The 55824-nt window shown below is 71.4% G+C and carries 52 protein-coding genes and 7 tRNA genes (1 of these 59 only partly in view); 16 read left to right on the top strand and 43 right to left on the bottom strand.

Features of this window, described 5'->3' with window-relative positions:
* The 8 genes from alaS to ACFWVV_RS27970 form a co-directional block, all read right to left on the bottom strand.
* A protein-coding gene (gene alaS / locus ACFWVV_RS28005) for an alanine--tRNA ligase (RefSeq protein ID WP_384355699.1) crosses the window boundary here: on the bottom strand, nt 1-1905 show its 5' portion. It extends 765 nt beyond the left edge of the window; only the first 1905 of its 2670 coding nucleotides appear in the window; its start codon is at nt 1903-1905; the stop codon falls past the left edge of the window.
* The gene (locus ACFWVV_RS28000; RefSeq protein ID WP_384355697.1) at nt 1905-2261 is read right to left on the bottom strand and encodes a DUF6167 family protein; all 357 of its coding nucleotides are present in this window, start codon (nt 2259-2261) and stop codon (nt 1905-1907) included. Before ACFWVV_RS28000 ends, alaS begins: the two co-directional genes overlap by 1 nt.
* 7 nt (nt 2262-2268) lie before the next feature.
* Nucleotides 2269-2709: a DUF948 domain-containing protein gene (locus tag ACFWVV_RS27995; RefSeq protein WP_384355730.1), complete on the bottom strand. Its 441-nt coding sequence runs from the start codon at nt 2707-2709 to the stop codon at nt 2269-2271.
* Nucleotides 2710-2934: 225 nt separating this feature from the next.
* Nucleotides 2935-3549, bottom strand: coding sequence for a 30S ribosomal protein S4 (rpsD, locus tag ACFWVV_RS27990; RefSeq protein ID WP_384355695.1), 615 nt, complete (start codon nt 3547-3549; stop codon nt 2935-2937).
* Nucleotides 3550-3913: 364 nt separating this feature from the next.
* Nucleotides 3914-5266, bottom strand: a complete 1353-nt coding sequence (locus ACFWVV_RS27985; RefSeq protein ID WP_384355693.1) for a replication-associated recombination protein A — start codon at nt 5264-5266, stop codon at nt 3914-3916.
* A gap of 92 nt (nt 5267-5358) precedes the next feature.
* Nucleotides 5359-6006: a vitamin K epoxide reductase family protein gene (locus tag ACFWVV_RS27980; protein ID WP_384355691.1), complete on the bottom strand. Its 648-nt coding sequence runs from the start codon at nt 6004-6006 to the stop codon at nt 5359-5361.
* Between the two features lie 196 nt (nt 6007-6202).
* Nucleotides 6203-7465 (bottom strand): histidine--tRNA ligase, encoded by a 1263-nt coding sequence (gene hisS, locus ACFWVV_RS27975; protein WP_384355689.1) that lies wholly within the window; start codon nt 7463-7465, stop codon nt 6203-6205.
* A gap of 10 nt (nt 7466-7475) precedes the next feature.
* On the bottom strand, nt 7476-8171 hold the full coding sequence (locus ACFWVV_RS27970) for an MBL fold metallo-hydrolase (RefSeq protein ID WP_384355687.1): 696 nt from the start codon (nt 8169-8171) through the stop codon (nt 7476-7478).
* Nucleotides 8172-8350: 179 nt separating this feature from the next.
* Here ACFWVV_RS27970 and ACFWVV_RS27965 point away from each other — a divergent pair, with 179 nt between their 5' ends.
* Both ACFWVV_RS27965 and ACFWVV_RS27960 read left to right on the top strand, forming a co-directional pair.
* Nucleotides 8351-9163 carry a peptidylprolyl isomerase gene (locus ACFWVV_RS27965; RefSeq protein WP_384355685.1) on the top strand — a complete coding sequence of 271 codons (813 nt, stop codon included), beginning with the start codon at nt 8351-8353 and terminating at the stop codon, nt 9161-9163.
* Nucleotides 9164-9325: 162 nt separating this feature from the next.
* On the top strand, nt 9326-10555 hold the full coding sequence (locus ACFWVV_RS27960; RefSeq protein WP_384355683.1) for a DUF349 domain-containing protein: 1230 nt from the start codon (nt 9326-9328) through the stop codon (nt 10553-10555).
* 170 nt (nt 10556-10725) lie between these two features.
* Here the strand turns inward: ACFWVV_RS27960 and ACFWVV_RS27955 are convergent, their stop codons facing one another.
* The 12 genes from ACFWVV_RS27955 to ACFWVV_RS27900 form a co-directional block, all read right to left on the bottom strand.
* On the bottom strand, nt 10726-13212 hold the full coding sequence (locus ACFWVV_RS27955) for a RelA/SpoT family protein (RefSeq protein WP_384355681.1): 2487 nt from the start codon (nt 13210-13212) through the stop codon (nt 10726-10728).
* Between the two features lie 243 nt (nt 13213-13455).
* Complete coding sequence (locus ACFWVV_RS27950; RefSeq protein ID WP_384355679.1) at nt 13456-14004, bottom strand: adenine phosphoribosyltransferase; 549 nt, start codon at nt 14002-14004, stop codon at nt 13456-13458.
* Entirely contained in the window at nt 14001-15089 is a 1089-nt protein-coding gene (secF, locus tag ACFWVV_RS27945; RefSeq protein ID WP_384355677.1) for a protein translocase subunit SecF, read from the bottom strand. Before secF ends, ACFWVV_RS27950 begins: the two co-directional genes overlap by 4 nt.
* Nucleotide 15090: 1 nt before the next feature.
* The gene (gene secD, locus ACFWVV_RS27940) at nt 15091-16863 is read right to left on the bottom strand and encodes a protein translocase subunit SecD (RefSeq protein ID WP_384355675.1); all 1773 of its coding nucleotides are present in this window, start codon (nt 16861-16863) and stop codon (nt 15091-15093) included.
* 148 nt (nt 16864-17011) lie between these two features.
* A complete protein-coding gene (gene yajC / locus ACFWVV_RS27935) occupies nt 17012-17479 on the bottom strand; it encodes a preprotein translocase subunit YajC (protein WP_384355673.1) in 468 nt (155 codons plus the stop codon).
* Between the two features lie 163 nt (nt 17480-17642).
* Nucleotides 17643-18713: a Holliday junction branch migration DNA helicase RuvB gene (gene ruvB, locus ACFWVV_RS27930; protein WP_384355671.1), complete on the bottom strand. Its 1071-nt coding sequence runs from the start codon at nt 18711-18713 to the stop codon at nt 17643-17645.
* Nucleotides 18714-18777: 64 nt separating this feature from the next.
* Nucleotides 18778-19407, bottom strand: a complete 630-nt coding sequence (ruvA, locus tag ACFWVV_RS27925) for a Holliday junction branch migration protein RuvA (RefSeq protein ID WP_384355669.1) — start codon at nt 19405-19407, stop codon at nt 18778-18780.
* On the bottom strand, nt 19404-19970 hold the full coding sequence (ruvC, locus tag ACFWVV_RS27920) for a crossover junction endodeoxyribonuclease RuvC (RefSeq protein ID WP_384355667.1): 567 nt from the start codon (nt 19968-19970) through the stop codon (nt 19404-19406). Before ruvC ends, ruvA begins: the two co-directional genes overlap by 4 nt.
* Nucleotides 19971-20122: 152 nt before the next feature.
* Nucleotides 20123-20878, bottom strand: a complete 756-nt coding sequence (locus tag ACFWVV_RS27915; protein WP_384355665.1) for a YebC/PmpR family DNA-binding transcriptional regulator — start codon at nt 20876-20878, stop codon at nt 20123-20125.
* A 62-nt stretch (nt 20879-20940) separates the two neighbouring features.
* Nucleotides 20941-21534 (bottom strand): pyridoxal 5'-phosphate synthase glutaminase subunit PdxT, encoded by a 594-nt coding sequence (gene pdxT / locus ACFWVV_RS27910; protein ID WP_384355663.1) that lies wholly within the window; start codon nt 21532-21534, stop codon nt 20941-20943.
* 5 nt (nt 21535-21539) lie between these two features.
* The gene (pdxS, locus tag ACFWVV_RS27905; protein WP_384355728.1) at nt 21540-22427 is read right to left on the bottom strand and encodes a pyridoxal 5'-phosphate synthase lyase subunit PdxS; all 888 of its coding nucleotides are present in this window, start codon (nt 22425-22427) and stop codon (nt 21540-21542) included.
* Between the two features lie 563 nt (nt 22428-22990).
* Complete coding sequence (locus tag ACFWVV_RS27900; RefSeq protein WP_384355661.1) at nt 22991-23536, bottom strand: hypothetical protein; 546 nt, start codon at nt 23534-23536, stop codon at nt 22991-22993.
* Between the two features lie 155 nt (nt 23537-23691).
* On the opposite strand from ACFWVV_RS27900, the gene ACFWVV_RS27895 reads away from it, so the two are divergent.
* Complete coding sequence (locus tag ACFWVV_RS27895; RefSeq protein WP_384355659.1) at nt 23692-24909, top strand: hypothetical protein; 1218 nt, start codon at nt 23692-23694, stop codon at nt 24907-24909.
* A gap of 142 nt (nt 24910-25051) precedes the next feature.
* Here ACFWVV_RS27895 and ACFWVV_RS27890 read toward each other — a convergent pair whose 3' ends face one another.
* From ACFWVV_RS27890 to pgsA, 3 genes are read right to left on the bottom strand one after another with little or no spacing between them, the layout of a single operon-like run.
* Complete coding sequence (locus ACFWVV_RS27890) at nt 25052-26227, bottom strand: glycosyltransferase family 4 protein (protein ID WP_384355657.1); 1176 nt, start codon at nt 26225-26227, stop codon at nt 25052-25054.
* A complete protein-coding gene (locus ACFWVV_RS27885; protein ID WP_384355726.1) occupies nt 26224-27117 on the bottom strand; it encodes a phosphatidylinositol mannoside acyltransferase in 894 nt (297 codons plus the stop codon). Before ACFWVV_RS27885 ends, ACFWVV_RS27890 begins: the two co-directional genes overlap by 4 nt.
* Nucleotides 27118-27176: 59 nt before the next feature.
* Nucleotides 27177-27833 (bottom strand): phosphatidylinositol phosphate synthase, encoded by a 657-nt coding sequence (gene pgsA, locus ACFWVV_RS27880; protein WP_384355655.1) that lies wholly within the window; start codon nt 27831-27833, stop codon nt 27177-27179.
* 286 nt (nt 27834-28119) lie between these two features.
* On the opposite strand from pgsA, the gene ACFWVV_RS27875 reads away from it, so the two are divergent.
* Together ACFWVV_RS27875 and ACFWVV_RS27870 are read left to right on the top strand one after the other, a co-directional pair.
* Nucleotides 28120-30327 carry an elongation factor G-like protein EF-G2 gene (locus tag ACFWVV_RS27875; protein ID WP_384355724.1) on the top strand — a complete coding sequence of 736 codons (2208 nt, stop codon included), beginning with the start codon at nt 28120-28122 and terminating at the stop codon, nt 30325-30327.
* Between the two features lie 208 nt (nt 30328-30535).
* On the top strand, nt 30536-32203 hold the full coding sequence (locus ACFWVV_RS27870) for a hypothetical protein (RefSeq protein WP_384355653.1): 1668 nt from the start codon (nt 30536-30538) through the stop codon (nt 32201-32203).
* A 3-nt stretch (nt 32204-32206) separates the two neighbouring features.
* Here the strand turns inward: ACFWVV_RS27870 and ACFWVV_RS27865 are convergent, their stop codons facing one another.
* From ACFWVV_RS27865 to ACFWVV_RS27850, 4 genes are all read right to left on the bottom strand, one after another.
* Nucleotides 32207-32761, bottom strand: a complete 555-nt coding sequence (locus ACFWVV_RS27865; RefSeq protein WP_384355651.1) for an HIT family protein — start codon at nt 32759-32761, stop codon at nt 32207-32209.
* Between the two features lie 80 nt (nt 32762-32841).
* Nucleotides 32842-34818 (bottom strand): threonine--tRNA ligase, encoded by a 1977-nt coding sequence (gene thrS / locus ACFWVV_RS27860; RefSeq protein ID WP_384355649.1) that lies wholly within the window; start codon nt 34816-34818, stop codon nt 32842-32844.
* Nucleotides 34819-34932: 114 nt separating this feature from the next.
* Entirely contained in the window at nt 34933-36156 is a 1224-nt protein-coding gene (locus ACFWVV_RS27855; RefSeq protein WP_384355647.1) for a hypothetical protein, read from the bottom strand.
* Entirely contained in the window at nt 36156-36722 is a 567-nt protein-coding gene (locus tag ACFWVV_RS27850) for a DUF4365 domain-containing protein (RefSeq protein WP_384355645.1), read from the bottom strand. The genes ACFWVV_RS27855 and ACFWVV_RS27850 overlap by 1 nt, the downstream gene beginning before the upstream one ends.
* A gap of 214 nt (nt 36723-36936) precedes the next feature.
* On the opposite strand from ACFWVV_RS27850, the gene ACFWVV_RS27845 reads away from it, so the two are divergent.
* Nucleotides 36937-37665, top strand: a complete 729-nt coding sequence (locus ACFWVV_RS27845) for a 3'-5' exonuclease (protein ID WP_384355643.1) — start codon at nt 36937-36939, stop codon at nt 37663-37665.
* A gap of 81 nt (nt 37666-37746) precedes the next feature.
* Here ACFWVV_RS27845 and ACFWVV_RS27840 read toward each other — a convergent pair whose 3' ends face one another.
* From ACFWVV_RS27840 to ACFWVV_RS27830, 3 genes are all read right to left on the bottom strand, one after another.
* On the bottom strand, nt 37747-37935 hold the full coding sequence (locus ACFWVV_RS27840; RefSeq protein ID WP_384355641.1) for a hypothetical protein: 189 nt from the start codon (nt 37933-37935) through the stop codon (nt 37747-37749).
* 182 nt (nt 37936-38117) lie between these two features.
* Nucleotides 38118-38189, bottom strand: a tRNA-Val gene (locus ACFWVV_RS27835).
* Between the two features lie 39 nt (nt 38190-38228).
* The gene (locus tag ACFWVV_RS27830) at nt 38229-38684 is read right to left on the bottom strand and encodes an SRPBCC family protein (protein WP_384355722.1); all 456 of its coding nucleotides are present in this window, start codon (nt 38682-38684) and stop codon (nt 38229-38231) included.
* Nucleotides 38685-38775: 91 nt separating this feature from the next.
* Between ACFWVV_RS27830 and ACFWVV_RS27825 the strand changes: the two genes are divergently transcribed.
* The gene (locus ACFWVV_RS27825; protein ID WP_384355639.1) at nt 38776-41397 is read left to right on the top strand and encodes an SCO7613 C-terminal domain-containing membrane protein; all 2622 of its coding nucleotides are present in this window, start codon (nt 38776-38778) and stop codon (nt 41395-41397) included.
* A 99-nt stretch (nt 41398-41496) separates the two neighbouring features.
* Here ACFWVV_RS27825 and ACFWVV_RS27820 read toward each other — a convergent pair.
* A tRNA-Val gene (locus ACFWVV_RS27820) sits at nt 41497-41568 on the bottom strand.
* Nucleotides 41569-41636: 68 nt separating this feature from the next.
* Nucleotides 41637-42092: a TIGR02611 family protein gene (locus ACFWVV_RS27815; protein ID WP_384355637.1), complete on the bottom strand. Its 456-nt coding sequence runs from the start codon at nt 42090-42092 to the stop codon at nt 41637-41639.
* Between the two features lie 190 nt (nt 42093-42282).
* On the opposite strand from ACFWVV_RS27815, the gene ACFWVV_RS27810 reads away from it, so the two are divergent.
* Nucleotides 42283-42696 carry an SsgA family sporulation/cell division regulator gene (locus ACFWVV_RS27810; protein ID WP_003959770.1) on the top strand — a complete coding sequence of 138 codons (414 nt, stop codon included), beginning with the start codon at nt 42283-42285 and terminating at the stop codon, nt 42694-42696.
* 250 nt (nt 42697-42946) lie between these two features.
* The gene (locus ACFWVV_RS27805) at nt 42947-43504 is read left to right on the top strand and encodes a CGNR zinc finger domain-containing protein (protein ID WP_384355635.1); all 558 of its coding nucleotides are present in this window, start codon (nt 42947-42949) and stop codon (nt 43502-43504) included.
* 60 nt (nt 43505-43564) lie between these two features.
* On the opposite strand, the gene ACFWVV_RS27800 is transcribed toward ACFWVV_RS27805, so the two are convergent.
* Both ACFWVV_RS27800 and ACFWVV_RS27795 read right to left on the bottom strand, forming a co-directional pair.
* Nucleotides 43565-43723, bottom strand: coding sequence for a hypothetical protein (locus ACFWVV_RS27800; protein WP_384355633.1), 159 nt, complete (start codon nt 43721-43723; stop codon nt 43565-43567).
* Between the two features lie 164 nt (nt 43724-43887).
* Nucleotides 43888-44343 carry a hypothetical protein gene (locus tag ACFWVV_RS27795; protein WP_384355720.1) on the bottom strand — a complete coding sequence of 152 codons (456 nt, stop codon included), beginning with the start codon at nt 44341-44343 and terminating at the stop codon, nt 43888-43890.
* Between the two features lie 160 nt (nt 44344-44503).
* Here ACFWVV_RS27795 and ACFWVV_RS27790 point away from each other — a divergent pair, with 160 nt between their 5' ends.
* Complete coding sequence (locus tag ACFWVV_RS27790) at nt 44504-45022, top strand: DsbA family protein (RefSeq protein WP_384355631.1); 519 nt, start codon at nt 44504-44506, stop codon at nt 45020-45022.
* Nucleotides 45023-45065: 43 nt separating this feature from the next.
* Here ACFWVV_RS27790 and ACFWVV_RS27785 read toward each other — a convergent pair whose 3' ends face one another.
* The 3 genes from ACFWVV_RS27785 to ACFWVV_RS27775 are packed head-to-tail and all read right to left on the bottom strand — an operon-like array spanning nt 45066 to nt 47830.
* Nucleotides 45066-45905, bottom strand: a complete 840-nt coding sequence (locus ACFWVV_RS27785) for a GNAT family N-acetyltransferase (protein ID WP_384355629.1) — start codon at nt 45903-45905, stop codon at nt 45066-45068.
* 42 nt (nt 45906-45947) lie between these two features.
* Entirely contained in the window at nt 45948-46769 is an 822-nt protein-coding gene (locus tag ACFWVV_RS27780; protein ID WP_384355627.1) for an aminotransferase class IV, read from the bottom strand.
* The gene (locus tag ACFWVV_RS27775) at nt 46766-47830 is read right to left on the bottom strand and encodes a chorismate-binding protein (RefSeq protein ID WP_384355625.1); all 1065 of its coding nucleotides are present in this window, start codon (nt 47828-47830) and stop codon (nt 46766-46768) included. Before ACFWVV_RS27775 ends, ACFWVV_RS27780 begins: the two co-directional genes overlap by 4 nt.
* A 202-nt stretch (nt 47831-48032) precedes the next feature.
* Here ACFWVV_RS27775 and ACFWVV_RS27770 point away from each other — a divergent pair.
* The 5 genes from ACFWVV_RS27770 to ACFWVV_RS27750 all read left to right on the top strand — a co-directional run bounded on the left by ACFWVV_RS27770 (nt 48033) and on the right by ACFWVV_RS27750 (nt 48513).
* Nucleotides 48033-48105, top strand: a tRNA-Gly gene (locus ACFWVV_RS27770).
* Nucleotides 48106-48145: 40 nt separating this feature from the next.
* Nucleotides 48146-48219, top strand: a tRNA-Cys gene (locus ACFWVV_RS27765).
* A 1-nt stretch (nt 48220) separates the two neighbouring features.
* Nucleotides 48221-48292 (top strand) — tRNA-Val (locus ACFWVV_RS27760).
* 39 nt (nt 48293-48331) lie between these two features.
* Nucleotides 48332-48403, top strand: a tRNA-Val gene (locus ACFWVV_RS27755).
* Nucleotides 48404-48441: 38 nt separating this feature from the next.
* Nucleotides 48442-48513 (top strand) — tRNA-Val (locus ACFWVV_RS27750).
* Between the two features lie 130 nt (nt 48514-48643).
* Here the strand turns inward: ACFWVV_RS27750 and ACFWVV_RS27745 are convergent.
* The 4 genes from ACFWVV_RS27745 to ACFWVV_RS27730 form a co-directional block, all read right to left on the bottom strand.
* Entirely contained in the window at nt 48644-48955 is a 312-nt protein-coding gene (locus ACFWVV_RS27745; protein WP_384355623.1) for a zf-TFIIB domain-containing protein, read from the bottom strand.
* 4 nt (nt 48956-48959) lie between these two features.
* On the bottom strand, nt 48960-50078 hold the full coding sequence (locus tag ACFWVV_RS27740) for a phosphotransferase (protein WP_384355621.1): 1119 nt from the start codon (nt 50076-50078) through the stop codon (nt 48960-48962).
* A 577-nt stretch (nt 50079-50655) separates the two neighbouring features.
* Entirely contained in the window at nt 50656-50877 is a 222-nt protein-coding gene (locus ACFWVV_RS27735) for a hypothetical protein (RefSeq protein WP_384359096.1), read from the bottom strand.
* Between the two features lie 259 nt (nt 50878-51136).
* Nucleotides 51137-51385 carry a hypothetical protein gene (locus ACFWVV_RS27730; protein ID WP_384359095.1) on the bottom strand — a complete coding sequence of 83 codons (249 nt, stop codon included), beginning with the start codon at nt 51383-51385 and terminating at the stop codon, nt 51137-51139.
* A gap of 231 nt (nt 51386-51616) precedes the next feature.
* Here ACFWVV_RS27730 and ACFWVV_RS27725 point away from each other — a divergent pair, with 231 nt between their 5' ends.
* Nucleotides 51617-52900, top strand: coding sequence for a serine/threonine-protein kinase (locus tag ACFWVV_RS27725; protein ID WP_384359093.1), 1284 nt, complete (start codon nt 51617-51619; stop codon nt 52898-52900).
* Nucleotides 52901-52940: 40 nt separating this feature from the next.
* Here the strand turns inward: ACFWVV_RS27725 and ACFWVV_RS27720 are convergent, their stop codons facing one another.
* Together ACFWVV_RS27720 and cobA are read right to left on the bottom strand one after the other, a co-directional pair.
* On the bottom strand, nt 52941-53786 hold the full coding sequence (locus ACFWVV_RS27720; RefSeq protein WP_384359091.1) for a TrmH family RNA methyltransferase: 846 nt from the start codon (nt 53784-53786) through the stop codon (nt 52941-52943).
* A gap of 63 nt (nt 53787-53849) precedes the next feature.
* On the bottom strand, nt 53850-55148 hold the full coding sequence (gene cobA, locus ACFWVV_RS27715; protein WP_384359089.1) for a uroporphyrinogen-III C-methyltransferase: 1299 nt from the start codon (nt 55146-55148) through the stop codon (nt 53850-53852).
* Between the last annotated feature and the right edge of the window lie 676 nt (nt 55149-55824).

Below are 55824 nucleotides of genomic sequence, written 5' to 3'. Positions count from 1 at the left end.
GACGTCCATCTCGTGCGAGAGGACCTCGTTGATCCGCTGCTCGACATCGGTGAGGACGGCGCCGGGGACGGCGGCCGGGGAGCCGAAGTCGAAGCGGAAGCGGCCGGGCTGGTTCTCGGAGCCGGCCTGGGCGGCCGTCGGGCCGAGAGCGTCGCGCAGCGCCTGGTGGGTCAGGTGCGTGGCCGAGTGGGCGCGGGCGATGGCGTTGCGGCGGTGTACGTCGATGATGGCCTGGGCCTGCGCGCCGACGGTGACCTCGCCGACCTGGACGACGCCCTTGTGGACGTACACACCGGGGACGGGCTTCTGGCAGTCGCGGATCTCGACGATGGCGCCGGTGTCCAGCTTGATGCGGCCCGTGTCACCGATCTGGCCGCCGCCCTCGGCGTAGAACGGGGTGCGGTCCAGGACGATCTCGACGTCGTCGCCCTCGGTGGCGACCGGCGAGGGCACGCCGTCCACGAGGATGCCGACGACACGGGACTCGCCGGTGGTGGAGGTGTAACCGATGAAGTCGGTCTCGCCGGCGGCGTCCGCGATCTCGCGGTAGCCGGACATGTCGGCGTGGCCGTGCTTCTTGGCCTGGGCGTCGGCCTTGGCGCGGTCCCGCTGCTCCTTCATCAGGCGGCGGAACCCGTCCTCGTCCACCGAAAGGCCCTGTTCGGCGGCCATCTCCAGGGTGAGGTCGATCGGGAAGCCCCAGGTGTCGTGGAGCAGGAACGCCTTGTCGCCGGAGAGGACCTGGCCGCCGGCGGCCTTGGTCTCGGTGACGGCGGTGTCCAGGATGTTGGTGCCGCCCTTGAGGGCCTTGAGGAAGGCGGCCTCCTCGGCGAGGGCGACGCCCAGGATGCGCTGGCGGTCGGTGATGAGCTCGGGGTACTGCTGGCCCATCGTGTCGACGACCGTGTCGACCAGTTCCTGGACGACGGGGCCGGTGGCGCCCATGAGGCGCATGTTGCGGATGGCGCGGCGCATGATGCGGCGCAGGACGTAGCCGCGGCCCTCGTTGCCGGGGGTGACGCCGTCCCCGATGAGCATGACGGAGGTGCGCATGTGGTCGGCGACCACGCGCATCGAGACGTCGGTGCCCTGCGCGGCGCCGTAGCGCACACCGGTCAGCTCGGTGGCCTTGTCCATGACGACGCGCAGGGTGTCGGTCTCGTACATGTTCTGTACGCCCTGGAGGATCATGGCGAGGCGCTCCAGGCCGAGGCCCGTGTCGATGTTCTTCGACGGGAGGTCGCCGAGGATCTCGAAGTCCTCCTTGCCGGTGCCGGCACCGCGCTCGTACTGCATGAAGACCAGGTTCCAGATCTCCACGTAGCGCTCGTCGTTGACGGCGGGGCCGCCCTCGGCACCGAACTCGGGGCCGCGGTCGTAGTTGATCTCCGAGCACGGACCGCAGGGGCCGGGGACGCCCATCGACCAGTAGTTGTCCTTCTTTCCCAGGCGCTGGATGCGCTCGGCGGGGACGCCGATCTTCTCCCGCCAGATCTCCTCGGCCTCGTCGTCGTCGAGGTAGACGGTGATCCAGAGCTTCTCGGGGTCGAGGCCGTAACCGCCCTCGTCCACGGACTTGGTCAGGATCTCCCAGGCGAAGCGGATGGCCCCTTCCTTGAAGTAGTCCCCGAAGGAGAAGTTGCCGCACATCTGGAAGAACGTGCCGTGCCGGGTGGTCTTGCCGACCTCTTCGATGTCCGGGGTGCGGACACACTTCTGGACACTGGTGGCGCGCTGCCAGGGGGCCTTGACCTCACCGAGGAAGTACGGCTTGAAGGGCACCATGCCCGCCGGGACCAGAAGCAGAGTCGGGTCGTCCGCGATGAGCGACGCCGAAGGGACAACGGTGTGACCGCGCTCCTCGAAGAAGCTCAGCCAGCGGCGACGAATTTCTGCCGACTCCATCAGTGGTCCTCATTCCGGTTGTACGAATTCCCGCGCGGTGACGGGGAGTTGGTGGTGGGGTGCGCGGGCCTGCGCGGGTCGAGCGCCGCCGCGTAGGACTGGGGCGGGAGCGCTCGCGCGTCGTCGGGGTCCGCGTCGAGGCCGAGCGCGTCGCCGAGTTCGGCCTCGCGCTGGACCATGCCGGCCCGGACGTCGAGCGCGAAGTCCTTGATCCGGTGGCCCGCTTCGACCGCCTTGTCGGCTGCCTGGGCCGCGAGGCTCTCGGGGGTCAGCGCCTTGAGCTTGCGGTTGACCTTCTGGGTGGCCCACACGCCGGCTGCGGCGCCTGCGGTGAACCAGAACGTACGGCGGAACATCGCTGCGTCAGTCCTTAGATCCGCGGGAACTCCGGCCGCCGCGCCTCGCCCGTCGCGCGGTGGGCAGCGTTCGGCCGACGATCACGGTACGGCGGTCCGGAGCCGGCGGCTCCGGGGTCTTCTTGCGGCCGATCGCCTGGCGCACTCCGTATCCGAAGGCGGCGACCTTGACCAGCGGGCCCCCGAAGGTGGAGGCGACGGTGGAGGAGAGCGCGGAGGCGGTGGAGGTGACTTCCTGCACGTCGGAGGCGATCGCGTCGACCCGGTCGAGCTGGGTCTGCGCGGACCGCACGGTCGCGGAGGCGTCGGACAGCAGCGGAACCGCCTGCTCCGTCACCTCTGCCACCATCCGGGTCGTCGCCCTGAGCGTCTGCGCCAGTCTCACCAGCACCACGGCGAGGAAGGAGACGAGGATCGCCCAGAAGACGGCCACCAGGATGCCGGCCACCTCTCCACCGGACACGTTGCACTCCCTGTTTGGGTCGGGACATGGGGTCGCGAAAGTCGTTCCGCGAGCCTATCGCGCCGGGGCTGCGAGTCCGTACCGCATATCGCGCGCCCCGGGAGCCGGCGGAACAGGTGCCCGGGAATGCGCAAACCCGCCGCTTTCCGCCTCGCGAGGAGACGGAAAGACGACGGGCGGTGCACACACGTGCAGAGGACTGCGACCGGATCAGCGGGCGTAGTACTCGACGACCAGCTGCTCGTCGCAGATGACCGGGATTTCCTTGCGGTTCGGGTCGCGGTCCAGGCGGAAGGCCAGAGCCTTCAGGTTCACCTGGAGGTAGCGCGGGGTCTCGCCGTCCGTGTCGTAGCCACCCTCGCGGGCGACCTGGAACGGGACCTTGTCGCGGCTGCGCTCGCGGACCATCACGACGTCGTCGGGACGGACGCGGAACGACGGCTTGTCGACCTTGCCGCCGTTGACCTCGATGTGGCCGTGGACGACCATCTGGCGGGCCTGGTAGATGGTGCGGGCGATGCCCGAACGCAGGACCAGGGCGTCGAGGCGACGCTCGAGCTCGACGACCAGCGCCTCGCCCGTCTTGCCTTCGGCCTTCTTGGCGCGGTCGTAGGCACGCGCCATCTGGCGCTCGCTGATGTCGTACTGGGCGCGCAGACGCTGCTTCTCGAGCAGGCGGACCTTGTAGTCCGAGTTCTGCTTGCGGCCACGGCCGTGCTCGCCGGGCGGGTACGGGCGCGACTCGAAGTACTTGACGGCCTTCGGCGTCAGCGCAATGCCGAGCGCGCGGCTCTTCTTGACCTTGGGGCGGGACTGGTTCGGCACGAACCAACCTCTCTATCTGTTCGGAATACGGCTTCACCAGGGTTAAGGGAGGTCGCATCCGCAGCCGGGGAAACCCCTCCATCGCTGGACGGGCAGCCGCTCCCTGGTCTGGGCACTATGTGCAGCACGCGAGTGGCCCACCTACCGGTCGGGGCCCTGAGGCCCTTGGGGTGGTGGGCTGCCCGCGACACCTTCAACGGTGCGCGACGCTCCTGGAACACCTCCGGGGAGGGCTCCGGCTGCATGTCCCGTTCTGGTGATGCCGGTACGGAACCGGACACGGGACGCAGCGCTTCGGTCGATTGTACTAGGCCCCGGGCGATGGTGCGGACAGCAGTACACCCGGGGGCCGGGGTCCGGCGGGTCAGCCCTGCCCGTTCAGCCGCTCGCGCACCTTTTCCACCACGTCCGCGTACCGCGCCTCCGCCCCGTAGCGGGTGGGGGTGTAGTACTGACGGCCGCGCACCTCGTCCGGGGCGTACTGCTGGGCGGCGATTCCGCCGGGCACGTCGTGCGGGTAGACGTACCCCTGGGCGTGGCCGAGCTTGGCGGCGCCCTTGTAGTGCCCGTCACGCAGGTGCGCGGGGACGGCTCCGGCCAGGCCGTTGCGCACGTCCGCCTGGGCGGCGGAGATGGCGAGGGTCGCCGCGTTCGACTTGGGGGCCAGGGCGAGGGCGATGGTGGCGTGGCTCAGGGTGAGGGCGGCCTCGGGGAAGCCGATCATGGCGACGGCCTGCGCGGCGGCGACCGCGGTGGGCAGGGCGGTCGGGTCGGCGAGGCCGATGTCCTCGCTGGCGGAGATCATCAGCCGCCTGGCGATGAACCGGGGGTCCTCCCCCGCCTCGATCATCCGGGCCAGGTAGTGCAGGGCGGCGTCCACGTCGGAGCCCCGGATGGACTTGATGAGGGCGCTGGCGACGTCGTAGTGCTGGTCGCCGTCGCGGTCGTACTTCACGGCGGCCCGGTCAACGGTCTCCTCGACCGTCTCCAGGGTGATCGCCTCCTCCCCCTTGGAGATCGCCGCTCCGGCCGCCGCCTCCAGAGCGGTGAGCGCGCGCCGGGCATCACCGCCGGCGATCCGCAGCAGATGGTCCTCGGCGTCCTCGGGGAGGGTGACCGCGCCGCCGAGACCGCGCTCCTCGGTGAGCGCCCGGCGGATCAGTCCGCGCAGGTCGTCGTCGGTGAGGGATTCCAGGGTGAGGAGCAGCGAGCGGGACAGCAGCGGCGAGATGATCGAGAAGTACGGGTTCTCGGTGGTGGCCGCGATGAGGGTGACCCAGCGGTTCTCCACGGCGGGCAGCAGGGAGTCCTGCTGGGCCTTGCTGAAGCGGTGGATCTCGTCGAGGAAAAGGACGGTCTCCTTGCCGAAGCCACCGGTGGCGCGACGGGCGCCCTCGATGACGGCCCGTACTTCCTTCACGCCCGCGGTGATCGCGGACAGCTCCACGAACCGCTTCTGGGTGGCCTGGCTGACGACGTACGCCAAGGTCGTCTTCCCGGTGCCCGGTGGGCCCCAGAGGATCACCGACGAGGGTCCGGCGGGGCCCCCGCCGCCCTCACCCACCAGGCGGCGCAACGGCGAGCCCGGCTTGAGGAGGTGCTTCTGTCCGAAGACCTCGTCCAGGGTGCGCGGGCGCATCCGGACTGCCAGGGGGCTGCTGGACGGGTCCTTTGCCTGGCGGTCTTCTGCGGCTGCGGTAAAGAGATCGGGCTCCACACCCAGAAGCCTAGGTCAGCCCACTGACAATGCGGCCCCGGCCGGGGGGTGCGGCCGGAGCCGCGGGGTGCGGCCGGGGGCCGGGGACCGGCTCAGCTGGTCCAGAAGCTCCACCAGTTCGTCAGGATCAGGATGCCGATGACGCCGATCCACAGCACCGGCGGCACCCAGTGGAACTCCACCAGGCCGCTGCGCAGGGCGCGCGGCGCCGGGAGGATGCGGTGCCTGACGTTGTGGACCGTGACGTAGCAGAACATCACGATCGTGGCGACCCAGGCGAGGCAGCACCACAGGCACAGCGAGCGGATGGTGTAGAGCGACTGGTACTGGAGGTAGGTGCAGAACGCGACGCCGAAGAGGGTGCCCGCGTTGAGGCCGAGCCAGTACCAGCGCCTGTAGCGGGCCCCGGCGAGCAGGGCGACGCCGATGGCGATCACCATGCCGTACGTCACCAGGCCGAGCATCGGGTTGGGAAACCCGAAGAAGGCGGCCTGGTCGCTCTTCATGATGTTGCCGCAGGCGACCACCGGGTTGAGACTGCACCCGGGCGTGAAGTTCGGGTCCTCCAGCAGCTTGATCTTGTCGATGGTGATCACCCAGGCGGCGAGCAGCCCGGCCGCTCCGGTGAGGATCAGCATCCAGGCGAAGGCCCGTCCGGAGCCGATGGGTCCGGCGCCGTCCCGCTCGTCCCGCTGCACTGACGCGCCCTCTGACACGTCGTCAACCGCTCTCGTCGTCATATCGCCGTTCCGTCGCTGCTGTGGCCTTGCCGGGCAGGCTCATTGTGCCGTACGGGGGACGCCGCACGCCGTTCGCCGGACATAAGGAAGGGCCCGGAAACCAGTGGTTCCGGGCCCTTCCCCCCTACGGACGCCCGCCCCGCTCGCGCACGCCCTCCCTGGGTGGGACAGCACGCACGCACGTGCGGAATGCCGGTCAGACCAGTCGGCGCCGGAGCTCCGCGACGACCGCGTCCAGCGCCAGCGGCTCCTGCTCGCCGGACTCCATGTCCTTGAGCTGGACCTGGCCCTCGGCGAGGTCGCGCTCGCCCGCGATGATCACGTAACGGGCGCCCGTGCGGTGCGCGTTCTTCATGGCGCTCTTCAGGCCGCGGCCGGTGAAGGAGAAATCGGTCGCGACCCCGGCCTTCCGCAGCTCGACGACCTTGGCGAAGAGCACCCGGCGGGCCTCCTCGCCGAGCGGCACCGCGTACACGGCAGTCGACGCCGGGATGTCGAGGGTGATGCCCTCGGCCTCCAGCGCGAGCACCGTGCGGTCGACGCCGAGAGCCCAGCCGACGGACGGCAGCGCGGGGCCGCCGATCATCTCGGACAGGCCGTCGTAGCGGCCGCCGCCGCCCACCGCGGACTGCGAGCCGAGACCGTCGTGGACGAACTCGAAGGTGGTGCGCGTGTAGTAGTCCAGGCCGCGCACCAGCTTCTCGTCGTCCTCGAAGGCGACCCCGGCTGCCGTGATCAGCGCCCGTACCTCCTCGTGGTACGCCTTGCACCCGTCGCACAGGTAGTCGCGCAGCGCCGGGGCGCCGACGAGCTGCTTCTGCACGTCCGCACGCTTGTCGTCCAGGACGCGCAGCGGGTTGATCTCGGCGCGGCGGACGGTTTCCGCGTCGAGGTCGAGTCCGCGCAGGAAGGTCTGGAGGGCCTCCCGGTAGACGGGGCGGCACTCCTTGTCGCCGAGCGAGTTCAGCAGGATGCGGAAGTTCCGCAGGCCGAGCGAGCGGTACGCCTGGTCGGCCAGGATGATCATCTCGGCGTCCAGCGCCGGGTCCTCGGCGCCGATGGCCTCGGCACCGACCTGCGAGAAGTGGCGGTAGCGGCCCTTCTGGGGGCGCTCGTAGCGGTAGTACGAGCCGGAGTACCAGAGCTTGACGGGCAGGTTGCCGACCTTGTGGAGGTTGGCTTCCAGAGCGGCGCGGAGCACGGAGGCGGTGCCCTCGGGGCGCAGCGCGAGCTCGTCGCCGCCCTTGGTGGTGAGGGTGTACATCTCCTTGGTCACGATGTCGGTGGACTCGCCGACCCCGCGCGCGAACAGCTCGACGTTCTCGAAACCGGGCGTCTCGATGTAGCCGTAGCCGGAGTTCTTCAGCGGTGCGGCGATCGCCTCGCGCACCGCGAGGTACGTGGCGGAGACGGGCGGCAGCAGGTCGTACGTGCCCTTGGGGGCCTGAAAGGTACTCACGGGAGGTGGTTCACATTCCTCGTCGGGGGGCGGGCGCGGCGTCCAGGTCCCGCAGGTACGGGTTGGTCGCGCGCTCCTGGCCGATGGTCGTCTGGGGGCCGTGCCCGGACAGCACCACGGTCGAGTCCTGAAGCGGCAGGCACACACGGGCCAGCGATTTCAGGAGGTCGGCGTGGGAGCCACCGGGGAAGTCGGTGCGTCCGACGGAGCCGGCGAACAGCAGGTCGCCCGAGAAGAGGATCTGCGGAATGGCCGCCGCCTCGGGCAGCGTGAAGGTCACCGACCCCTTGGTATGGCCGGGCGCGTGCGACACGGACAGGTCCAGACCGGCGAGCTGCAGCTCGGCGCCGTCGTACAGCTCCTTGACGTCGTCCGGTTCGCCCACCGTGAGCTCGCCCATGAGCTGTGCGCCCAGCGAGCGGCCGAGGGCCTTCTCGGGGTCGCTCATCATGAAGCGGTCCTCGGGGTGGATCCAGGCGGGCACGTTCTTCGCACCGCACACGGGGACGACGGAGGCGACGTGGTCGATGTGTCCGTGGGTGAGCACCACGGCGACGGGCTTCAGCCGATGCTTCTTCAGCGTCTCCTCGACACCCTGCGTGGCCTGGTGGCCGGGGTCGATGATCACGCACTCCTCGCCTGCGGCGGGGGCGACCAGGTAGCAATTGGTCCCCCAGGCCCCGGCGGGGAACCCGGCAATAAGCACGATCGTCCTCTTCGTGGTCGTCCAGCGAGGGCTCGCCCGCGCGTTTTCCCTTGCGCACGCGATGGAAGAGAGCCTACCGGCGCTGCTCGTCCCACAGGTAACCCATATACGGTACGGGCAAGCCCGGGCCCGGTCGGACGGGAGTCCGGCACCAGTCGACACGTACGAGGAGAACTCCGGTGGTCACCAGCGATCAGCGGCGGCGCCAGCTCGCCAGGGAAAAGTTCGAGCGCCAGCAGCAGCGGCGTGCGGAGCGGCAGCGGAGGACGCGGCGCCGTACCGCCGTGATCGGCGCGGCCCTCGCCGTGGTCGTCGCCGGTACCGCGAGCGCCTGCGGGGCAGGACTCTTCGATGCGAAGGACGACAAGAGCGGAAAGGTGGCGGGCAGCGCTCCCGAGTCCTCGGACGCCGCCAAGAAGCCGAACCCGTGCAAGGAGCCCGCCCCGGGCGAGGTCGCGAAGCTGTCCTTCGACAAGGAGCCCGCGCTCACTGTCGACAAGTCGGCGAAGTACCGGATGAAGCTGCAGACCACCTGTGGGGACATCGATCTGGAGCTGGACGCGAAGAACGCGCCGCGCACGGTCAACTCCTTCCAGTTCCTCGCCTCGAAGGGCTACTTCGACCACACGAAGTGCCACCGCCTCACGACGCAGGGCATCTACGTCCTGCAGTGCGGCGACCCGACGGCGGCGGGATCCGGCACCCCCGGCTACAAACTGCCCGACGAGAACCTGAAGGACTCCAGGCTCAAGGGCGGCGTCTACCCGGCGGGCACGGTCGCGATGGCCAACGCGGGCCCCGGCACCGGCGGCAGCCAGTTCTTCCTCGTCTACAAGGACAGCCGCCTCGCGGCGAACTACACCCCCTTCGGCACCGTCAAGGGCGGTCAGGACGTGCTGAAGAAGATCGCTGATGCGGGTGAGTCCAGTGGGATGGGCGACGGGGCGCCGAACGCCACCGTGGTCATCGACAAGGCGACCGTGACCAAGTAGGCCCGCAGCCGAACCGGGATGGACGGGATGCGGACAGCCGCCCTGCGCGTCGCCTATGTTGGCGGTGTGCAGGGCGTCTTCGGCCCCGCGACCGGACTGTGAAAACTGTGGACGATGCCCGGGGGCCGCAAACCCTCGCAGGCATCATGTGGAGGAGGCGCTGTGAGCAGCGACCCGTGGGGCCGCGTCGACGAGACGGGCACCGTGTACGTGCGTACGGCCGAGGGCGAGAAGGTCGTCGGTTCCTGGCAGGCGGGCTCTCCCGAGGAGGCCCTGGCCTACTTCGAGCGCAAGTACGAGGGCCTGGTGGTCGAGATCGGCCTCCTCGAGAAGCGGGTGAAGACCACCGACCTGTCGGCCAAGGACGCCCAGACCGCGATCGGTCATCTGCGTACGCAGGTGGACGAACACCATGCGGTCGGCGACCTCGCCGCGCTGACGAAGCGGCTGGACGCGCTCGTCACGACGGTCGAGCAGCGCCGCGAGGAGCGCAAGGCGGAGAAGGCCAAGCAGGCCGACGAGGCAAAGGCGGCCAAGGAGAAGCTGGTCACCGAGGCCGAGGAGCTGGCGCAGAGCGAGCAGTGGCGCTCGGCCGGCGAGCGGCTGCGGGCGCTGGTGGACATCTGGAAGGGTCTGCCGCGCCTTGACCGCAAGGCGGACGACGAGCTGTGGCACCGGTTCTCGCACGCCCGCTCGGCCTTCTCCAAGCGGCGCAAGGCACACTTCGCCTCGCTGGACGCGCAGCGCGAGGAGGCCCGCAAGGCCAAGGAGAAGCTGGTCGTCGAGGCCGAGTCGCTGTCGAAGTCGACCGACTGGGGCGGCACGGCGGCGCGATACCGCGACCTGATGACGGAGTGGAAGGCGGCGGGCCGCGCCCAGCGCGAGTTCGAGGACGACCTGTGGAACCGCTTCCGCGGTGCCCAGGACGTCTTCTTCGCCGCCCGCGGCGAGACCTTCGCCGAGCGGGACGCGGAGCAGGGCGAGAACCTCAAGCTGAAGGAGGAGCTCGCCGCCGAGGCCGAGAAGCTGGTGCCGGTGAAGGACCTGAAGAGCGCGCGCGCCGCGTTCCGGGCCCTCAACGAGCGCTGGGAGGCCATCGGTCACGTCCCGCGCGACGCACGTCCGAAGGTCGAGGGCCGGATGCAGGCCGTCGAGCGGGCGTTGCAGGAGTCCGAGGAGAACGAGTGGAAGCGGACGAACCCGGAGGCGCGTGCGCGTGCCGCGGGTCTGACCGGTCAGCTCCAGGACGCCGTCGAGAAGCTCCAGAAGCAGATCGACGCGGCGCGCGCCGCGGGCAACAACGCCAAGGCGGACAAGCTCGCCCGTGAGCTGGAGGGCCGTCAGGCGCTGCTCGACCAGGCCATGAAGGGCCTGGAGGAGTTCGGCGGCTGAGGTTGCCCGGCGGCTGAAGTCGTATTCGGCGGTGACGTCACTTGGCGGCTGAGTCGTTTCGGCGGTGAAGTTGCCCGGCAGCTGAGTCGTTTCGGCGGCTGAGGTTTTCGGCTGGTACGTGAAGGGGCCCCCGGCATCGCGCGGGGGCCCCCTTCACGTCACGCCGGGGGCTACGGCCTGCGCGCCGACGTCACCCGGTACACGTCGTACACGCCCTCGACTCCCCTGACCGCCTTGAGCACGTGGCCCAGGTGCTTCGGGTCGCCCATCTCGAAGGTGAAGCGCGAGGTGGCCACCCGGTCGCGGGACGTCTGGACGGCCGCCGACAGGATGTTGACGTGCTGGTCGGACAGGACGCGGGTGACGTCCGAGAGCAGCCGCGAGCGGTCGAGCGCCTCGACCTGGATGGCGACCAGGAAGACCGAGGACTGGGTGGGCGCCCACTCGACTTCGAGCATGCGCTCGGGCTCCTGCGACAGCGAGTCGACGTTGACGCAGTCCGCGCGGTGCACGGAGACGCCGCTGCCCCGGGTGACGAACCCGATGATGGGGTCGCCGGGGACGGGCGTGCAGCAGCGGGCCAGCTTGACCCACACGTCGTCGGTGCCCTTGACGACCACGCCCGGGTCGGCGTTGGCCCGGCGCTTGCTGCGGCCGTGCGAGGGCGGAGAGCTCTCCGCGATGTCCTCGTTGGCGGCGTCCTCCCCGCCGAGCGCCTGCACCAGCTTCTGCACCACGGACTGCGCGGTGACGTGGCTCTCGCCGATCGCCGCGTACAGCGAGGAGATGTCCGGGTAGCGCATCTCGTGCGCGAGGGTGACCAGCGAGTCGCCGGTGAGGATGCGCTGGATCGGCAGGTTCTGCTTGCGCATGGCGCGCGCGATGGCGTCCTTGCCCTGCTCGATGGCCTCGTCGCGGCGCTCCTTGGAGAACCAGGCGCGGATCTTGTTGCGGGCGCGCGGCGACTTCACGAAGCCGAGCCAGTCGCGGGAGGGGCCCGCGCCGTCCGCCTTGGAGGTGAAGACCTCGACCAGGTCGCCGTTGTCCAGGGTCGATTCGAGCGGTACGAGCCGCCCGTTGACCCGTGCCCCTATGGTCCGGTGGCCGACCTCGGTGTGGACTGCGTAGGAGAAGTCGACGGGGGTGGCCCCGGCCGGCAGCGCTATGACGTCGCCCTTGGGGGTGAAGACGAAGACCTCGTTGCGGGAGAGGTCGAAGCGCAGCGACTCCAGGAACTCGCTGGGGTCCTCGGTCTCCTTCTGCCAGTCCAGCAGCTGCCGCAGCCACGCCATGTCGTTGACCGCGTCGTCCTTGTGGCGGGGGACGTCGGTGCGGACCTTGGAGGTGCCGGCGACGGCCTCCTGCTTGTACTTCCAGTGGGCGGCGATGCCGTACTCGGCGCGGCGGTGCATGTCGAAGGTGCGGATCTGGAGCTCGACGGGCTTGCCGTTGGGGCCGATGACCGTCGTGTGCAGGGACTGGTACATGTTGAACTTCGGCATCGCGATGTAGTCCTTGAACCGGCCGGGGACCGGATTCCATCGCGCGTGCACGGTGCCGAGTGCGGCGTAGCAGTCCCGGACCGTGTCGACCAGGACGCGGATGCCCACCAGGTCGTAGATCTCCGCGAAGTCCCGGCCGCGGACGATCATCTTCTGGTAGACGCTGTAGTAGTGCTTGGGCCTGCCGGTGACGGTCGCCTTGATCCGGGCGGAGCGCAGGTCGGACTGCACCTCGTCGGTCACTATGGCCAGGTACTCGTCCCGCTTGGGCGCCCGCTCGGCGACCAGCCGCACGATCTCGTCGTACATCTTGGGGTAGAGGATCGCGAAGGCGAGGTCCTCCAGCTCCCACTTGATGGTGTTCATGCCCAGCCGGTGGGCGAGCGGGGCGTAGATCTCCAGCGTCTCGCGGGCCTTCTTCTCCTGCTTCTCCCGCTTGAGGTAGCGCATGGTGCGCATGTTGTGCAGGCGGTCGGCGAGCTTGATGACCAGGACGCGCGGGTCCTTGGCCATCGCGACGACCATCTTGCGCACCGTCTCGGCCTGCGCGGCCTCGCCGAACTTGACCTTGTCGAGCTTGGTCACGCCGTCCACCAGCAGCGCCACCTGGTCGCCGAAGTCGCGGCGCAGGGTGTCCAGGCCGTACTCGGTGTCCTCGACGGTGTCGTGCAGCAGTCCGGCCATCAGCGTCGCGGGGTCCATGCCCAGCTCGGCCAGGATGGTCGTCACCGCAAGCGGGTGGGTGATGTACGGGTCGCCGCTCTTGCGCTTCTGACCGCGGTGCCAGCGCTCGGCGACCTGGTAGGCCGTCTCGATCTGGCGCAGCGTCGCCGTCTCGATCTTGGGGTCGTTGCTGCGCACTATCCGCAGCAGCGGCTCCAGCACCGGGTTGTACGGGGACTGGCGTTGCACACCGAGGCGGGCGAGCCGGGCCCGGACGCGGTTGGAGGAGCCGCCGCTGCGGGCCGTGGCGCCGGCCGGTGCGGCCGGGCGGACAGCGGGGACGGGCGCGGCGGACGGGACGGCGGGGGCGGGCGATCCGTTGGTGCGCTCGGGAGCCGGCCCCGGCTTCTCGGCCGGGGGCTTCGGGGGCGTGGCGCCCGCCGCGGCGTTGTCCGGCTGCGGGGTGGCGACTGGCTGGGCCTCGTCAGGCAAGAGCGCTCCTCGTACGGGTCCTGGAGTCCGGGGCCCTCGGTGGGGCCGCCCGGTTCAGGTTCTTCCCGGTCGGGTCCGGAAGGCCCATGGTATCGAGCCTTGGCTCCGTGTTCTTCCTGGGCCGGGAGTCGGTACACGGGGAAGGCGGGTCCCGGGTTGCCCCGGTGACCCGCCTTCCCCTGTGCCCGTGCGGTCGATGCGGCCTGTCCGTGCGGTGTGACCCGGACCGGCCCGTGCGACCGCTCAGATGGTGATCAGAGCCTCCAGCGGGGCACCCGCGAGGGCGGGCTCCAGCTTGGCGCGGCCGTTCAGGAAGCCGAGCTCCATCAGGACGGCGACGCCGGCGACCTCGGCCCCGGCCCGCCGGATCAGCTCCAGGGCGGCCTCGGCGGTACCGCCGGTGGCGAGGACGTCGTCGATGACCAGGACGCGGTCGCCGGGGACGAGGTCCTCGGCGTGCACCTCGATCTCGGCGGTGCCGTACTCCAGCTCGTAGCGCTGGGAGAGCGTCGCTCCGGGGAGCTTGCCCGCCTTGCGCATCGGGATGAAGCCCAGTCCCGCGCGGACGGCGACCGGCGCGGCCAGGATGAAGCCGCGGGCCTCCAGGCCGACGACCTTCGTGGCCCCGTGCTGCACGCACAGCTCCGCGAGGGCGTCGGTGAGGGCGGAGAACGCCTCGGGGTCCGCGAGGAGCGGGGTGATGTCCTTGAAGACCACGCCCGGCTTCGGGTAGTCCGGAACATCCCTGATGGAGCGCAGCAGCAGGTCGCGGGTGGTGTCGGTGCTGGTCATCGGCGCTTCCCCGGGGTGCTGCGGCCACGGCCGGGGCGGGGGCCCACGACACCGGCGGCACTCGCCGTCACGGTGTCCTCGGGGCCCTCGGTGCCGTCGTCCGGCTCGCCCTTGGCCGCCGCGGCGGCCCGCTTGGCGAGGATGCGCTTCTTCAGGGCCTTCATCTGCGGGTCGCGTTCCTTCAGGTCGGCGACCAGCGGGGTGGCGATGAAGATCGAGGAGTACGCACCGGCCGCGAGGCCGACGAACAGCGACAGCGAGATGTCGTTGAGCATGCCCGCGCCCAGCACACCGCCACCGATGAACAGGAGGCCCGCGACCGGCAGCAGGGCGACGACAGTGGTGTTGATGGAACGCACCAGGGTGCCGTTGAGGCTGCGGTTGGCGATCTCGCTGTAGGTGAACCGGGTCTGCTTGGTGATGTCCTTGGAGCCCTCCTTGAGACCGTCGAAAACGACGACGGTGTCGTAGAGGGAGTAGCCGAGGATCGTCAGCAGACCGATCACGGTGCCCGGGGTGACCTCGAAGCCCACCAGGGCGTAGATGCCCACGGTGATCGTGAGGTCGTGGATGAGGGCGATGAGGGCGGCGACGGCCATCCGCCACTCGAAGGCGATGGCCAGATAGATCACCACCAGGACCATGAAGACCGCGAGTCCGGTCCAGGCCTTGTTGGCGATGTCCTGGCCCCAGCTGGGGCCGACCAGGTCGGCGTTGATCTTGTCGACCGGGACGTCGAGGTCCTGGGCGAGCTTCTCGGCGACCGGGGCGGCGGACGCAGTGTCGAGGCCGCCGACCTGGATGCGCAGGGTGTCGTTGCCGAGCTTCTGGACGATCGCGTCGTGACCGGAGGCCTTCTCGGCGACCTCCTTCGCCTCCTCCACGGAGACCGTGGTGGCGGGCGTGGTGAAGAGCGCGCCGCCCTGGAACTCGATGCCCATGTTGAGGCCCTTGAACCCGAGGCCCGCGATGGCGATGACGGTGATCAGGATGGAGATCCCGTAGTAGATCATCCGCTTTCCGACGAAGTCGTAACCGACCTCGCCGCGGTACAGCCTGGCGCCGATGCTGCCGAGTCGCGACATCTCACGCCTCCTTCGGTTCGGTGGGGGCGGACACGCGGCGGGTGCGGCGCAGCGGGGGCTGGACTCCGAGCCGCTTCGGGTCGAGCCCGGACCACTTGTGGCCGTTGCCGAAGAACTTCGTCTTCGCGGCGAGCATCGTCATCAGCGGCTTGGTGAAGAGGAACACCACGACCACGTCGAGCAGGGTGGTCAGGCCGAGCGTGAACGCGAAGCCCTGCACCTTGCCGACGGTGACGGCGTACAGCACCACGGCGGACAGCAGGGACACGAAGTCGGACACCAGGATGGTGCGCCGGGCGCGCGGCCAGGCCCGCTCCACGGCGGGGCGCAGGGTGCGGCCGTCGCGGATCTCGTCCCGGATGCGTTCGAAGTACACGATGAACGAGTCGGCGGTGATGCCGATGGCGACGATGGCACCGCAGACCGCCGGCAGGTTCAGCGCGAAGCCGATGGTCGGGCCGAGCAGGGTCATGATCGTGTACGTGAGGATGCCGGAGACGAGGAGGCTCAGGAGGGCGACGAACGACAGGCCGCGGTAGTAGAGCACCAGGTAGACGACGACGAGCGCGAGACCGATCGCACCGGCGATGAGGCCCGCTTCGAGCTGGTCGCTGCCGAGGGCCGGGGTGACCGTGGTGACGGACTGTTCCGCGAAGGACAGCGGGAGGGAGCCGTACGACAGGATGTTGCCGAGTTCCTGGGCGGACTCCTGGGTGAAGCTGCCGGAGATCTCGGCGCTGCCGCTGAGCACGGTGCGGACCGAGGGTGCCGAGACGACGTTGCCGTCCAGGACGATGCCGAACTGGTTCATCGGCGGCTGCTGGCTCATCAGCTTGCCGGTCGTCTTGGCGAACTTCTCCGAGCCGCCCTTCGTGAACTCCATGTTCACGATCCACATGGCGCGCTGCGTGTCGAACTGGGCTCCGGCCTTCTTGACGTCGGTGCCTTCGAGCTCGGCCGGACCCAGGATGTACTTCTCCCAGGTCTTGTTGTCGGTGGCCAGGCCACACGCGATGGTCGGCTCGCCCGGCTTGATGCCGTCGCCGGCCGCCTCGCGCTGCTTCTGGTTGGTGCAGTCGAGGGCGGCGAACGCCTTGTCGAGCTTCTGCGCGGCCGGGTCCGGAGCGGGCGGCGGTGTCTTCTTCGGGTCCGGGGTCTTGGCGCCCGGGGTGCCCGACGGGGTCGGGGTCGGTGCCTTGAGCGCGTCGGTGACGGCACGGCCCTGGGAGGTGGCGGTCGCCGACGGGGTACCCGACGGCTTGCTCTTGTCCTTGGGGTCGTTCGCCGCGGGCTTGCCCTTGTCGCCCGTGCCGGTGGCCGACGGGGTCGGCTTCGGGGTCGCGGACGGGTCGGGCAGCGGCGTGCCCTGGGTGACCGTCAGTACGGGCCGGAAGTAGAGCTTGGCGGTCGTACCGACCTGCTCACGGGCCTGGTTGGAGTTCGTGCCCTTGGGGATGTTGACGATGATGTTGTCGTCGCCCTGGGTCTGAACCTCCGCCTCGGAGACGCCCATGCCGTTGACACGGCGTTCCATGATGCCGACCGCGGTGTCCATGTTGGTCTTGTTGATCGCGTTCGGCTGGCCGGGCTCGTTCTGCGCCTTGAGCGTGATGCTCGTACCGCCGGCCAGGTCGATGCCCAGGCGCGGGGTGGTGTGCCCGGACGCGAACATCCCGCCGGTGAGGGCGAGGATGATGATCGTGATCAGGGCCAGGGCGCGTCCCGGCCTGCCGGGGGCCCCCGCCGGCCTGCGGCCCTTCTTCGGTGCTGCCACCTTCTCGATTCTCCCTGTCCAACCGCACGCGCGGGGTGTGCGTCGATGCGGCCACGAAGTGTTGTGGAGGCGCCGGCCTCCGCGGAGACCGGCGCGGTCCACGGACCGTGGTGCCCCTCCCGGGTGTCACCGCGGCCCGCGGAAGGACCTACTTCGCGTCGCCCTCGTCGGCCTTCTTGTCCTTCGGCTCGGCGTCGGCGGCAGGCTCGGCGGCCTCGGGCTTCTTGCCGAGGTCGATGCGGGCGACGTCGTCGTCGGAGGTGTCGGCGGAGCCGGTCAGCGACGAGGCGTCGTCCGGGACGACGGGGCTGTCGGCGTCGAGCTCGGGGGCTTCCTCGCCGTGCACGATGCGGTTGTACTCGACGTCGTCGAGGACGGCGCCGATGGCGTTCTTCGCGTATACGGCGTGGACGCCCGGGGCGACCTCAAGAAGGACCGTGTCGTCGTGAACCTCCTTGACCGTGGCGTACATGCCGCCGATGGTGCGCACACCGGTGCCGGGCTGCATTTCGTTGCGCATCTGCGCAGCGGCCTGCTGCTTCTTCTTGGCGGACCGGGTCATCAGGAACATGGCCCCGATGAGCACGATGAAGGGGAGGAGGGTCACGATACTCACGGGACGGAACTTCCTTCGCACGACCGCGTCGGAGGCGGCCTGTATATACGGGGTGGGCATGCCGAACCGGAAGGTCGGCATCGGCGGAGTCTAAGCGAGTCCGCCTGCAGGGAACAACGCCCAGCATCGCACCGAGGTTCCTGACTGTGCGCCGTCCACACCGTCACGCCCCGAACAGACCCGGTTGTCCGCTTCTCCCGGGACCCTGCTGGGGCGGTACGAGACCCAGGTGCGCCCAGGCGGCGGGAGTGGCCACTCGTCCCCGGGGTGTTCTGGCCAGCAGGCCCTCCCGTACGAGGAAGGGCTCGGCGACCTCCTCGACGGTTTCGCGCTCCTCCCCCACCGCGACCGCGAGGGTGGACAGGCCGACGGGGCCGCCGCCGAAGAGCTTGAGGAGTGCTTCGAGCACGGCGCGGTCGAGGCGGTCCAGTCCGCGTGCGTCCACCTCGTACACCTTGAGCGCGGCGGCGGCGATCTCCCGGTCGATGAGGCCCCCGTCGGTCTTGACCTGGGAGTAGTCGCGGACCCGGCGCAGCAGCCGGTTGGCGATGCGGGGGGTGCCGCGGGAGCGGCCGGCGATCTCGGCGGCTCCGTCCGCGCCGATCTCCACGTCCAGCAGGCGGGCGGAGCGGTGGATGACCCGCTCCAGTTCGGCGGGTTCGTAGAACTCCATGTGCCCGGTGAAGCCGAAGCGGTCGCGCAGCGGCGGCGGCAGCAGACCGGCCCTGGTGGTGGCGCCGACCAGGGTGAAGGGCGGCAGTTCGAGGGGGATGGCGGTGGCGCCGGGCCCCTTGCCGACGATGACGTCGACGCGGAAGTCCTCCATCGCCATGTACAGCATTTCCTCGGCCGGACGGGACATCCGGTGGATCTCGTCGAGGAAGAGGACTTCGCCCTCCTGGAGGGAGGAGAGGATCGCGGCGAGGTCGCCCGCGTGCTGGATGGCCGGCCCGCTGGTGATGCGGATGGGGGCGCCCATCTCGGCGGCGATGATCATGGAGAGGGTGGTCTTGCCGAGGCCGGGGGCGCCGGAGAGCAGGACGTGGTCGGCGGTGGCACCGCGTGCCCTGGCTGCCCGCAGCACCAGGTCGAGCTGCTCCCGGACCTTTTCCTGGCCGACGAACTCCTCCAGGTCCTTGGGGCGCAGCGCGGCCTCGACGGCCTGGTCCTCGCCGTCGGCGGCGGAGTCGACCAGCCTCGGATCGGCGTCGGGTCCGGTGTCGTCCCAGTTCATGTACGGATCGCTCTCGGGTCGGGTGCAGTACGCGGGGCTGCCGCGGTACGTGGGAGGGCGGGGGTCAGCGGGCCCGGTTGAGGGTCTGCAGGGCTGCCCGCAGCAGCTGCGGCACGGGCGGCTGGGTGCCTTCGGCCAGGGCTGCCTCGGCCTGCGGGGTGACTGCCGACACCGCTTCCTCGGCCTCGCGGGAGGCGTAGCCGAGACCGATCAGGGCGGCGCTCAGCTGCTCGGTCCAGGGGGCGGGGCCCTGGGCGGCGCGCCGGGTGCCGGCGTGGCCTCCGGTGCCGAGCGGCGTGCCGAGCCGGTCCTTCAGTTCGAGGAGTAGTTTCTGCGCGCCCTTCTTGCCGATGCCGGGAACGGCGGTGAGGGCCTTTTCGTCGCCGGTGGACACCGCGAGGCGCAGGGCGTCGGGGCTGTGCACGGCGAGCATGGCCTGGGCGAGGCGGGGGCCGACGCCGCTGGCGGTCTGCAGGAGCTCGAAGACCTGCCGCTCGTCGTCGTCCGCGAAGCCGTACAGGGTGAGCGAGTCCTCCCGTACGACGAGGGAGGTGGCGAGCCTGGCGTCCTGGCCCATGCGCAGGGTGGAGAGGGTGTCGGGCGTGCACTGGACGGCCATGCCGATGCCGCCGACCTCGATCACCGCGGTGGTGGGGGCGAGTGCGGCCACCGGGCCACTGACGAAGGCGATCATGAGGTGCGGCCTTTCCTGACGGTGCTTGCGGTACGGGCGGGAGCGGTACGGGACGCGTGCGCGGCGACGGCCTGCTGGAGCCGGTTCTGCGCGGGGGCCCGCCAGATGTGGCAGATGGCGAGGGCGAGCGCGTCGGCGGCGTCGGCGGGTTTCGGCGGGGCGTCGAGCCGCAGCAGGCGTGTCACCATGGCGCCGACCTGCGCCTTGTCGGCCCGGCCGCTGCCGCTGACGGCGGCCTTGACCTCGCTGGGGGTGTGCAGGGCGACGGGGATGCCGCGGCGGGAGGCGCACAGCATGGCGACCGCGCTGGCCTGGGCGGTGCCCATCACCGTGCTCACGTTGTGCTGGCTGAAGACGCGCTCGACGGCGAGGACTTCGGGGCGGTAGTCGTCGAGCCACTGCTCGATGCCCCGCTCGATGGCGACGAGGCGCAGCCCCAGCTCGGCGTCGGCGGGCGTCCGTACGACACCCACCCCGCACATGGTCAGCGGACGTCCCGCCGCCCCTTCGACCACGCCCACCCCGCACCGGGTCAGCCCGGGGTCCACACCCAGTACCCGCACCGCGCCCCCTTATTGACTCACCTGTTTGTGCAGGCTATCGGCTCGCACTGACAATCGGGCCCGCCAACACAGTCCCGCCGTCACAGGCCCGGCAACGCGACGGGCCGACGGGAAGGTCTCCCGTCGGCCCGTCGTCGTACCGTCACTGCCGACTACTCGGCGTCGAGAGCGGCCATCACCTTGTCGCTGACGTCGAAGTTGGCGAAGACGTTCTGCACGTCGTCGCTGTCCTCCAGCGCGTCGATCAGCTTGAAGATCTTGCGCGCGCCCTCTTCCTCCAGCTCGACCTGCATGGTCGGCACGAAGGTGGCATCGGCCGAGTCGTAGTCGATGCCGGCTTCCTGGAGCGCGGTGCGGACCGCGACCAGGTCGGTGGCCTCGCTCAGCACCTCGAAGGTGTCGCCGAGGTCGTTGACCTCTTCGGCACCCGCGTCGAGCACCGCGCCCAGCACGTCGTCCTCGGCAAGCTCGCCCTTGGGGACGATGACGACGCCCTTGCGGTTGAACAGGTACGAGACGGAGCCCGGGTCGGCCATCGAGCCGCCGTTGCGGGTCATGGCGACGCGCACGTCGGAGGCGGCGCGGTTGCGGTTGTCGGTGAGGCACTCGATGAGCACCGCGACACCGTTCGGGCCGTAACCCTCGTACATGATCGTCTCGTAGTCGGCGCCACCGGCTTCGAGACCGGCACCACGCTTGACGGCAGAGTCGATGTTCTTGTTCGGGACCGAGCTCTTCTTGGCCTTCTGGATGGCGTCGAAGAGGGTCGGGTTGCCCGCCAGGTCCGCGCCGCCCGTGCGCGCCGCGACCTCGATGTTCTTGATCATCTTCGCGAAGAGCTTGCCGCGCTTGGCGTCAATCACGGCCTTCTTGTGCTTCGTCGTAGCCCATTTAGAGTGGCCGGACATCTGCCTGTCTCCTTCGCGTAACCAATTCTGCTGCGTTCGGCAGAGATCCTACCGGGAGCCGGTCAGGTCGCGGCGCGCACCATGTCGACGAACAGCGCGTGCACCCGGTGGTCCCCCGTGAGTTCCGGGTGGAAGGACGTGGCGAGCGCACGGTGCTGCCGTACGGCGACGATGTGACCGCCGTGCTCGGCGAGCACCTCCACCTCGGCTCCGACGGACTCCACCCACGGTGCGCGGATGAAGACGCCCTCGACCGGGCCGCCTTGGATGCCGGTGACGTCGACGGTGGTCTCGAAGGACTCGTTCTGCCGGCCGAAGGCGTTGCGGCGCACGATCATGTCGATGCCGCCGAGCGTCTCCTGTCCGGACCGGGGGTCGAGGATCTTGTCCGCGAGCAGGATCATCCCGGCGCACGTGCCGTAGACCGGCATGCCGTCGGCGATGCGGGCGCGCAGCGGCTCCAGCATGCCGAAGAGCGTGGCCAGTTTGGACATGGTGGTGGATTCGCCGCCGGGGATGACCAGGCCGTCGACCTCGGCGAGTTCCTCGGGGCGCCGGACCTCCCTGGCCGTGGCGTCGGCCACGGCCAGGGCGACCAGGTGCTCCCGTACGTCGCCCTGGAGTGCCAGGACGCCGACAACGGGGTTGCTCTTCACGGCAGTTACCAGCCCCGGTTGGCGTAGCGCTCGGCCTCGGGGAGGGTGTCGCAGTTGATGCCGACCATGGCCTCGCCCAGGTTGCGCGACGCGTCCGCGATGATCTTCGGGTCGTCGAAGAAGGTGGTGGCGCGGACGATGGCTGCGGCGCGCTTGGCCGGGTCGCCGGACTTGAAGATGCCGGAGCCGACGAAGACGCCCTCGGCACCGAGCTGGCGCATCAGCGCGGCGTCGGCGGGGGTGGCGACACCACCGGCGGAGAACAGCACGACCGGGAGCTTGCCGAGCTCGGCGACCTCCTTGACCAGCTCGTAGGGGGCGCGGAGCTCCTTGGCGGCGGCGAACAGCTCGTTGTTGTCGTAGCCGCGCAGCTTGGCGATCTCGTTCTTGATCTGGCGGAGGTGGCGGACCGCCTCGACCACGTTGCCGGTGCCGGCCTCGCCCTTGGAGCGGATCATGGCCGCGCCCTCGGCGATGCGGCGCAGGGCCTCACCCAGGTTGGTGGCGCCACAGACGAAGGGGGTGGTGAAGGCCCACTTGTCGGAGTGGTTGACCTCGTCGGCCGGGGTGAGCACCTCGGACTCGTCGATGTAGTCGACACCGAGCGACTGGAGGACCTGGGCCTCGACGAAGTGGCCGATGCGGGACTTCGCCATGACGGGGATGGAGACGGCCTCGATGATCTCTTCGATCATGTTGGGGTCGGACATCCGGGCCACGCCGCCGTCCTTGCGGATGTCGGCGGGGACCCGCTCCAGCGCCATGACGGCGACGGCGCCCGCGTCCTCGGCGATCTTCGCCTGCTCGGCGTTGACGACGTCCATGATCACGCCGCCCTTGAGCTGCTCGGCCATGCCGCGCTTGACGCGGTCGGTGCCGGTGGCGGCCTGCACGGCCTTCTCCGCGTTCGCGGACTTCTCCGACTTGGCGGGCTTCGTGGACTTGGACGACTTCGCGGACTTGCTCGACACGGGGACCTCGCTGGGTGAAGAGGGTTCTTGCATCTCCAGGACAACCGCCCCGGACATCTCCGAGACAACCTCCCCGGACCAGTCCACTGCAAGGGCCAATGGTGAGCCGGTGGCTCGTTTTCCGGGACCCGCGCGACGGAGGTGGCACCCGGGAGGCGGGAGTGGGAGCCCGGGATACGTGCCCCTGGGGCCGCGTCAGGCGGGCCAGCAGTGCCAGGAAGCGGCGGGAAGCGCCCGGCGAGCCACACCGTCTCCCTCCGGACGGCCGGTCCGCCATGACGTCCCGGCAGCCGGCCCCGGTCGCGTCCCCGGGCTACCAGGCGTCATGGCGCCGGGCGCCCGGGGGTCACACCCCCCGGGCGGCCAGGGCTCACGCCCGGCCGACAAGAGGCCACTTCCCCTTGGCACCCAGGGCTCACGTCCCCGGGCGGCCAGGGCTCACGTCCCCGGGCGACAAGAGGCCACGTCCCCCCGGCGCCCAGGGCTCACGTCCCCGGCCGGTCCGCCAGCGCCACCGGAGGCTCGTCGTCCATCTCGAACGCCAGAGGGAAAGGGGCGTGCCCCGCCAGCCGGAACCACCGCACCTTGCGGTGCCTGCGCAGCGCACGCGCCGCCCGCACCGAGTCGTTGTGGAACCGCCGGGCCATCGGCACCCGGCGCACGGCAGCGGCCAGCTCCTCGGCGGCCTCCTCGCCGCCCGGCGCCGCCTTCAGTTCCTCCACCTGCTCCGGCTCCCCGAAGACCGCCCGCAGCGCCTGGCTCAGCTCGCTCTCGGCGACCTCCCGCTGCTCCTCCTCGGCCTGCCGCGCCGCGTGCGACGCCTGGTACAGCACGATCGAGGCGGCCGGGTCGAGCACCCCGGACGTCGCCAGCTCCTGGGCGACCGAGGCCCGCCGCAGCAGTTGCGCGTCCAGCGCGGCGCGGGACGCGTCGATACGCGCGTGCAGCCGGTCCAGCCGTCCCGCGGTCCAGCTGAGGTAGAGCGCGATCGCGACGAGAACGACGATGATCCAGATGAGGGTTACGGTCACCCGCCGAGGCTACCCGGGCAGCGGCCCGCACCCTCCGTGGCGGGCGACGCGTGCCCGGCCCGCCGCAGGACCGCTCCTCGCCCCTTGGAAGCCCGCCACCTGTCCGCGAGACTCGTCAGCGCCCGCACCCCCACGCTTTGGAGGGACAACCACCCATGGACAGAAGGAAGTTGCTGACCGCCGGCAGCGGTCTGGCAGTGAGCGCCCTGGTCGCCGGGCGGGCGAGGGCCGATTCCCGCACCCCTCCCGCCGCCGCCCGCATCGCCGACGCCCTCGGCGCCCCCGGCACGGCCACCGTCCAGTACGGCCCCGGCTGGACCCACACCCGCCTCACCCTCCACGACGGCCCCGTCCCCCTCGGCGTCGACGTCCTTGCCCACACCCGCCACACCCCGGTCGGCATCGCCTACCTGCTGCCCGGCGGCGGCCTCAACTTCGCCGCCGACTTCTTCACCCCCCGTGCCCACAACCTCGCCCACCGCCTGTGCGACGAGCGGCAGCTGGTGATCGGCATCAGCCCGCGCGAGGATCTGGCGCGACCGGCCGACCTGACCGCCGCCCTGGGGCAGGCCGCGCACAAGGCGGACGCCGCCAAGGTGGTCCGGGCCGTCGACCGGGTTCTGCGCCTGCCGTACCAGCTGCTCGGCCACTCCGCGGGCGCCGTCCTCGCACTCGACCTGGCCTCCACGGACCGCTCGCCCCGCCTGCACCGGGTGGTGCCGCTCGACACCACGGGCCCGTACACCGGCCCCGAGGCACTGCGCGCCGCGCGGATGCGCGACGCACTCCAGGCGCAGCTCGACAACGGCGTCCTGTACGGCGACACCGGTCTGACAGGGCTGATCGCCCGCGCCCTCACCGACCCCGACGGCCCGTCCCCGGTTCCCCGCCCGGTGGACCCGGCCACCCGCTTCACCCATGCCGGCCTCGCGCACTTCGCGCTGATCCGTACGAGCTCGCTGCCCGGCGACACCCACTGGATCTACACCCAGGGCTACAGCGCCGGCTCCTACACGTTCGCGGACACCCCCGCCGACGACCGCTTCTCGCTCACGCACACACCTCTGAGCACCTGGGGCGAAGCCACCAGCGCACTGGGCAGCGGCCTGGTGCCGCACGCGCTGCTGCGCGACCTGGCGGCGATCTGGGCGGGCGACGACACCACCTACCGGCTCGACTGGGCGGGGATCCGCGCCCCGGTGGTCTGGGTCAACATGGAGCTGGGCCGGGGCGACGAACCGCACGGCGCCGAAGCCATCCGCGCCGGCGGCAACGACGACGTCACGTTCCGCGTGGTCCCGGGCTACGCCCACGCGGACCCGGTGTGGAGCACGACGGCGGACAGGGACGTCTGGCCGCTGCTCACGCCGTAACCCGGCCACGACGCAGCAAAGGCCTGAACCGCGCAAGGGACGCCTGGCCGCTCCCCACGCCGAAACCCGGCCACGACGCCGCAAAGGCCGGAATCGCACACCGGACCCGCCGGGGCCCCGGGCCACCGCACTCCGCCCGCCGCTACTCCCGCCCCAGCCCGAAGCGCCCCCACCGCCCGGCCCGCGGCCCTTCCCCCACCGGCACCGACGCCACCGAAGCGGCCCCGTCCGCCACCGTCTCGTACACGGCGAGGATGTCCGCACCGACCGTCGACCAGTCGAAGCGGCGCACATGCGCGCTGCCCCGCCGGCTGAGCTCGGCACGCCGCTCGTCGTCGGCGAGCAGGCGCACGGCGGCCGAGGCGAGCGCGTCCGCGTCCTCGTTGGCGAAGATCTCGCCCGCTTCGCCCTGGTCCAGCACCTGCACGAACGCGTCCAGATCGCTGGCGAGCACCGGGGCGCCCGCCGACAGTGCCTCGACCAGGATGATGCCGAAGCTCTCGCCGCCGGTGTTGGGTGCCACGTACACATCGACACTGCGCAGCAGCCGCGCCTTGTCCTCGTCGCTGACCATGCCGAGGAACTCGACCCGCGTGCGCAGTTCGGCGGGCAGCGAGGCGACCGCCTCCTGTTCGTCGCCCCGGCCCGCGACCAGCAGCCGGGCGTCCGGGAACTCGGCGAAGATCTTCGGCAGCGCCGCCATCAGGACCGGCAGACCCTTGCGGGGCTCGTCGATGCGGCCGATGAAGCCGAGCGTGCGCCCCTGCCACTCGGGCTTGGGCTCGACGGCGTCGAAGAAGCCCACGTCGACGCCGTTGGGGATGACGACCGCGTCACCGCCCAGGTGCTCGACCAGGGTGCGCCGCGCGTACTCGCTGACCGCGATACGGGCGCGGATCTTCTCCAGCGCGGGCTGGAGGATCGGATAGGCGGCGATCATCGCGCGCGAGCGCGCCGTGGAGGTGTGGAAGGTGGCCACGATCGGCCCCTGCGCCGCCCAGCAGGTCAGCAGCCCGAGCGAGGGCGAGGCCGGCTCGTGGATGTGCACCACGTCGAACTCGCCCTCGTGCAGCCAGCGCCGTACCCGGGCCGCCGACAGGAAACCGAAACTGAGCCGGGCCACCGAGCCGTTGTACGGAACCGGAACGGCACGCCCCGCCGACACCACGTACGGCGGCAGCGGCGTCTCGTCGTCGGCGGGGGCCAGCACCGACACCTCGTGCCCCCACCGGATCAGATGCTCGGCGAGGTCCCTGATGTGGAACTGGACGCCGCCCGGCACGTCCCAGGAGTACGGGCAGACGATCCCGACCTTCACTCCAGCCCCTCCGGCCGCGTCTGAAGATCCGCCAGCCACAGTCGTTGCAGCATGTGCCAGTCCTCCGGGTGCTCGGCGATCCCGCCGGCGAAGGCATCCGCCACCGCCTGTGTCATCTCTGACGCCTTTTCGCCCCGGGTACCTGACGCAGGCACCTCCACCGGCGGGTGAACCTGCCCGCGCATCGCCTTCGGACCTTCGTACCAGAGCGTGACGGGCAGCAGCAGCGCACCCGTCTGCTGCGCCAGGATCGCGGGCCCGGCCGGCATCCGCGTGCTCTCGCCGAAGAACTTGACCTCGACGCCGGACGCGGAAAGGTCCCGGTCGGCCACCAGACAGACCAGGCCGCCGCCGCGCAGCCGCCGGGCGAGCGTGCCGAACGCCGACCCGCCGGTGTGCGCAACGACCTCCATGCCGAGGCCCTCGCGGTACGCGACGAACCTGTCGAACAGCGTCTCCGGCTTGAGCCGCTCGGCGACCGTCGTGAACGGGTGGCCCAGACACGAGGTCGCCCAGGCTCCGGCGAGGTCCCAGTTGGCCATGTGCGGCAGCGCGATGACGACGCCCCGGCCGGAGTCGAGGGCGTCCGTGATCCGGTGGTCGTCGTGGATGCGGACCTCGGCGGCGATGCGCTCGGGGGTCCAGACGGGCAGCCGGAAGGACTCCATCCAGTACCGCATGTACGAGCGCATGCCGGCCTTGGTCAGGGCGGCGAGCCGTTCCGGGCTCGCGTCGGGGACGACCCGGGCGAGGTTGGCCTCCAGCTGCCGCACGCTCTTGCCGCGCCGCTTGGTGACCTGGTCGGCGATGGTGCGGCCGAGCCGTACGGCCACCGGCTCGGGCAGCATCTTGACGCCGCTCCAGCCGAGTCCGTACAGGCCGTCGACCAGCTTGTCCCTGGTGCCTGGCCGCTCCCCCGCGGCCCGTGCACCCCCGCCCTTGGTGCCGCTCACGAGGTGGCCCCGTTCCCGGTCGCGGCGTCCGCCTCGGCCGATTCCCGCCGTACGGTCACCACGCGCTGGCCGAGGGTGACCAGCGAGCCCACGGCCACGGCCCACAGCGCGACCGGCAGCAGCACCTCGACGCCGGGCAGCCCGAACTTGTGCAGTCCGGCCACGCCGGCCGCGACCAGCGTGATGACCAGGCGCTCCGCCCGCTCGACGAGGCCGTTGACCGCGACGGGCAGCCCGATCGCCTCGCCGCGGGCCTTGGTGTACGACACGACCTGACCGCTCGCCAGACAGAAGATGGCGACCGCGCAGAGCACGTTGTCGTTGCCGTGGCCCGCGTACCAGAGGGCGAGCCCGCCGAAGATGCCCGCGTCGGCCACCCGGTCCAGCGTGGAGTCGAGGAACGCGCCCCACCTGCTGGACACTCCGGCCTGCCGGGCCATGTTGCCGTCGACGAGGTCGGAGAAGACGAACAGGGTGATGACGATGGTGCCCCAGAAGAACTCCCCGCGAGGGAAGAAGACCAGCGCACCCGCCATCACTCCGGCCGTACCGATGAGCGTGACCGCATCGGGGCTGACTCCGCGACGGAGCAGGAATGCGGCAAAGGGTGTGAGGACACGCGTGAAGAATGCACGCGCGTACTTGTTCAGCATGGCCTTCCCGAGGGGTCGGATCGCCGAGCGGCCCCTATGACCACCGGCTGGCCCATCGTAGCCACGGTGGCCCGGCCGCACCGCCGGGCACCCGGCCGGACGCCGTGTCCCTACGACAGATGGCGGCATTCGGCCCCACGGCGGAGCGCACCGGGGTATGGACGCACAGTGACCCGAGTGGAAAGCTCGAATGACCGCGGGCGTCATCGGTGCCGCCACGCCGTTGCGGCTCCTCATGTCCGCGCCCTTCTCCTCACCGTGCACGATCACCGGGAGGCCGGACACCATGGGCGACAAGACTCGCGCGACGCACACCCACTCCGGAGCCGCCGGCAGGGCGACGACGGCCGACCACCCCGCGTCGTTGCGGAACGTGGTGCTGGTCGGCCACAGCGGATCGGGCAAGACGACCCTGGTGGAGGCCCTCGCCCTGGCAGCGGGGGCGGTCAACAGGGCGGGCCGCGTCGAGGACGGCACCACCGTCTCCGACCACGACGGGATCGAGCACCGGCAGCAGCGCTCCGTCCAGCTCACCCTGGTCCCCGTCACCTGGAACGGCATCAGGATCAATCTGCTGGACACTCCCGGTTACACCGACTTCGTCGGGGAGTTGAGGGCCGGTCTGCGCGCCGCGGACGCGGCCCTCTTCGTCGTCTCGGCATCGGACGGCGTGGACGGCGCCACCCGGATGGTGTGGGAGGAGTGCGCGGCGGTCGGCATGCCGCGCGCCATCGTGGTGACCCACCTGGAGGCGGCCCGCGCCGATTTCGAGTCGATGACCGACTTCTGCGCCGAGGCCTTCGGGTCCGACGACCCGGACGCCGTGCTCCCGCTCCACCTCCCCCTGTACGGCGAGCGCGGGAGCGACGGCCACGCCCCGGTGGCCGGTCTCCTCGGCCTGCTCCCGCAGAAGATCTACGACTACTCGCACGGCACGCGCACGGAGCGCGATCCCGACCCCTCCCAGCTGCCCCGCATCGAGGCCGCCCGCAACCGGCTCATCGAGGGAATCATCGCCGAGAGCGAGGACGAGTCCCTGATGGACCGCTACCTCGCAGGCGAGGAACTCGACCTGGAGACCCTGATCGGCGACCTCGAACGGGGCGTCGCCCGCGGCACCTTCCACCCGGTGCTCGCCGCCGCCCCCGCCCCCGAGGGCAGCCGCCACGGCCTCGGCACGGTGGAGATCCTGGAGCTGATCACCGGCGGCTTCCCGACCCCGGCCGAACACGAACTCCCCGCCGTCACCACCTCGCGGGGCACGCCCTGCCCGCCGATCACCTGCGACCCCGCGGGCCCACTGGTGGCCGAGGTGGTCAAGACCGCCTCCGACCCCTACGTCGGCCGGATCTCCCTGGTCCGGGTCTTCTCCGGCACACTGCACCCCGACGAGACCGTCCACGTGTGCGGGCACGGCCGCACCCAGGAGGGCCGCGCCCTGCACGAGGCGGACGAACGGGTCGGCACCCTCTCCTCCCCCTTCGGCAAACAGCAGCGCCCCCTCCCCCACGCCATCGCCGGTGACCTCGTCTGCGTGGCCAAACTCACGCGCGCGGAAACCGGCGACACCCTGTCCGCCAAGGACAACCCGCTGCTGATGGAGCCCTGGCCGATGCCCGAACCGCTCCTCCCGCTCGCCATCGAGGCACACAGCAAGGCGGACGAGGACAAGCTCTCGCAGGGCCTCGCCCGGCTCGTCGCCGAGGACCCCACCATGCGGCTCGAGCAGAACCCGGCCACCCGCCAGCTGGTCCTGTGGTGCCTGGGCGAGGCGCACCGCGAGGTCGCCCTGGAGCGACTGCGGTCCCGGTACGGGGTGCGGGTCGACACCGTCGAGCACAAGGTGTCGCTCCGCGAGACGTTCGGCGAGCGGACCGCGGGGCGCGGCCGGCACGTCAAGCAGTCCGGTGGGCACGGCCAGTACGCCATCTGCGAGATCGACGTGGAGCCGCTGCCGCCGGGCACCGGCATCGAGTTCGTCGACAAGGTGGTCGGCGGGGCGGTGCCGCGCCAGTTCATCCCGTCGGTGGAGAAGGGTGTACGGGCCCAGGCCGCCCGCGGTCTGGCCGCCGGCTACCCCCTGGTCGACGTACGGATCACCCTGCGCGACGGCAAGGCCCACTCGGTGGACTCCTCCGACGCCGCCTTCCAGACCGCGGGCGCACTCGCCCTGCGCGAGGCCGCCGCCGACGCCCGGATCGACCTCCTGGAACCCGTCGCCACGGTCACCGTCCTGGTTCCCGACGACTACGTCGGCCCGGTCATGAGCGACCTCTCGGGGCGGCGCGGCCGGGTCGTCGGCACCGAACAGGCGGGCCACGGCCGCACCCTGGTCCGGGCCGAGGTCCCCGAGATCGAGATCGGCAGGTACGCGGTCGACCTGCGCTCCGTGTCGCACGGCACGGGCCGCTTCAGTCGTACCTACGCCAGGCACGAGGCCATGCCGCCCCCACTGGCAGGCAAACTCCGCCAAAAAGAGCAAAACGACCGCTAGTTGACCGTTTTGCGGTAGTACTGACCGCCCAACTCCCTTGCGGCGGGCGGCATTCCGCGCTCCCCTGACGAACAGGACACCACGCCGATAGTCTGTGATCCCAGCTCAGAAGGTGTGCGGCGGCCAGCAGTTGGGAACAGGCGCAGAGCAGTGGATTTCCTCCGCCGACAGGGGCGGATCGCGCGGAAATGTCGTAGGTGAACGGTCGATGGGGGCGGTAGTGGCGGACTCGGGATTCGATTTCTCACCCGGTGCACAGGTACCGCTCCAGGGCGGCGCCGGACAGACCGCGGCGACCCACGCGCTGGCGTCGGCGGCGTACCGGGACAGCCCGGTGACGGTGATCCTCGACGCGAACAGCGACTGGCACAAGTCCGAGGTGAAGAAGGGCAGGCTCTCCCTCTTCGAACCCAATCTGGGCGAGGCGTTCTCCCGGGCCGTGCAGGTCCGCATGCTCGGCGGCGCCCGCGCGGCGCTCATCCAGTCCTTCGGCACCGAGCCGCAGACCGTCGTCGAGCACTGCCTGGCCGCCACCAACATCCGCAAGGCCCGCGACTCCAAATTGACCGCCGTCATGGCAGTCTGCGGCCTGCTCTTCCTGCCCGGGCTGCTGCTCTGGCTGGCCGTCTTCCAGCTGCGCCGCACCGTGGCCGGCGCCAAGGACAGGCGGGCCGGCGCCCTCGGCACCGCACTCCTCATCGCCGTCGCCGGCCTGGTCGTGATCTTCCTGATCAAGCTGCCCTTCACCGGCGTGCTCGGCATCTACCTGCGCGCGATGGTCGTCGCCCCCGTCATCGGCTGGCTCTGGGCCAAGCAGATCTGCGAGGCCACCGCCAAGGACCTGCGGGAGCGCTGGTCCGCACTCCTGTCGGGCGGCGGGATCGGCGCCAAGATCCCCGAAGCCGTCCCCCGCAGCCCCGGCGAGATCGCCGCCGAGAACCTCCGCCAGGGCCTCGCCCGCCTCACCGCCGAGCAGCACTCCAACTCGGTCTTCTACGCCGGCCCCAAGGGCATACTCGGCATGGGCACCCGCTGGGGCAGCTGGCAGCTCGCCGAGGAACTCAACCGCGCCGACCCCGCCAAGGAGATCCACGGCTTCCGCAGCTGGGACGTCATCCGCGCCATCCACGACCAGCTCCGCATGCTGGAGCGCGGCCCGCTGCACACCGGCGGCTTCCCCACCCCCTCGGTCAAGCACTGGATCGTCGCCCCGGTCGGCGAGAACGCGGGCTCGGTCAGCCGCCCCGAGGGCCAGGACGTGGACGCGTACCAGATCAAGCAGCACGAGATACAGCGCATCTGCAACGAGCAGCAGTTCGGCTCCGGCAACCGGCACTACCTCGGCGTCCAGTTCACCCTCTGGGACGGCCAGCTGGTCATCACCATGCTGATCACGGTGACCGTCCTGCACGAGACCCTGCGCATCGAGGTCACCGGACACGCACTGGGCCCGGTGCACCCCCTGTTCACCACGAAGCCGAGCCCCAAGACGGTCACCGTCAGCAAGACGGTCAAGTTCTGGGAGACCAAGACCAACGAACTGCCGCTCATCGACACCGCCGAGGTGGTGCGTCTGAGCGTCCGCGCCCCGCTGACCTGGTTCCCCAACGTGCTGGACCACCTCGGCGGCAAGCTCGTGCTGCCGGAGCCCTTCGGTCTGCGGCACGCCTGGGCGGACAAACCGTGGCGGCACCGCTTCATGGCGGACGACGCGATGCGTGCCGCGACGCCGGTGCTGCGGGTGGTGCACACCGCCGCCATCAAGGTGCTGGAGGACCACGGCGTCGACACCGAACGCTTCAACGGCCGGTCGATGTTCCTCAGCGGCGCGGTCCAGGACCCCTCGCCCCGCCGGGCCGACGTGTACGACGCGTAACGTCTACGGCTGCTCGGGCCACACGTCGGCGAGCATCTTCCGGGTGTCCGCGAGGAGTTGCGGCAGCACCTTCGTGTGCCCGACCACCGGCATGAAGTTGGTGTCGCCGCCCCAGCGGGGCACCACGTGCTGATGCAGATGGGCAGCGATACCGGCGCCGGCGGCGGAGCCCTGGTTGAGCCCGATGTTGAACCCGTGCGCCCCGGACGCCGTGCGCAGCGCCGTCATGGCCTTCTTGGTGAAGACGGCCAGCTCGGCGGTCTCGGCGTCGTCGAGCTCCGTGTAGTCGGCGACGTGCCGGTAGGGCATGACCATCATGTGGCCGCCGTTGTACGGGTACAGATTCATGATCGCGAAGACACTCGTACCGCGCGCGACGATGAGCGACTCCTCGTCACCGTGCGCGGGAGCCACGCAGAAGGGGCAGCCGTCGCCGGACCCGGGCCCGGTCGGCTTGTTCTCACCCTGGATGTACGCGATCCGGTGGGGCGTCCACAGCCGCCCGAACCCGTCGGGTTCACCCACCGGTCCACTCTGCTGCTCCGGCTCAGTCGTCATGCGGAAAGCATAGGCGGCCGAGCAGGCAGGACGGCAGGGAGGGCGGCTCCTGACGGAACCGCCCTCCGCTTCGCGCCGGGTCAGACCTGGACGCGCCGCTCGACCACGTCGACCAGCTTGGCAAGGGCATCGGCCTTCGGGATGCCGTTCTCCTGCGAGCCGTCGCGGTAGCGGAACGACACCGTGCCCGCCGCCATGTCCTCGTCACCCACGATGATCATGAACGGCGTCTTCATCTTCTGGTGGTTGCGGATCTTCTTCTGCATCCGGTCGGACGAGGCGTCCACCTCGACCCGCAGCCCCTTCTTCTTCGCCTCGGCGGCGAACTCCTGGAGGTAGGAGATGTGCGAGTCGCCGATCGGAATGCCGACCGCCTGCACGGGCGCCAGCCACGCCGGGAACGCACCCGCGTAGTGCTCCAGGAGCACCGCGAAGAAGCGCTCGATCGATCCGAAGAGCGCACGGTGGATCATGACGGGGCGCTGCTTGCTGCCGTCCGGACCGGTGTACTCCAGGTTGAAGCGCTCCGGCAGGTTGAAGTCCAGCTGCACGGTCGACATCTGCCAGGTACGGCCGATGGCGTCCTTGCACTGCACGGAGATCTTCGGCCCGTAGAAGGCAGCCCCGCCCGGGTCCGGGACCAGCGGCAGCCCCTGCTTCTCGGCGACCTGCTGAAGCGTCGCGGTGGCCTCTTCCCAGATCTCGTCGCTGCCGACGAACTTCTCCGGGTCCTTGGTGGACAGCTCCAGGTAGAAGTCGGTCAGACCGTAGTCGCGCAGCAGCCCCAGGACGAAGGTGAGCGCCTTGTCGAGCTCCTCCGCCATCTGCTCCTTGGAGCAGTAGATGTGCGCGTCGTCCTGCGTGAAGCCCCGGGCACGGGTCAGACCGTGCACGACACCCGACTTCTCGTACCGGTACACGGTCCCGAACTCGAACAGCCGCAGCGGCAGTTCGCGGTACGAACGCCCCCGCGCGTCGAAGATCAGGTTGTGCATGGGGCAGTTCATGGGCTTGAGGTAGTAGTCCGTGCCCTCGTCGAGCTGCATGGGCGGGTACATGCCGTCGGCGTACCAGTCCAGGTGCCCCGACTGCTCGAAGAGCTTCCCCTTGGTGGCGTGCGGGGTGTAGACGAACTCGTACCCCTCCTCCTCGTGGCGCTTGCGCGAGTAGTCCTCCATGACCCGGCGGATGATGCCGCCCTTGGGGTGGAAGACCGCGAGGCCGGAGCCGATCTGCTCGGGGATCGAGAACAGGTCCAGCTCGTTGCCCAGCTTGCGGTGGTCGCGCTTCTCGGCCTCGGCGAGGAACTCCAGGTGCGCCTTCAGCTCGTCCTTCGACGGCCACGCGGTGCCGTAGATGCGCTGGAGCATGGGGTTCTTCTCGCTGCCGCGCCAGTAGGCGGCGGCGTTGCGCATCAGCTTGAAGGCCGGGATGTTACGGGTGCTGGGCAGGTGCGGCCCCCGGCAGAGGTCGCTCCAGCACCGCTCGCCGGTCTTCGCGTCGAGGTTGTCGTAGATGGTCAGCTCGCCGCCGCCCACCTCGACGTCCGCGCCGTCGTCGCTCGAAGCCGAACCCTTGATGCCGATGAGCTCCAGCTTGTACGGCTCGCCGGCCAGCTCCTCGCGGGCGGCCTCGTCGCTGACCACCCGGCGGGAGAACTTCTGCCCCCGCTTCTGGATGATCTGCATCTGCTTCTCGATCGCCTTGAGGTCCTCCGGGGTGAAGGGCCGCTCGACGTCGAAGTCGTAGTAGAACCCGTCCTTGACCGGCGGGCCGATGCCCAGCTTGGCCTCGGGGAAGAGCTCCTGCACGGCCTGCGCCATGACGTGCGCGGTGGAGTGGCGCAGGATGTTCAGGCCGTCCTCGGAGGTGATCTCGACCGGCTCGACCTCCTCGCCGTCCTGGATCTCGTACGAGAGGTCCTTCAGCTCGCCCGCGACCCGGGCGGCGACGATCGAGCGCTCGCCGGCGAAGAGCTCGGCTGCCGTAGTGCCCGACGTCACCACGCGCTCTTCCCGCTCGGAATCGCGTGGGATGAACACACGGACATCTGACACCGGTCTCTCCTGACTGAGGGGGGTGCGCGCCCGGGGAAGCGGCACGCACCCGAATCGTACCGAGCGACCGGGCCCGCACGCGAAACGGTTATGCCCTCCCCCGGCACACCCTCCTCACTCCTCCCCGCTGCACGCCTCCTCGAAGAAGTCCAGGTTCTCGTGGAGCGCCTTCATCAGCCGGTCCCGTTCCGCCTCGTCGACCTGTACGGGCACCACGCCGCGCGCCCCCGTCAGCCGCCGGAACCCGCCCCTGCGCTCCAGCCGCCCGCCGACCTGGATCGGCAGCCCCACCAGGTGCGCGTGCCCGGCGATCCGGTACGCCTCCTCGTCGAGCACCAGCCGCACGTACGGCACCTCCGCCCCCGCCAGCACCCGCAGCCGTACCGTCCCGCCGCCCCGCGGAGCCGATCTGCGCATCCGTACGACAGCGCCCGTGAGCCGTACCGGCACCGAGGGTTCCGCGCGCAGGTAGCGCGCGCCGGCGGACCGCAGTGCGGGCAGGTCCCCGGGTGAGAACTCCACCGCCTCGGGCCGAGCCGCGCAGCCGGGCGGGGCTCCGGCGGAAGGCGCCCAGTCCAGGGCGATCCGCGCGCCCTCGGAGCCCTGCACCAACGCGACCAGCGCCTCGGTCAGTTCGTGGCTGACCCCGGCCTCCACCGCCGCGTCGAAGGCCTCCATGCCGCCGGTGGCCCGCTGGTAGTCGGTCGCCTCGCGGGCCGCGTGCAGCGCGTGGTGCAGCCGTACGACGGTTGCCCGCCCGGTGCCGACGGGGACGAACGCGGTCAGTCTGCGCCCGCCGGCCCCCGGCCCGACCAGGACGTCCGCCAGTGCGGCCTGCGCCTGTCTGCGGTGCCGTGCCCCGTAGTAGCCGGCCCGGCCCCGGGCGGCCAGCGCCCCGGCGAGCAGCACCTGGCGGGCGGCCGAGCGCAGTTTCTCCTCGGCGGGCCAGGCGGCTGCTCCCGTCACCTCCTCGGGGACGTCCCGCCACCACCGGATCTCGTCGCTGGGTACGGCGAGCTGCACCAGGACCTCGCGTGCGGAGGGTGCCGGGCAGCGTTCCAGGGCGCCGAGTGCCTCGCCGAGGAGGTCGTCGCTGTCGGGAAAGGCGCGTGACTCCGGTACGAGCAGGCTGGTGCCGCCGGGGCCGGTGCCGGGCGGCGTCCAGCGTGCGTAGCGTCCCGGTGCTCCGCCGCGCCTGTGCCATCCGTGCCGGGCGAGCAGTGCGCCGAGTACGGCGGGGTCGACCTGGGACGACTCGGGTCCGCCGCCGCCCCAGGCGCCCACGAGTTCGCTGGGGTGCGGTCGTCCGGGATCGTCGATCGGCCGGTACCGGTGCATCAGGGTTTCCCTCCCGCCCCGACGCGGGTCATGATCTCGCAGAGGGCTCGGTCGTCGAATATCCGCGAGGTGGCGACCCGCACATTGGTCCTGTGCCTGCCCGTCACGGGGTGTCCGGCCAGGTTGATCCAGTAGCAGCAGTGCCGTAGGTCGAGCCGGTCGTGTCCGGCCCGCAGCCAGTCGTCCCTGGTCCTGGGCACGATCATCACGACCAGGATCTTGTGGACCGAGACGGGTGTGCGCGCCAGCTTCACCAGGTGGTCGTTGTCGAGGGTGAAGGAGAAGGCGGTGCCCGGCGGGCGGGGGGTGAGCTGGTAGGTGCACTTGAGCTGCACCTTGATCGTCACTTCGTCGTCGATGGTGTGCACGGGGGACCCGTGGCTGACGTGCCAGTCGATGCCGTTGTCCGGGAACGGCTGGGAGAGCGAGCAGCCGGCGGCTGCCGCGACCGCGTGCAGATAGCCCACCTGGAGTGTCTCCATGCAGGCGGTGGTGGCGAGTGCGCCCCGTGACGGAGGGGTCCGCCCGGGCAGCAGCCCGCCCGGTTCGGGCTGCGTGAGCGCCATGGCTGACGTGTGCCTTCCGGGCCGTGCTGATCGGTTCGTGGCCGGCCGGGACCGGCCGGTGATCGACGGGCCGTCAACTTCCGTTCCTGTCACCTGTGTTGTCTCCGTACGGCTTATGTCGTAAACGGCCCGGGTATCACCGCTTCGGGCAGGGAGCGCACCGGGCCGATCCGTGGAGCACGCCAACTGCCGGTGGAGCCAGAGGAGTAGGGACATGACGTGCTGGTACGAGGGGCCCCTGGCGGCCTTCGACACGGAGACCACGGGCGTGGACGTGGAGGGTGACCGGATCGTTGCGGCGGCGCTCGTGGTGCAGGAGGCGGCGGGCGCCCGGTTCCGGGCCACCCGCTGGCTGGTCAACCCGGGCGTGCCGGTTCCGGCCGGCGCCACGGAGATACACGGGCTCACCGACGAGCACCTTCAGCGCAACGGCCGCTGGCCGTCGCCCGTGATGGAGGAGATCGCCCGTGCGATAGCCGAGCAGTGTGCGGCGCGGCGCCCGCTGGTCATCATGAACGCACCGTTCGATCTGACCATGCTGGACCGGGAGTTGCGCAGGCACCGCGCTTCCTCGCTGTCGCGGTATCTGGAGGCCAGGCCGTTGACGGTGCTGGACCCGCGGGTCCTGGACAAGCATCTGGACCGGTACCGCAAGGGCCGGCGCACCCTCACCGATCTGTGCGCGCACTACGGTGTGGAGCTGGACGAGGCGCACGACGCGGCAGCGGACGCGAGGGCGTCGCTGGAGCTGGTGCGGGCGGTGGGCAGGCGGTTCTCCGCGCGGCTGGAGCGGCTCTCGCCCGCCGAACTGCACACGCTCCAGGCGGTGTGGTTCGCCGCGCAGGCGCGCGGCCTGCAGGCCTGGTTCGCGCGCAACGGCTCCGAGGAGGCGGTGGACCCGGCGTGGCCGCTGCGCCCGGAGGCGCACGCGCAGGCGGCCTGAGCCCGGCAGCGGCGCGCGGGGCAGGGACGGTGTGCGGGGCAGGGGCGGTGTGCCGTCAGGGGCGCCCCGGCGGTGCGGTACTCAGACCGTGTCCGCGCCGCGGGTCCTCCACAGCGCCACCAGCCCTGTCAGGGCGGCGAGTCCGAGCAGTCCGGACAGTGTGCTGAGCACGATCCGGAGCAGGCCGTCCGCCGCGAAGCCGAGGAACACGTTCGCGGCCACGGAGACGGCGAGCAGCATCCACAGCATCGCCTTGGTCATGGTGTTCATCGGGGCGGTGTCTCCTCGGTCGGGTCGCGCACGGCGGTCCGTGCACCGACCACGGTAGGAAATCCGCGGGCGCGGAACGAGGGAGCGGACCCCCCTGCCGGGGGTGGTGCCAGCCCCACCCGGGGGCACTGTCGCGCCATGCGAAAAGCCGGTCCGTCTGTGACGGACCGGCTCTCCCGGGGTGGGCGATACTGGGTTCGAACCAGTGACCCCTTCGGTGTGAACGAAGTGCTCTCCCACTGAGCTAATCGCCCGGGAACGGGTTGAACCATACAGCTCTTTCCGGGTTCGGTTCAAACCGCGAGTGCGGCGGCCAGGGCGCGCCGTCCCGAGCGCATCATCCACGCGTGGTTGGCGAGGAAGACCGGCCGTCCTGGCACCGCCAGGTTGCGCAGCAGCGGTCTGCGCACGTCCACCACCTGCTCGTAGAACGCCCGGGTGCCGTGGTCCTTCCCGAGGCGGGCCGGCCGGACCGTCCAGCGCGCCCACCCCGTCATGTCCCCCGTCAGGCCCGTCTCCAGGACTCCGGCCGCCGGGTCGCGGCGCCGCTCCTGTGCGGTGACCACCAGGTCGTACGGGAGGAACGAGCGGATGCGGACGGTGGCGTTGCGCGCGTCGACGGGGGTGACCGCGCGGACCTGCGGCCACCAGTGCGGGTAGTCCTCGGGGCGTCCCAGGACGTCGAGGACGGCGGCCGGGTCGGCGTGCAGTTCCCAGATGCTGCGAAAGCGGTAGTGGCACCAGTCCATGCCCCCAGCCTGCACCATCCGGGACACCTGAGTACCCGACTGAGTACTCCTGCCCATGACGGGAGCGGCTCCGTGGCTCCAGACTCCCCCCATGAACCACGTTCCGCCGCTCGCGCCCGCCGACGAGCTGCTGCTCATCGACCGCGAGCTGGCTCAGCTCGACGCGCGCCGCGGGCAGTTGCTGCAACGCCGCGCCCATCTGCTGCACGTCCTGCACGTGCAGGCCATCCCTGCGGCGTCCGCGCCCCGTACGCAGTGGGGGCCCGCGCCCGCGCCGCCACCCGGGCCGGCCGCGGCCTCCTCCCGGAGCGCCCAGAACGTGCTGCTGACCCTCGGCGGCATCCTGCTGGCTGTCGCCGCTCTCGCCTTCACCCTGGTCGGCTGGGGCCAGCTGGGCATCGCCGGCCGTGCCGCGGTGCTGACGGTGGTCACCCTGGCCGCCCTGGCGGCGCCCGCCCTGCTGGTACGCCGCGGTCTGGTCGCCACCGCGGAGTCGGTGGGCGTACTGGCCCTGCTGCTGACCGTGCTGGACGCCTACGCCCTGCACGAGGTGGCTTTCGCGACTGCCGGCGCGGTGGCCTGGACGGCCGCCTCGGCCGCGGTTCTCGCCCTCTTGTGGGCGGCCTACGGACTGGCCGTCCCCCGACTGCGCACCCCCCTGCCTGCGGCCGTGATAGCCGCACAATTTCCGCTGTTCCTGGGGGCGTTGGCAGCCTCGGCCGCCCCGCTCGCCCTCGCCTGGGCCCTGCTGGCGACGGCCGCCCTCGACGCGGCACTGGTGGCGGGCACCTTCCGCCGCCGCCTCCCCATGGCCACCCCGAGGCCGGCCGGGGCCCCCGCTCAGACACAGCCTGAAGCCCCGGCCGCTGCCTCCTCCGGTGCACGGTCCGCCGCACCCGCCGCCCCCGCAAGCGCACCTCCCGCCGCATCCTCCGTCCCTCCCTCCTCGCCCGACGCCCGCTCGCCCCGCGGCCGCTCCCTCGGTGCGGTGAGTCACCTCGCCGAGGCCGGCGCGTGGGCCACCGGCGTCATGGCGCTCCTGATCGCGCTGGCGCGCTCCGTCGGCTCCTCTTCCGTTCCCGGCGCCCTGCCGGCGTCCGGGCTGCTCCTCGCGGGCGCGCTGCTCGCCCTGGGAGCCGCTGTGCTGCGTCCGGGGTCCGCCCCCGCTCTGGTCGCGGGGCTGGCCGCCGTGGCCTCGGCGGGCGGTGCTCTGCGGCCCGCGATGCCGCTCGCGTGGACCGTGCCCAGCTACCTTCTGTGCGGGTTCGGCGTCCTGGCGCTCGCGTCGCTGTCCCGTCCGGTACGCGGTTTCCGGCTCGCCCGACCGGTACGGCTCGGTCTGGCGTGGGCGGCCGGGGCGGTGGCCGGGGGCGCGGTGCTGACCGTGCTCCCCGCGCTGACCGTGAGCGTCCTCTCCGTACCGCTGGCGAGCGCCCTCTCGCCGTGGCAGGGCCTGCCGGCCACGGTCCGCGAGGCGGTGGACTTCGACTTCCCGTGGGCGGCTGCCTCCACGGGTCCCCTGATCACCCTGACGGTCGCGGCCGTCCTCGCCGCCGTCCACCGCCGCCTTCCGCACCCGGCGACCGCGTCCGGGGCACTCGTGCTGGCCGCGGTGGCCGTGCTCCTGCTGCCCACCGCACTGAACCTGCCGTACGCCGCCGCCCTCTGCCTGTACGTGGCTCTGGCCGGCGCCGCCTCGGCGCTGGTGTCCCGCACCGCGACGCCCGCTCCGGAGCCGTCGACGGCCGCCACGGCGGTCCGCACCGCCCTTTCGTACGCGGCGCTGGCAACCGGTGCGCTCACCGCGCTCTCCGCGTCCGCCCTGGCGCTCGCCTCGCGGGAGGCCACCTTCGGTGTGCTGGGCGCGCTGCTGGTGGTGTGCGTGCTGCTGGCTGCCCGCACCCCGGCCACGGTGGCGGGTGCCGTCGGTTCGGTCGCGGCGGTGGGGTACGCCGCCGGGCTCGCCCTCGCCGCGGCCGCCGCGCTGGAGCTGCCGCCGCAGCACACCGGGCTGCTGCTTCTCGTTGTTCCTGCGGCCGTCGCCCTGTGCGCGGCCCGGGTCCCGGTGGTGCCCGCCGAGTACGCCGCGTCCGTCGTCGCGCTCCTGGCCGTGGCACTGTCGACGGCCCACCTGCCGACCCTGGCCCTGGTGCTGGCGCTGTGCGCGGTGATCTGCGCCGGGACCGCGCTCCGCCCGGGCCGCGCACAGGCCCGCTGGGTGGCGGCGGCCCTGTTCCTGGCGGCGACCTGGGTCAGGCTCGCCGCGTCCGGGGTCGCCACCCCCGAGGCGTACACCCTGCCGGTGACGGCCCTGGCGCTGGCCGTGGGCTTCGTGCGCCGCCGCGCCGAGCCGACGGCGTCGTCCTGGACGGCGTACGGCCCCGGCCTGTCCGCGACGCTCCTGCCGAGCCTCGTGGCCACCTGGGCCGACCCGCACTGGCTGCGTCCGCTGCTGCTGGGGTGCTGTGCCCTCGTGGTGACCCTGCTGGGCGCCCGGCACCGTCTGGGTGCCCCGCTGCTGCTCGGGGGCGTCACGCTCGCCCTGGTGGCCGTCCACGAGCTCGCCCCGTACGTGGTCCAGGTGGTCGGCGCGCTCCCCCGCTGGCTGCCTCCGGCGCTGGCCGGTCTGCTCCTGCTGGCAGTCGGTGCCACGTACGAACAGCGGCTGCGCGACGCACGCCGCCTGCGCGAACGGCTGGGCAGGCTGGGCTGAGCGGCACGGGGGGGCCGCGCATCTGTGCGCCGCCCTTCCCTGCCCCGCACACGCCAGAGGCCCGAGAGACTGTGCGTCTCTCGGGCCTCTGGTCCCGGGTGGGCGATACTGGGTTCGAACCAGTGACCCCTTCGGTGTGAACGAAGTGCTCTCCCACTGAGCTAATCGCCCGGGCACAGACAGAACATTACCGCATGTCAGCGCGTGCCCCCGACCAGTTTCCGGTCATCGCCCCGAGGTCACTCGTCGATCTTCCAGGGCATCACGAGGCCGAACTTCCAGACGTAGATCCCCACCAGCACCGCGACGACGATCAGCCCGATCGTGGTCAGGATGATGTTCCTCCGGCGCACCTTGGGATCGAGCGCCTTCTGGGCCGCCTCGGTGAGCTTCCGCTTCGTCCAGCGCATCACCAGCTGGGCCCAGACGAACTCGGTCGCCCAGATCGCCATGCCACCGAAGATCACCACCCAGCCGGGGCCCGGCAGCGGCAGCATGATGATGCCCGTGATCACCACCGCGAGGCCGACCACGAAGACGCCCACCTGCCAGCTGAGGTGCAGCGTCCTGCGAGCCTGGATGTACTGCGGCGCCCGCGATCCGAGCTCTCGCTCGTCGTCCTTCACGTCCCCCGTGCCGGGATCGGCCGTCGTCTTCGCGACGACCCCGTCCCGTCCGTCACTCTCCGCGTTCATGGCTGCCAACCTACCGGAGCGCGGCCCCTCACTGGAATAGCCGTACGAGTCAAACCAGGACTCGGCCGTACGAGCTACCTCAAGCGACCTAAAACACCCACAGGGGTTTACAACAGCACCAGAGGTGGCATGTCGATTTCGCCGACGTGCGAATCCCCGAGCGCACACTGAGCGAAAGGCCCTGGCGCTTATGAACACCACGGTCAGCTGCGAGCTGCACCTGCGCCTCGTTGTGTCGAGCGAGTCATCACTGCCTGTACCCGCGGGCCTGCGGTACGACACGGCCGATCCCTATGCCGTGCATGCCACCTTCCACACCGGAGCCGAGGAAACGGTCGAGTGGGTATTCGCCCGCGATCTCCTCGCCGAGGGCCTGCACCGGCCCACCGGAACCGGCGACGTCCGAGTCTGGCCGTCCCGGAGCCACGGTCAGGGCGTTGTCTGCATCGCCCTGAGCTCGCCGGAGGGCGAGGCCCTGCTCGAAGCCCCGGCGCGGGCGCTTGAGTCGTTCCTGAAGAGGACGGATGCCGCAGTGCCACCCGGCACTGAACACCGGCACTTCGACCTCGACACGGAGCTCTCTCACATCCTGGCCGAGAGCTGAGCCAGGTCGAGAGTCGCTCCTCGCCGTCCGACTCGGGGCGACGGCGGGTTGCGGACAACCCCATAGGGACAACTTCATAAGCCGGTCAGCGGCGCCGTCGTCACGGAATCCACCCGTGGCGACGGCGCCGCTGTGCGTTGCGGGGTAGGGCCCGTGCGGGCGCCTCCGTGTGCGAACGGTGCGCTTGCGTGTACGACTAGAGTCGTCCGGCATCGGCGGGCACCGGCCCGCAGCAGGCCAGGGAGCGAACGTGCTGATCCCCCACGACACCCGGAAAGCCCTCGACGTCGTCGTCGATCTGGTGAACACCGCGCCCGAGAGCGAACCCTCCGACCGCCTCGCGGATCTGGCGGCGCTGGAGGCCTTCGTACGGATCCACGACGTGAGCGACGTGGGCCGGCTCGGCGAGGACGACCTGCGGGCGGTACGGGACGTCAGGGCACGCTTCGCGGAGGTGTTCGCGGCGCCCGACCCCCGGGCGGCCGCCGAGCTGATCAACCAGCTGGTGGCGGCGGCCGGGACGACGCCCCGGCTGACCGACCACGACGGCTTCGACTGGCACGTGCACTACTTCGCGCCCGGGGCCTCCATGGCGGACCACCTGGCGGCGGACTGCGGCATGGCACTGGCCTTCATCGTGGTGTCCGGTGAGCAGGAACGGCTGCGGCGCTGCGAGGCACCGGACTGCCGGCACGCGTTCGTTGACCTGTCGCGCAACCGGTCGCGACGCTACTGCGACAGCCGCACCTGCGGGAACCGGCTGCACGTGGCGGCGTACCGGGCCCGGCGTAAGGAAGCCTCCGGCTGAGCGGCGGCCGCGGTCCCGGCGGGGCCCGTGCAGGCCCGCGGCGCCGCGCCCCGGGGATGGTCAGTCCAGGAACAGGTCATGGACCGCTCCCATCATGAGCAGCGAACCGATCAGCGCGAGGAAGATCATCAGCGGCGGCTGGGAGAGCGCGAAGAGGCATCCGCGCGCTTCTTCGGCAGGGGCGGGCACCGGGGATTCGTCCGGGGAGGTCTGGAGCATCTCCGGCCGATGATGACGCAGGCCGGTGGTACGGAATGACCAACACGCCCACTATTGGCGGCAGTTCATGGAATTCCGTGCAAATCCACAATCGCTTCACTGTCCGAATCGCCAGGCTTTCGGGGCAGCCGGCCTCCTTCCGGCGCTATGCGCAGATGCCTCGTTCAGATGCCGTGCTTCTTCAAAATGGCCTCGATGTCGGAGAAGTCCTCTTCGGCGGCCTTCTTCGGCTTCGCCGCGGGGGCGGGAGCCGCAGCGGGCGCGGCTGCCGGCCCCCCCTTGCCCAGCGAGGGGGCCGAGGCCGCCGGTGCCACCGCGTCGCGCTGTGCGGCCTTCGCGGCCCTGCGCTCCTTGCGGGTTCCGCCGCCGCGGCGCTCCACCGCGCGGGTGGTCAGGAAGAGCAGCCAGGCGAGCGCGAGCACACCGAAGCCCGCCCACACCATGGGTTTGAACACCATGCCGGAGATCCAGCCCACCGCCCCGGTCATCACCAGGCCGACCGGTACCAGCGAGTAGGCGGCCAGCCGGGTAGCGGCGAGGAACCGCTTCCGGTACGCGGTGATCGCGGCGATGCCCAAGCCGGCCGCGGACACCGCCGAACAGATGGTCTCTACCAGCAGCATCGGTCCTCCAGCGGTGGGAAGTGCAGTCCCTCCCATCCTGCACCGCCGGACACGGCTGCGGCCATCCTCGGACCCGGTCTCAGGGAGATCTCCGGGGTGCGGCTCCTCCCCAGGTCCCGGTTGGGGCCCGGGGCGTACGACTGGGAGACTGGACCCCATGAGCAACCCCTCTCCCACCGCTCCCGCCGTCCCCGTCGTCCTGGACGTCTGGTGCGAGCTCCAGTGCCCCGACTGCCACACCGCCCTCGCCGATCTGGACGCGCTGCGCGCCCGCTACGGGGAGCGTCTCGACATCCGGCTGCGGCACTTCCCGCTGGAGAAGCACCGGCACGCCTACGACGCGGCCCAGGCCGCCGAGGAGGCCTTCGCGCAGGGCAAGGGCTGGCCGTACGTGGCGGCGGTGCTGGCCCGCACCGGAGAGCTGGGCGAGCGCGGACAGCCGCTGCTGCTGGACGTGGCGCATGAGCTGGGCCTGGACGCCGAGGAGTTCGACACCGCGCTGATCGACGGCAGGCACCTGCTGATCGTGGACGCCGACCAGGCGGAGGGCAAGGCGATCAAGGTGACGGGTACGCCGACGTACGAGATCGGTGGGGAACTCCTCGACGGCAGCAAGGACCAGAGCGGGCTGCGGGAGCGCATCGAGGAGATCGCGGACCGGCTGCTGGCGCTCTGAAGCGGTTGCCGAAGCGGATCCCCGGCAGGTTCGTCACGCGCCGCTAGAGCAGGTTCTTGAAGCAGTTGAGGTGCGTAGTGCGGAAGCCGAGCGACTCGTAGAGGCGCAGGGCCGGGGTGTTTCCGGCGAAGACGTGCAGGCCGAGGCGGGTTTCGCCGTCCCGCAGGGCGACCCGCTCGGCCTGTGTCATCAGGGCCCGCCCGTACCCCCTGCCGCGGTGCCGCTCGTCGACCTCGACGTCGTACACGAAGGCGGCCCATTCGCCGGGGGCGACCTCGTGCCGCCCGGTCCACAGGAAGCCGACCTTCTCGCCGTCGGCCAGCAGATGGCCGACCGAGGTGTGCGCAGTGGCGAGGCCCTCCGGGAGGAAGCGCCGGTCCGAGTCGTCCGCCTTGGCGCGGGCCTGTTCGGGGGCCAGGCCCCGGTCGGTCAGGCTCCGCGCGAAGCTCTCCCGCGACTGCCGCCGCCACTGCTCGTACTCCGGCTGCGTCATGGTCCTGGCCGTGAGCCCGGCGGGGAGCTCGGGGGGCTCCGCGGGCAGGTCCTTGAGCATGTTGCGGCTGCGTTCGACGTAGCCGAGGGCGGTGGCCATCCGCACGGCCGGAGCCGCGTCCGCGGGCACGGTCACCAGCACCTGGTCGCACCGCCAGCCGCGCAGCACCTCCTCGGCGGCGAGCGCCGCGACGGTGCCGCGGCCGCGTCGGCGGTCCGGCTCGTCGATCCGCAGCAGCCGGATCCGGCCCACCGAGGGCCCGAACTCGGGCTCGGTGGCGATCTCCGCGGTGCCGACGGGGCGGCTGTTCACGCATACGTCGTAGGTGCGCGAGCGCGCGCCCCCGTCACTGGTCCGGAGCGGCCCGGTCGGCCGTAGGGTCGTCGTCATCAAGGGAGTTGTACCCGCCCCCGGCCGCCCCGTCATCATGGATTACGGGTCGAGCTCGTCCGCGGCCCGCTCGGCGAAGACGCGCATCGCCTTCGCCGTGACAGGACCGGGTGCGCCGGGCAGCTCACGGCCGTCGACGCGGTGGACCGCCTGCACGTCGCGCAGGGTCGAAGTCAGGAAGATCTCGTCGGCCCGTTCCAGGACCTCCAGCGGAAGGTCCCGTTCCCGGGCGCCGGTCCACTCGACGGCCAGTGCGCGGGTGATGCCGGCCAGGCAGCCCGAGGCGACGGGCGGGGTGAGCAGCTCGCCGTCCAGAACGACGAAGACGTTCGACCCCGTGCCCTCGCAGAGCTGTCCCACGGTGTTCGCGAACAGGGCCTCGGACGCCCCGTGCTCGCGCGCGCGGGAGAGCGCGACGACGTTCTCCGCGTACGAGGTGGTCTTGAGCCCGGTGAGGGCGCTGCGCTCGTTGCGGGTCCAGGGGACCGTGACGACGGCGGTGCTGTCGGGGCGGCGGGCGCACTCGCCGAGCGCGACGATCAGTGTGGGTGCGGCGTCGCCGCGGTCCGAGCCGAGCGGTGAGACGCCTCCGGTGTAGGTGACGCGCAGCCGGCCGAGCGGCATCGGGTTGGCGTCGAGCACGGCGGCGCAGGCGCGGCGCACCTCGTCGTGGTCGGGATCGCGCAGGCCGAGGCCGCGCGCGGAGGCGGTGAGCCTGTCCAGGTGACGGGTGAGGGCGAAGGGGCGCCCCTCGACCGCTTTCATCGTCTCGAAGACGCCGTCGCCCACGGTCATCCCGTGGTCCAGTACGGAGACCTTCGCCGTGTCGGCGTCGGACAGTCCGCCGTTGACCCAAATTTTCATGACCCGGCCCTTCCGCTTGCACTTGCTGTGACGTCGTGGGCACCCGACGCTACCGCGAGCAGTCTGGACGCCTTCAGCTCGGTCTCCGCCCATTCCCGTTCCGGGTCGGATCCCCAGGTGATGCCCGCGCCGGTGCCGAACTTCAGGGCGGGTCCGCCCGGGGCCGCACGGTCGATCCAGAAGGTGCGGATGCCCACGGCCAGCTCGCCGGTGCGGCGGTCCGCGTCGATCCAGCCGATGCCTCCGCAGTAGGGGCCGCGGGGCGCTGTCTCCAGCGCTTCGATGATCTTCAGTGCGCTGGACTTGGGGGCACCGGTGACGGACCCCGGCGGGAAGGTCGCCGCCAGCAGCCCGGCCCACCCCGCCCCCGGGCTCAGTTCCGCGTGGACCGTGGACACGAGGTGGACGAGGCCGGGATGCGGTTCGACGGCGCAGAGCCGGGGAACGGTGACGCTGCCGGTGACGGCGACCCGGCCCAGGTCGTTGCGTACCAGGTCGACGATCATCACGTTCTCGGCGTGGTCCTTCTCGAGGAGGTCCGCGGCGGTCCTCCCTGTCCCCTTGATGGGGCCGGACTCGACGACGTCCCCGTCGCGCGACAGGTAGAGCTCGGGGGACGCGGTGGCTATCTCCACGCCGTGCGCGGGCAGCCGGATCGTACCGGCGTACGGGGCCGGGTTGCCGCGGGCGAGCAGCGCGGTGAGGGCGTCGATGTCGGCACCCGGGGCGATGGGTGCGCTCAGCACGCGGCAGAGGTTGGCCTGGTAGACCTCCCCCTTCGCTATGTGAGCGCGGATGCGGCGTACACCCGCGGTGTAGGCGGCGTGGTCGAGCGAGGACGTCCAGCTGTCGGCGGCGGGCCCCCGCCAGGCGCCGGGGACGGCGGCAGGCACCGGCTCCCTGCGGACGTCGCCGAAGCGGGCACAGACGAGCCGGCCCTCGAAATCAGCTGCCACGGCCCAGAAACCGGCGGAGTCGAGGGCCGCCGGGTCGCTGGTCACGTCGCGCAGATCGGAGGCGACAAGGCTGCCGAAGCGGGCGAGAGAGGGAAGGTCGTGCACGTCATCGAGTCTATGGCGGGGCCGGAGGCGGCACCCGGGGCGGACTCCCATGGTGACCCGGCCGGTCCGCTGCGTGACCCGACGGCCGAAGTGGGTACCGGGGACAGCGCAGCACGCTGCACAAACGCGTTTTTGTACTGGACCGGGAATCCGCTAGAGTTCAACACGTCGCCGGGACACGCAAGTGGAACGGAACAGACAAGCGGACGTAGCTCAGTTGGTAGAGCACCACCTTGCCAAGGTGGATGTCGCGAGTTCGAGTCTCGTCGTCCGCTCGATAGTGGGGGTTCTTCCCGATACCCTTACTGCACTCCTGGTGGAGTGGCCGAGAGGCGAGGCAACGGCCTGCAAAGCCGTCTACACGGGTTCAAATCCCGTCTCCACCTCCAAGCGCGATTAGCTCAGCGGGAGAGCGCTTCCCTGACACGGAAGAGGTCACTGGTTCAATCCCAGTATCGCGCACGCAGCACAACCGAAGATCTGGCCCGCAAGGGCCGTCCCGCGCGATTAGCTCAGCGGGAGAGCGCTTCCCTGACACGGAAGAGGTCACTGGTTCAATCCCAGTATCGCGCACGCAGCACCGGCAGTATCCGGTCCGCATGGATCGTCCCGCGCGATTAGCTCAGCGGGAGAGCGCTTCCCTGACACGGAAGAGGTCACTGGTTCAATCCCAGTATCGCGCACCGCAGTTGAAGCCCCCGACCGCATTTCGGTCGGGGGCTTCTTCATGTGCGCGACGTGCCGGCGCAGGTGACGTGCCGAGGCAGATGACGTGCCGAGGCAGGTGACATGTCGGCGCACGCGGAGTGCGGCTCAGGAGGAGAAGAGCATACGGCCGAAGCCCTTCTGGCGGTGCTGGCCGTGGTGGCCGCCATGGCCTCCGTGACCGCCGTGACCTCCGTGGCCGCCGTGCTGAGGGGCGCCCCAGGCGGGCGCGGGGGCCGTGGGGTACGCCTGCGGAGGCGCGGGCGGCGGGGCCTGCTGGGACCACTGGGTCTCCAGGCGGGTCAACGACTCGAGCTCGCCGTAGTCCAGGAAGATGCCGCGGCAGTTGCTGCACTGCTCGATCTGGACACCGTTGCGGTTGTACGTGTGCATGGGGGCGTGGCACTTGGGACAGTGCATGGGCTCACTCCTCGGGTCGTGGGCTTCCGGCCGGACGGACCGTCTGTCCGACGGGTCCTGAACGTCGCCGGGATGCAGCATGCCCGGTGCGCGGGACTTCACCCGGGGACGGAGGCTTCTCGTCCTTCTCGGGCGGGAGCGAGGCGATGCGGGCGCAGGAATCGATCATCAGCTGCTCGACCTCGTCGAGGGGGCGCTGCTCGGCTGTGGACTTGGCAAGGGCGAGCGCGGCCGTCTGGACCGTAAGGGCCCGGGCAGCGACGTCGAGTTCCGGCCAGGGGTCCCCGTCGGGGCGTACGGCGGGGCCTCCTGCCGCACGGTACGCGGCGAGGAAGCGCTGCCAGGTGTCGGGCTGCAGCAGGCCTGCGGCGTACCAGGCGGCCGGGCGGGCCAGGTCCCAGGCGGGGTCGCCGAGTCCGAGGTCGTCGACGTCGATGAGGTGCCAGGGGCCGTTCGGGGCGGGGTGACGGACGAGCTGGCCCAGGTGGAGGTCGCCGTGGCAGAGGGTGCGCGCGGGGCCGGGGGCCTCGTTCCTGGCCCGGGCGGGGAGGCCGTGCCAGGCGGCGAGGACCGCGTCGTGCGGGCGGGTGGCCCGCATCCGGGCCACCGCACGGGCGGCCTTCGCGGGGCCGCGCATGGGCGGGAGCGGCATGGGGAGCGCGGACGCGTCGGTGCGGTGCAGGCGGGCGAGGAGGACGGCGGTCTCCTCCCAGGGGGCGGAGTCCGGGTCCTCCGGGTCGACGGGTGTGCCGAAGGGCCAGACGGACAGAGGCCGGCCGTCCGTCTTCACCGGTCCGACGGGGGGCGGCAGCGGGGGCAGGAGGATGCCGGCCAGGAGGGGGTGAGCGGCCACGGCGATCCGTACGTCCAGGGCGGTGGGGTCGGCGTCCGGGGCGTGCGCCTTGACGACGAGGGGGCCGTGACGGACGACGGTGCCGTCGGGACGGTCGGCGAGGAGGGTGAGGGTATGGGGGGCGTGCCGGCAGAGGTCGGCTGCTGTCGGCGGGCCGCCGCGGGCGGGACGGTCATTGATGCGGGACGTCGGGGGCCCGGGGGGTGGTGGGTGGGCTGTGGCTGCGGCCAGGGTGGTCAGGACCGTGGTGACGGTGGTGGTGGCGGTCATGGAGTCCCCCGGTGGTTCGGGTTCGGCGAGGTGAGGGAGCATACGGGCCGCACGGGCGTGGGGAGGCCAGCAGGGGGGGGCGGGGCGGGTGCACGGTGGCGTGGGCGCACAGTGGGCGGGCGCTCGGTGGGCGGGTGCACGGCGGGGTGAGGGCGAGGGCGGCCGCTCGGGCGCCGGGGCGGGGCATGGGGTGCGCGGGGCCGGGGCTGTGGGGTGCGCGGGACCCAGGGTGTTCGGCTCCGCCGGGGGCCGCCCCCTTGCCCGCCCGTCCCGCCCCCGGGGGGCGGCCCCGCCGCCCACGGCGGCGGGGGTAGGGGGTCGAGCGGCCCCGCCGACCAAGGGGGGGAGGAGCGTGGGGGCGGCCCTGTCGCGCAAGGGGGCTGGGGGTAAGGGCGCGGGTGCGGGGCGGGGTGGTGTTGTGTCGTACGGGGCCGGAGGGGTCCGGGTACACGTTTGCCCGGACAGCTCCCCAGCTGTCCGGGCAAACTCAGCCGTCCGCCGCACCCCCGTCCCCACGGGGCTGATGGGCCTAGTGCTGTGGTTCGATCCGGGCCGCTCTCCCGGATCGTGGCGCCGCTCAGCGCCCCAGCAGCACACCCACGGACGACGCTTGTGCGACCACTGCTTCCCAGCCTCCGAAGAGGAAGAGGAGCAGGGCAGCCAGGGGAAGGACCATGGCCGTTGCCACCAGGGGGTGGCGCGGGCCGGAGTTGCGTCCGCCGAACACCGTGAGAGCACGGCGGCCGTGGAGGCGAAGCGCAGCGTTGCGGCTGATCGTCCTCGATGCCGTGTGCGCCATGGTCCCTCTCCTGTCGTGTAGGAAGCGGCGGGTGTCTGACCTCGGGGGACGAGTGCTCCACCCACCGCTTGATTTCAAGATTAGGGGCGGGTGCGCACCCGGACGTCATGCCCTCGTACCGAATGTCTGGCCTCCCGGAGGATGACCTGCCGGGTGACGGTCTACTCCCCTGGGTGGAGAGGAGGGTGGAGGAGTCGGGGACTTCCCCGAGGGGGCACCCGGGGGATGCCCCCACGGTGGGCCGGGACTGCCCGCTGTCCTACTCCTCGGTGCCGCGCCGTTCCGAAGCGTCTTCCCTGGGTACCGGCTGTTCGACCAGGGCAAGGACACGGGTGGCCATGAAGCGCGCGGTGCGCACGACGCTGCCGCTGCGGGTGACTTCACTCACTTCCACCACCCCCCTGCGGACCGCCGTCTCGACCCTGCGGCCCGCCCTGCTGGCCACCATCTCGTACGTCCGGGTGGTGTCCCCGGCGTCCACCACTATCTCGACCCGATCGCCCTTCATTGATCCAATCCCCCTTCTGCTGCGGCCCGTTGAGAGTGAGCAGGAGTCAGGGACACAGGAACGCACGTTCCCTGACCGTGCTTCAAGTTTCTCACCCGGCACTGACAACGGATCGATCCGCGAGGGTGTGGCCTATGAGCACACCGCGCCACGGGTACGTAAGCTGTGCCACGTCGAACGGACCGGTCAGCAGTGGGGTGGGGGAGGCTCCACCGAAGGTAGGGGACGGACATGGCGATGATGCGGCTCCGGCGCGAGGACCCGCGTGTCGTCGGCTCGTTCCGGATTCACCGGCGGCTGGGCGCGGGCGGTATGGGTGTCGTTTACCTGGGATCGGACCGGCGGGGCCAGCGGGTCGCGCTGAAGGTGATCCGGCCCGACCTGGCGGAGGATCAGGAGTTCAGGTCGCGCTTCGCGCGCGAGGTGTCGGCGGCCCGACGGATCCGTGGCGGGTGCACGGCCCGGCTGGTGGCCGCAGATCTGGACGCGGAGCGTCCGTGGTTCGCGACGCAGTACGTTCCCGGGCCCTCGCTGCACGACCGGGTCGCCGAGGAGGGCTCGTTGATCGCCGCCGAGGTGGCGGCCATCGGCGCCGCGCTCGCGGAGGGACTGGTCGCGGTGCACGAGGCCGGCGTCGTACACCGGGATCTGAAGCCGTCGAACATCCTGCTCTCGCCCAAGGGGCCCCGGATCATCGACTTCGGCATCGCGTGGGCGACCGGGGCGAGCACGCTGACCCATGTGGGCACGGCGGTGGGCTCCCCCGGCTTCCTGGCGCCGGAGCAGGTGCGGGGGGCCGCCGTCACTCCGGCGACGGACGTGTTCGCGCTCGGGGCGACGCTGGCGTACGCGGCGACCGCTGACTCGCCGTTCGGGCAGGGCAGCTCCGAGGTCATGCTCTACCGGGTGGTGCACGAGGAGCCGCTGCTCGACGGGGTGCCGGACGCACTGGCTCCGCTCATCCGGGCCTGTCTGGCGAAGGACCAGGAGGAACGTCCCAGCACGCTCCAGCTGTCGATGCGGCTGAAAGAGATCGCCGCGCGGGAGGCGCAGGGGGGCGGCCCGGAGAAGCGGCCTCCGGCACAGCGCGCCCCGGCCGCTGACGCGTACGCCGACCAGCGGACCCAGCGGACCACCCAGCAGCGGCGTGCCGCGGAGCAGCGGACGGAGAGCACCGGTCAGCAGCCCGAGCCGCGGGGTCACGGGCAGCAGCCGCGCGGCTCCCAGCCCCGTAACGGCCCGTTCTCCGCGCGCAACGCCGCACCGGCCGGCGGACGGAACACCACCCGGTCCGGGGCGGCCCGCAAGGGCACCCGGCCGGGGGCGCGCCCGACCTCGGGGGGCAGGCTGCGGCCCGCGAACCCGCGGTTGCTGCGGCAGCGGCTCGTGGTGTTCGTAGTGGTGACACTGCTGGTCGCGCTGGGTATCGCCGCGGCGCAGGGGTGCCAGGGGCCGGCCCGGGGGCTGGGGTCCGAGGTGCCGCGTCAGGTCATGGCCCAGGCGCAGCTCCTGTAGACCGGCGGCGGCCCGGGGCGGGCCCCGGAGCCTTGGTGGTTCAGGGACGCCGGGCGCGGGTGGCGTAGAAGGCGACGGCGGAGGCCGCTGCCACGTTCAGCGAGTCGACGCCCGCTTCCATCGGGATGCGGACGTGTTCGTCCGCGCCGATGAGGGCCTCGGCGGTGAGTCCGTCGCCCTCGGTTCCGAAGATCAGGGCCAGTCTGTCGTCGTCGCGGGCGGCGAGTTCGTCGAGGGTGATGGCCTGTTCGCTCAGGCAGAGCGCCGCGGTGGTGAAGCCGGCCGAGCGCATCAGCCCGATGTCCTGCGGCCAGGACCGCAGGCGCGTCCACGGCACCTGGAAGACGGCGCCCATGGACACCTTCACCGCGCGCCGGTAGAGGGGGTCGGCGCAGCGGGGGGTGAGCAGGACCGCGTCGACCCCCAGGGCCGCCGCGTTGCGGAAGGCTGCACCCAGGTTGGCGTGGTCGACGATGTCCTCGAAGACCGCGACCCGGCGGACGGGGTGGTCCTCGGGCCCGCCCGGCCGGTGTGCGGCGGTGAGGATGTCGGTGGCGGCCGGCAGCGGTTTGCGCTGCATGGAGGCGAGGGCGCCGCGGTGCACGTGGTAGCCGGTGACCCGCTCGGCGAGGTCCGGGCTGACGGCGTACACCGGGGCCGGGACCTCGTCGATGACGTCGCGCATGACGTCGACCCACTTGGCGGACAGCAGCATCGACCGCATCTCGTACCCGGCCTGGCGGGCGCGGCGGATGACCTTCTCGCCCTCCGCGATGAACAGGCCCTCGGCGGGCTCGCGGCGGCGCCGCAGCTCGACGTCGGTCAGGTTCGTGTAGTCGCTCAGGCGCGGGTCGTCGGGGTCGTCGATGGTGAGGAGATCGGCCACAGGGTGATACTGCCTTGTCGTGGGTGCGGTGCCAACGGGGGCGGGCGGGCTCGTTACCCGCGGTTACTGGGGCGGGGCGCCGAGGGCGGTGGTGTTCACCGTGACGACGTCGCCGATGACGATGACGGCGGGCGGCCGTACGTTTTCGGCCTTGGCCTTCTCCCCCACCGTCGCCAGGGTCGCGTCGACGCGGCGCTGGGTCGCCATCGTGCCCTCCTGGATGATCGCCACCGGGGTGCCGGGCGCGCGGCCGTGGGCGACCAGTGCCTCGGCGATGGGGGCGATCCGCTCGACCGCCATCAGCAGGACCAGGGTCCCGCGCAGTTTGGCGAGGGCCGCCCAGTCGACCAGCGAGCGCGGGTCGTCGGGGGCGACGTGGCCGCTGACCACGGTGAACTCGTGGGCGACGCCCCGGTGCGTGACGGGGATGCCGGCCGCGCCGGGGACGCTGATGGTGCTGGAGATGCCGGGGACCACGGTGCAGGCGACGCCCTCGGCGGCGAGCGCCTGGGCCTCTTCCATGCCGCGGCCGAAGACGAACGGGTCGCCGCCCTTCAGCCGTACGACGGCCTTGCCCTGTTTGGCGTGGTCGATGAGCGCCTGGTTGATCGCCTCCTGGGCCATGAAGCGGCCGTACGGGATCTTCGCGGCGTCGATGACCTCGACGTGCGGCGGCAGTTCGTCGAGCAGGTCGCGGGGGCCGAGCCGGTCGGCGATCACGACGTCCGCCTCGGCCAGGAGGCGGCGGCCGCGCACGGTGATCAGGTCCGGGTCACCGGGGCCGCCGCCGACCAGGGCGACACGGGGGGTGCCGTCGGCGGCGTGCCGGGCGCGGTGGCGGGGGGCGGCGAGGCTGCCGTCGCGCAGCCCTTCGACGACGGCGTCGCGTACGGCGGCGGAGCGGCGGGGGTCGTGGCCGGTGAGGACCGCGATGGTGACGCCGTCGGAACGTCCGGTGGCGGGGGTCCAGGCGGTGGCGGCCTCGGCGTCGTCGGACCGGACGCACCAGGTGCGGGTACGTTCGGCCTCGGCGGAGGCGGCGGTGTTGGCGGCGGGGTCGCTGGAGGCGACGAGGGCGTACCAGGTGTCGGCGAGGTCACCGTCCTGGTAGCGGCGGCGCTCCCAGGCGATCTCGCCGGCCTCTGCCATGGCTTCCACGGAGGGGGTGGCGGAGGGGGAGATCAGGGTGATGTCCGCACCGGCTGCGATGAGGGCGGGGAGGCGGCGCTGGGCCACCTGTCCGCCGCCGATGACCACCGTGCGGCGGCCCAGGAGGCGCAGGCCGACGGGGTAGGCGGGGGTTTCGGGCGTCGGCTGGGCGGCTGCGGCGTGCGGGTCACCTGCGGCGGCGTGCGCGGTCATGGCGTGCGGCTCCTCGGGAGGGCGATCGGGAGGTCCCGGACGGGAGGGCGACCGCTTCGGCGGTGGAGCGGCGCTGGTGAGGTGTTCATGCGGTGTTGCGCGGGGATCGTGCTGGTGGGGCGGGGTTTTCGGGGCCCCGGTCCTTGGGGCACTACCTTACGGGCGGGGTGGGGGTGGGGGTGCGGTGGGGCAGTGACGTTCCCCGCATGGGCTGGGGGGCGGTGGGTGGGTGGGGTGGCGTGGGGTGCCCCTTCAGGGGGCGGGCTGTGACGTGGTGCGGTCCGCGGCGCGGGCGGGGCCTTCAGGGGCGCGGGGAACTGCGCGGCCGGCCACGGGCGAGCCGCACTCCCCCGCCTGCCCTGGCCGGGCTCGCCACCCCGGGGTCTGGGGCGGAGCCACCCGCGCGGCGGAGCCGTGAAGTGTCACAGTCGGGAGGGGGCGGGGTGGGGTGAGGCCCCGCGCAGCGGACCACTCCGGGGACGGAGCGGAACCTTGGCGGCGGGGGCCGGGGTGGGGCGGGTCCCAGGTGCACGGCTCCGCCGGGGGCCGCCCCCTTGCCCGCCCTCCCCCAAGCTCTCGACTTCGCTCGAGCAGGGGGGACCCCCGCGCCCCCCGGGGGGCGCGGCCCCGCCGCCCAAGGCGGCTGGGGGGTAAGGGGCAGGGGTGGGGGCGGCCC

The organism is Streptomyces sp. NPDC058663, assembly GCF_042716745.1.
Lineage (GTDB): Bacteria > Actinomycetota > Actinomycetes > Streptomycetales > Streptomycetaceae > Streptomyces.
The sequence above is the reverse complement of the archived record's forward strand: the minus strand, read 5'-3'. Positions and strand labels throughout refer to the sequence as shown.

Excerpts from the sequence above, each read along its gene's own strand:
- ACFWVV_RS27745 (WP_384355623.1), bottom strand. The coding sequence starts at position 48,955 with ATGCACTGTCCCAAGTGCCACGCCCCCATGCACACGTACAACCGCAAC.
- ruvB (WP_384355671.1), bottom strand. The coding sequence starts at position 18,713 with ATGAACTGGGACGACACCGGACCCGACGCCGATCCGAGGCTGGTCGAC.
- ACFWVV_RS27735 (WP_384359096.1), bottom strand. The coding sequence starts at position 50,877 with ATGGCGCACACGGCATCGAGGACGATCAGCCGCAACGCTGCGCTTCGC.
- ACFWVV_RS27855 (WP_384355647.1), bottom strand. The coding sequence starts at position 36,156 with ATGCACCGGTACCGGCCGATCGACGATCCCGGACGACCGCACCCCAGC.
- ACFWVV_RS27850 (WP_384355645.1), bottom strand. The coding sequence starts at position 36,722 with ATGGCGCTCACGCAGCCCGAACCGGGCGGGCTGCTGCCCGGGCGGACC.
- secF (WP_384355677.1), bottom strand. The coding sequence starts at position 15,089 with ATGTCGCGACTCGGCAGCATCGGCGCCAGGCTGTACCGCGGCGAGGTC.
- pgsA (WP_384355655.1), bottom strand. The coding sequence starts at position 27,833 with ATGCTGAACAAGTACGCGCGTGCATTCTTCACGCGTGTCCTCACACCC.
- ACFWVV_RS27845 (WP_384355643.1), top strand. The coding sequence starts at position 36,937 with ATGACGTGCTGGTACGAGGGGCCCCTGGCGGCCTTCGACACGGAGACC.
- ACFWVV_RS27815 (WP_384355637.1), bottom strand. The coding sequence starts at position 42,092 with ATGAACGCGGAGAGTGACGGACGGGACGGGGTCGTCGCGAAGACGACG.
- ACFWVV_RS27790 (WP_384355631.1), top strand. The coding sequence starts at position 44,504 with ATGAGCAACCCCTCTCCCACCGCTCCCGCCGTCCCCGTCGTCCTGGAC.
- ACFWVV_RS27785 (WP_384355629.1), bottom strand. The coding sequence starts at position 45,905 with ATGACGACGACCCTACGGCCGACCGGGCCGCTCCGGACCAGTGACGGG.
- ACFWVV_RS27895 (WP_384355659.1), top strand. The coding sequence starts at position 23,692 with ATGGACAGAAGGAAGTTGCTGACCGCCGGCAGCGGTCTGGCAGTGAGC.
- ACFWVV_RS27950 (WP_384355679.1), bottom strand. The coding sequence starts at position 14,004 with ATGACCAGCACCGACACCACCCGCGACCTGCTGCTGCGCTCCATCAGG.
- ACFWVV_RS27740 (WP_384355621.1), bottom strand. The coding sequence starts at position 50,078 with ATGACCGCCACCACCACCGTCACCACGGTCCTGACCACCCTGGCCGCA.
- ruvA (WP_384355669.1), bottom strand. The coding sequence starts at position 19,407 with ATGATCGCCTTCGTCAGTGGCCCGGTGGCCGCACTCGCCCCCACCACC.
- ACFWVV_RS27980 (WP_384355691.1), bottom strand. The coding sequence starts at position 6,006 with ATGACGACGAGAGCGGTTGACGACGTGTCAGAGGGCGCGTCAGTGCAG.
- ACFWVV_RS27865 (WP_384355651.1), bottom strand. The coding sequence starts at position 32,761 with ATGACGACTGAGCCGGAGCAGCAGAGTGGACCGGTGGGTGAACCCGAC.
- ACFWVV_RS27780 (WP_384355627.1), bottom strand. The coding sequence starts at position 46,769 with ATGAAAATTTGGGTCAACGGCGGACTGTCCGACGCCGACACGGCGAAG.
- ACFWVV_RS27730 (WP_384359095.1), bottom strand. The coding sequence starts at position 51,385 with ATGAAGGGCGATCGGGTCGAGATAGTGGTGGACGCCGGGGACACCACC.
- ACFWVV_RS27870 (WP_384355653.1), top strand. The coding sequence starts at position 30,536 with ATGGGGGCGGTAGTGGCGGACTCGGGATTCGATTTCTCACCCGGTGCA.
- ACFWVV_RS27825 (WP_384355639.1), top strand. The coding sequence starts at position 38,776 with ATGAACCACGTTCCGCCGCTCGCGCCCGCCGACGAGCTGCTGCTCATC.
- cobA (WP_384359089.1), bottom strand. The coding sequence starts at position 55,148 with ATGACCGCGCACGCCGCCGCAGGTGACCCGCACGCCGCAGCCGCCCAG.
- ACFWVV_RS27875 (WP_384355724.1), top strand. The coding sequence starts at position 28,120 with ATGGGCGACAAGACTCGCGCGACGCACACCCACTCCGGAGCCGCCGGC.
- ACFWVV_RS27840 (WP_384355641.1), bottom strand. The coding sequence starts at position 37,935 with ATGAACACCATGACCAAGGCGATGCTGTGGATGCTGCTCGCCGTCTCC.
- ACFWVV_RS27830 (WP_384355722.1), bottom strand. The coding sequence starts at position 38,684 with ATGGACTGGTGCCACTACCGCTTTCGCAGCATCTGGGAACTGCACGCC.
- ACFWVV_RS27810 (WP_003959770.1), top strand. The coding sequence starts at position 42,283 with ATGAACACCACGGTCAGCTGCGAGCTGCACCTGCGCCTCGTTGTGTCG.
- ACFWVV_RS27915 (WP_384355665.1), bottom strand. The coding sequence starts at position 20,878 with ATGTCCGGCCACTCTAAATGGGCTACGACGAAGCACAAGAAGGCCGTG.
- ACFWVV_RS28000 (WP_384355697.1), bottom strand. The coding sequence starts at position 2,261 with ATGTTCCGCCGTACGTTCTGGTTCACCGCAGGCGCCGCAGCCGGCGTG.
- ACFWVV_RS27725 (WP_384359093.1), top strand. The coding sequence starts at position 51,617 with ATGGCGATGATGCGGCTCCGGCGCGAGGACCCGCGTGTCGTCGGCTCG.
- ACFWVV_RS27800 (WP_384355633.1), bottom strand. The coding sequence starts at position 43,723 with ATGCTCCAGACCTCCCCGGACGAATCCCCGGTGCCCGCCCCTGCCGAA.